The organism is Janthinobacterium sp. JC611 (assembly GCF_018682595.1).
GTDB lineage: Bacteria > Pseudomonadota > Gammaproteobacteria > Burkholderiales > Burkholderiaceae_D > Janthinobacterium.
In genome coordinates, this window is sequence record NZ_JAFLJN010000034.1 from 343646 (window position 1) to 400664 (window position 57019).

Here is a 57019-nt window from a genome sequence, read left to right on the forward strand (position 1 = left end):
ACAGCAGCGCCTGCATGGCGCGCCAGCGGGCCGCGCCGCGCGGCAAGTCGATGAAGCGCGTGCTGGCGCACAGGTCGGCCACGCTTTTCGTGTGCCGCCAGTCGTCGTCATCGTCGATGAAGCAGCCCAGGTGCACGCGGAAATGCCGGCTCAGGTAGCGCAAGATATGCCACGAGCGTATCTTGTCGCCCTTGTTGGGCGGATACGGCAGGCGGTGGGCGAGGAAGAGCAGTTCGCGCATGGTGTGTCCCTCGCCTAGCCCAGCTGCCGCACGATGTGCGGCCCCAGCAGGTTGGCCAGCGGCAGCGGCAGGCGGCGCCAGGCGCGGATGAACAGCGCGTATTTCGGATTCAGGGGATTGACTTCCGGCAAGGTCTTGGCGCGCACGAGCCGGCAGGCGTAGGGCAGCGGCTGCGGCGTGAAACCCCAGTTCTTCTTGAAGTCGTATGCGCCGGTACCGAGCTTGCTGCGGCCGAAATCGAACAGGCGGCAGCCGCGCGCGCTGGCGCGGCGCATCGTTTCCCAGTACATGAAATCGTTGGCGCCCGTGCTGCGCGCCAGCACGCTGCCGCCGCCGTAATACGGCAGCACTTCATCGCGGAAATAGAACAGCAGCACGCTGGCCTGCGCCTGCTGGCCGTGATACACGGTGAGGATGTCGCAAGCGTCAGCAAACACCGTGCGCAGCAGGGAAAAATGGCGGCGCGCGAAGACGGGCGTACCCAGCCGGTGCACGCTGGCCGCGTAGATCGGGTAGAAACGTTCGACGTCATGCTCGATGGCGCTGTGCAGGCCGCCCGCCATGGCCTTGCGCACGACGGCGCGCTGCTTGCGGGGAATCGCCAGCAGATTCTGTTCCGCATCGGCGTGCAATGGGCGGCGGAAGGTCGCGTACAGGGGGGGGGGCAGCCAGGCCGCGTCCCGGTTGATCGCCTCGCTTTCCGGCGCCTCGCGCCAGCGGTATTCCAGGTGCCCCACGCCGAGGCGCCGCGCCAGCGCCTGCGCGGCGCCGTCGAGGGCCTGGCGCACCTGCGCGCCGCCGCCGGCGATGCCGCCGTACACGCAAAACGGCAGCGAGACGAGCGAAGAGCCGAACAAACGGCTGCGCAGATGGGCCAGCGGCAGCACGCCGGCGATGCGCCCATCCTGTTCCGCGTACAGGAAATGGCTGTCATGCTGAAAACCTTGCTGCATGATGGTTTGCCAGCCGGCGCGGTGAAAGAAGGTCGCTTCCGGGCACGTGTCGACGAAGGCATCCCAGCGCGCATGTTCGTGTCCCTGCAGCGACCGCACGGCAATGGCGCTGGCGCGCGGCATGTCGCCGGGCGGTGGCGCCGGGAGGTCGAACGGAAGGCTGGCCTCGTGCATCATGTGCTTTCCAGAAAAATACGGTCCATGCGGTCCCAGGAGAAATCGCGCGTCAGGCGTCCCAGCCGCGCTTCCATGCGCCCCAGGTTCAGGTAGTGGCGAAAGCGCGTCTTCGCGCTCAGGCCGGGCGGACGCGGCTGGCCGGGATCGAGTTCCCAAGGATGAAAATAGAATATGCCAGCTTGCCCGTCGCGCGAATTGATGCGCCGCAAAAGCCAGCGCGACAGTGCATATGGCATCAGCCGGAAGTAACCGCCGCCGCCGGCCGGCAGGTTGCGCCCGCGCAAGAGCACTGTGCTGACGGGCAATTCCAGCATGCCGTGCGGCCCCCGCGGGCGCCAGGCGAAGCGGGGAGCGTCCGGCATGCCGTAGTGGTCGTGGCGGATCGGGTAGATGCTGGAACTGTAGCGGTAGCCCGCTTCCTGCAGCACGTCGAAGGCCCACAGATTGGCCGCGCCGATGGAAAAGCTGGGCGCCCGGTAGCCGTGCACGGCCAGTCCCGTTATTTGCTCCAGGATGGTCTTGCTGTGGCGCACGTCGTCGGCGAACTGCGCGGCCGACTGGTCGCAGGCGCGCAGGTGCGCATAGCCGTGGCTGGCCACTTCGTGCCCGGCGGCGGCCACCCGGCGCAGCATGGCCGGATAGCGCTCGGCGATCCAGCCCAGGGTAAAAAAGGTGGCGTGGATGCGACGGTTCTCGAGCAGCAGCAGGATGCGCTCGACGTTCGCCTCGACGCGGCATTCCAGGCGCGGCCAGTCGGCGCGCGCGATGTGCGGCGCGAAGGCGGACACCTGGAAATAGTCTTCCACGTCGATGGTCAGCGCGTTGCGCAAGATCAAAGATGACGGCGGCGTCATGGCGTGCCCCGATGCGCCGCCAGCCAGGGCGCGATGACGGCGGCGATGCGCCCGGCCGCGTGGCCATCCCACAGGGGCGGCAGGCGGCCGCGCTTGCCTCCCGTGTCGAGGATGGCCCGCGCCAGCGCCAGGATGGCGGCCGGCTGCGTGCCGGCCAGGGTATTCGTGCCGTCGCTCACCGTGACGGGGCGCTCGGTCGTGTCGCGCAGGGTCAGGCAGGGCACGCCCAGGGCCGTGCTTTCTTCCTGGATGCCGCCCGAATCCGTCAGCACCAGGCGCGCATCCTGCATCAGGCCCAGCATTTCCAGGTAGCCCAGCGGCGGCAGGCGGACGATGGCATACCGCGCCAGCATCGCTTCCAGGCCCGCCTGACGCAGGCCGGCCGCCGTGCGCGGGTGGAGGGGGAACAGCAGCGGCAACTGCGCCGACAGCTGCCCCAGCGCCTGCAGCAGCGCTTCCAGTTGCGCCGGATCATCCACGTTCGACGGCCGGTGCAGGGTCAAGAGCCCGTAGGCGGGCGGGCAGGCGTGGCCGTGGGCGCGCAGGGTGGCGGCCGGCTGGATGGCGCGCGGCAGCTGCTGTCGCAGGCTGTCGATCATGACGTTGCCCGTGAAGTGGATGCGTTCGGGGGCGATGCCTTCGCGCAGCAGGTTGGCGCGCGCGCCTTCCTCGCTGGTGAGCAGCAGGCTTGATAACTGGTCCGTCAGCACGCGGTTGATTTCCTCGGGCATGCCGCGGTCGCCGCTGCGCAAGCCCGCCTCGACGTGGATCACGGGCGTGCCGCGCTTGGCCGCCACCAGCGCGCAGGCCAGCGTGGAATTGACGTCGCCCACCACCAGCACGGCATCGGGCGCCAGCGGCGGCCAGGCGTCGAGCACGGCGTCGAAGCGGCGCATGATCTCGGCCGTCTGCTGCGCGTGGTTGCCGGAGCCGACGTCGAGGGCGATGTCGGGCGCACGCATGTCCAGGTCCAGAAACAGTTGTCCGTTCATGGCCGTGTCGTAATGTTGACCAGTGTGCAACAAGGTCACGCGCACGGCAGGTGCCTGGCGCGCCAGGGCGGCCAGGATGGGCGCCATCTTCATCAGGTTGGGGCGCGCGGCCACCACGCACAGCAGGTGCGCCGGCGCGGCGGGTGCAAGAGAGGGTTCGGACATGCTGCGGCCTCCTTAGAATTGTATGGTGAGCGTGGCGCTGACGCCGTTTTCGCGGTAGTCTCCGCCGCGGTTGCTGGCGTGCCGCGTATGCCGCACGTCGACGGTGGCCGTCATGTCCCGCTGCAGGATGCGGCTGTAGCCCGCCGTGACGGTGATATTGTTGTCGCGCCGGGGCGCGCTCAGCGAGCGCACGCCGGCGTAGCCGGCATTCGCATTGACGGTGGTGCGCGCACCGGCTTGCCAGCTCCAGCCCACATTGGCGCCGATCTGGCGCGTGCGGTCTTCGCTGCCGAACTCCACGCCGGGCAACAGGCCGCTATCGATGCCGCTGGCCGTTTGCGCTGTGCGGTCGACGGCGCTGATGCCGGCGATCAGCGTGCTTTTCGCCGTGGCGCGCGCCATCGTCAGCTTCAGCTGCTTTTGCAGGAAATAGCGATGGCTGAAGTAATTGATGGCGCCCCGTTCCGGCCCCAGGCTGTTGGCGTAGCGCAGGAAGGCATCGATGCGCAGGCGCCGGTCGCGCGCGTTGGGGAAGATGCCGCGCCACAATTGGTCGAGCAGCTGGGCCGCGTCGCGGTCGCCCAGGCGCGAAAACTGCGTGGGCATGGTGGTGATGTTTTCACTGTAATTGAGTTGCCAGTTGGTATGGCGCTGCATGAAATTGGCATCGAGGCTGTACGTGGTGCCGAAAAAGCGCTTGCCCGTGCTGAAGGCCACGCTGGTGCGCGGCGACGGCGTCCACACGCCGCCCAGCGACCAGAAGCGGCCCGCCGGCGCCTTGCCGGTGCTGGATGGATAGCCTTCTTTTTCCATGCCGCCGCTGGCCGTGGCCGACCATTTGCTGCTGAACGGGTAGCGCAGGCCCGCGCTGCTGCGCTGCATGCGCACGGGCGCCAGCTTGCTGTCCTGCGTGCGGCGCACGTCGTGGCTGGCGTTCCAGGTCCAGCCGTTGCCGCGCGGCTCGCCACCTAGCAGCAATTGCATTTCATCGCTGTGCACGGACAGCAGTGCGCCGCCGCTGTCGACCGTGTTGCGCGTGTAGCGCAGCTCGGCCGTGGCCAGGCCGCGGAAACGGTGGCGCAGGTAGGGGCTGATGCCGGTGGTGCGCACGGTGCTGGTATTGTCCGTGTCGGGCAGCTCGTCTATCAGTTGCGGGCCGAACGGCGAGATGTTGCGCCGGCTCACGCTGGCATCGGCATCGATGAAAAACCAGTCCTTGACCAGCTCGGCGTCGGCCGAGGCGTGCAGTTCGTGGCTGTCCGTATCGGCGCGCTGGCTCGACAGGAACTTGCGCCAGCTGTAATCGAGATGCACGCGCAGGCGGGGGCCTGTGCCGATGAGGGCGATGGCGGGCGCGATTTCCGTGATGAAGTCCGATTGCTCCTTGCCGGGCGGCGCGCGCAAGCCATTGTCCGTATAGCTTTCGCGCAGGCGCAGCGACGGTTTGACCAGCCAGTCGACGGCGCCGGCAGGCAGCGGCAGCAGCAGGGACAAGAATGGCAGCAGCGGCAGCGGCAGCGGCCCCCGGCGGCTAATCGTAATAGCCATAGCCGTAGTAGCCGTTGCCGGGGAACGATTTGGTCTTGTTGTAGATTAAATGAATGTGTTCGCACGATTCGATCTGCCGCAGCGCTTCCTTGACGGCGTGCTGGGTCGTCGTTTCCGCCTCGACCACCATCACGACCTGGCCCATTTGCCCCACCAGCGCATGCGCCTCGCTGGTGATCAGGAGGGGCGGCGAGTCGAAGATGACGACGCGGTCGGCATAGCGGCTGGCGATTTCGGCCAGCAGGCGGCTCATGGCCCGGCTGGCCAGCAATTCCGTCGCGTGCTTGTTGCTGCGCCCGGCGGGCAGGATGCTCAGATTGGCCACGTTGGTTTTCAGGATCACGTCCGCCATGGCCAGTTGCGGGTCCAGCAGCACGTCCATCAGCCCCGGTTCGGGCGGCAGGCCCAGCACCTTCAGCACGGCCGGGCGCGCCACGTCGGCATCGACCAGCAGCACCGTGATATCCATTTCCATGGCGATGCTCATGGCCAGGTTGACGGCGCAGTAGGTCTTGCCTTCGCCCGGCATGGCGCTGGTGACGACGATCAGGTTGCCGTGGCGGATGGCCTCGGCGCCGGTGGCGCGCGCCTGGCGCAGCAGCGGGCGCTTGATGATGCGGAAATCCTCGGCCACCGAGCTGCGACCGCCTTCCTGCGTGAGCATGCCTTGCTCCGCCAGCCGGGCCAGGTTGAGGGGGCGGTACTGCGGCGAGCGGGCCGCGTCCGCACCCTCGGCAACATAGGGCACGCTGGCCTCGGCCACGCCCAGGATGGTGGGTTCCTGCTTGCCGCTATCCTTGCTGCTCATCGTCGCTCCCGTGGCGTGGTCTAGAATTTCAGCAGCGCGGCCGTCATGACCCCGCCGTACAGCACGAACAGGCTGCCCAGGCAGGCGCCGAAGGCGTAGCGGGCGCGGCGGCGGCGCACCTGCTGCAGCGCCGTCCAGTTCATCGATACCGTGCCCAGCACGTTCAAGCCCGTGGCGTCGCGCAGTTCGGCGGGACTGAGGAAGGTCGGGCGCACCTGGCTGATCAGCAGGGCCGTGGCGACGCCAGCCACCAGGGCCGCGCCCAGCGCCGCGGAAAACAGCAGCGGGCGGTTCGGGCCGACGGGCGCATATTGCACCGTGGGCGGGTCGATGATCTTGAAGGCCATCATCTCGGTGGTGGAACTGAGTTCGCCCGACAGCTTGGCCGCTTCGCGCCGGCCGATCAGCTTTTCATAGTTTTCCTTGTTGATGATGTAGTCGCGGTTGAGCTGCGCCAGCTGCGACTCCACCTCGGGCACGGCATTGCTCTGCGCCAGCAGGCGCTCGTTGCGCGCGTTGTATTCCTGCACGCGGGCCTTGATGGCGGCCACCTTGGCGTCCGCGTCCGTCAGCGCCACCTTCAGTTGCTGCAGCATGGGACTGTAGTTCTTGCCCGGGTCGCCGGACGCCGTTTTCAGCTTGCTTTCCTCGATCTTGCGTTCTTCCAGCTGGGCAATGAGGCGCTTCGAGGCGATGATATCGGGATGCAATTCCGTAAATTGCATGCGCAAGCTGTCGAGGTTCTTGTTGATCGACGCGATGCGCTCGTCGAGTTCGGGATTCGTGATGGCCGATGCGTTCGGTTCCAGGTCGAGCACGGGCTCGTCGCCCTCGATCTGGCTCTGGATGGCCTTGCGCGCCTGTTCCGCCTCGACCAGTTCCAGCTTGGCATTGTTCAGGCTATCGGACGCCATCTGCAGCTGGCTGCCATAGTCGATGCCCTGGCGCGGCAGCAGCAGCGTGTTGCGTATCTTGAATTCCTTCACCAGGTTTTCCGCCGCGCTCAGCTTGTCCTCGTAATTCTTGATCTGCTCGTCGATGAATTGCACCGCCTTCTGCGAATCGCCTTTCTTGCCCTGGAAGCTGCCTTCGACAAAGATCGTCAGCAGGCTTTGCACGACGTCGCGCACCAGCTTCGGGTCGCGTCCGCTGTAGCTGATGGTGTAGATGTCGTACGCGTTGGTGCCCGTGATCTTGATGCGGCTCATCAGGTCGTCCAGCTGGGCCTCGTGCTCGCGCACGGTCTTCGAGTCCAGGTCGAGGTCGACCATGCGCATGACGCGCTCCACGTTCGGACGGCTGAGCAGGGTGCGGCTCATGATGGCCACCTGCTGTTCCGTGTTCGGCACGCTGGTCATGCCGGCCATCAGCGGCTTGAGGATGGTTTGCGTATCGACAAAGACGCGCGCCGACGTCTGGAAGTCGTCGGGCAGGGTGATCACCTTGATGAAGCCGGCGATGGCCACCAGCCACGCCACCGCGACCGCATGCCAGCGGTACTTCCAGATGCCTTTCAGGCCGGAAAGCAGTTGCTGTATCAATACTTCCATGTCGCTTCCTTCATGGGACGGTGCTGCACGGTCGATGGACTGGCGACGGCGACTTGCAAGAAATGCTTGCCTGTTGAGTAAGCAAAGTATAGGGCGGCTGGGAGGCAAGATTTCCCAAGATGATTGCTTCTTGATACGCCTCAAGGTTCACTTGCCAGCTTTTAATAATCATTGGAAGTTCGCGGCCCAGGCTGGTTCTGCGGGGCCGGCCATGGATGCGCCATCGACTCGAAGAGGCTCCGCATGAATCCGTTTCGCCGTGCATTTGTCTGTCACGCGCTGGGCATGGCCTGTGCCGCCAGCCTGCTGGGCGCCTGCCGTTCGCCCCATCCGCTGGCACCGGCCGACGACAGCGCGCCCCTGCACGACTACCTGATCGGACCGGGCGACTCCGTCAACATCATCGTCTGGCGCAACCCGGAAGTGTCGCTGACGGTGGCCGTGCGGCCGGACGGCAAGATCACCACGCCGTTGGTGGAGGACCTGGAAGCGAGCGGCAAAACCTCGACCCAGCTGGCGCGCGACATCGAGCAAGCCTTGAGCAAGTTCATCCAGCAGCCCGTGGTGACGGTCATCGTCACCAATTTTTCGGGGCCGTATGGCGAGCAGATCCGCGTGATCGGCGAGGCGGCCAAGCCGCAGGCGCTGCCGTACCGGCTGGGCATGTCGCTGATGGACGTGCTCATCGCCGTGGGCGGCATCACCGATTTTGCGGCCGGCAACAAGGCCAGCATCATCCGCCTGCGCGAAGGCAAGCAGCAGCAGCTGCGCGTGCGCCTGGACGACCTGCTCAGGAATGGCGATATTTCCGCCAACGTCATGATGCGTCCGGGCGACGTGCTGCTGATACCAGAGAGCTTCTTTTAATAACTATCTCGGGAATGTCAAAACAGCACTTATATTTGTCATTTTGTACTTCCGGGCAAATTTAATAATGTAATTTTGCTATTAAATAGCATATTTCTTTTGTTTTTTTTGTCTGGCGTGGGAACTTCTCCAGTTTTTGTCTTGTCACAAGGCATTGGCTTCAGTCCGTCTCGACGGCTGCCGATGAACGTGAGGACAAGATGAGCTTTGACGATGAACCCATAATTTCCTTCGACACGCCGGGCAATTTCAGTGACCTGGTGGTGGGCGAGGGGCGGATCGACCCGGCCATGGAGCACGAACTCGACCTGCAGCGCTTTCATATCCGCATGGCCAATTCGCGTGGCCGGCGCGAAGCGGCCAGTTTGCTGATCCGCAAGATGTACGGCTGGCGCGGCTATGCCGTCGATCCCGGCATCGCGCATGCGCTGAATAAAATCACGCTGTTCGCGGAAACGGCCGGCACCACCGTCGGCACCATGACCCTGTGCCTCGACAATGACGAGACGGGCTTGCCTGCGGATGAGAATTTCCGCGACAAGCTCGACATCCTGCGCGCGGAGGGCCGGCGCCTGTGCGAACCGTCGCGCCTGGCCATCGACAAGGGCGTGAGCAAGCGCGTGTTCGCGGCGCTGATTCATATTTCTTATATCTACGCCCACAATATTCACGGCTTTACGGATTACGTGATCGAAGTCAACCCGCGCCACGTGGTGTTCTACAAGCGCATGCTGGGTTTCAAGGACTTCGGCGGCGAGCGAGAGTGCACGCGCGTGGGCGCGCCGGCCGTGTTGTTGCGGCTGGACCTCGATTACATGGGGGCCCAGATCCGCAAATACGGCGGCCTGATGGAACAGCATGGGGGTGAACGATCGTTTTACCCCTTTTTTTTTCCGACATGGGATGAGCCTGGTATTACCGACCGGCTGAGGCAGGGGCGCAACTGAATCATTTGTTTTTCATTAAGATTGCCTGCATGTAGCTGCCCGGAATGGCATACGTGATGCCGCTGGGCGCGCTGATGGCCGCCTCCTTGAGGCCCTTGACGTACACCATGTTGATGATGCCGTAGACGAGACCGGTCTCGGGATCGAACAAGGGGCTGCCGCTGCTGCCCGGATACGCCGTCGCGTCCAGCTGGAACACGGTGTATGGCGCTTTTTGCAGCTGCGCCAGGCGGCGGGCGTCGAGCCGTTGCGCGTTTTCGCTGGGCATGACCACTGGCGTCAGCGATGACACCGTGGCGCGGTGCGTGACGTGGTGCAAGCCGAGCAAGGTGCCCAGCGGAAAGCCCGTGAAAGCCATGGCCTGGCCTTCGCGCACCGTGGCCGCGTCGCCCAGCGCCAGGGCGGGCAGGGGCGCGCCCGTCAGGCGCAGCAGGGCCAGGTCGTGTTCCGCGTCCAGCGCCTGGACTTTGGCGGGGCGAAATTGCGCCACCTTGCCCTGGCCCGTGAGTATGCCGATGACTTCATTTGGATTGGCGTCGAGCAGTTTCTGGATCACATGGGCGCAGGTCAGCACGCTCAAGCCGTCGTCCGTCACGAACCCCGTGCCGATGAAGTTCATCGGCGGCGTGCGCGTCTTTTGCAGGCTGCCCACGCCGACGATGGACGGTTTCACGCGCGCGATGGTTTGCGCCAGCGGCGCATCGGCGCGGCACGGCGCGCTGGCCAGGGCCAGGCAGAACAGCAGGAGGGAAGACAGGGCTTTCATGGCGGCGCGCTTTCAAGGGATGGCGATGGCGGGGAGCGGGGCGGCTGGAGCAGCGCGCACAGCAGCATCAGGTAGCACAGCAGGGCGATGCGCGGCACGTCGAGCAGGCTGTCGAACAGGCCGACGACGAGAAAACCCAGCAGGGCGGCGGCGCAAGCCAGCGCGCCCGGGTCGCCGTGCGCGGCGCGGCGCAGCAGGCGCCGGCCGGCCAGGGTCAGCAAGGCCAGCATGGCGAGTGCGCCGCACCAGCCCGTTTCGATCAGCAGATGCAAGGCCAGGCTCTTGATATGCCACGGCAAGTGATGATGGTCGCTGCTGAAAAACCAGTAATTGTTGGCCTGCGTAAAGCGCCCGTTGGCGATCAGTTCCTCGCCGCCGGGCGCGCGCAGGCTCAGATTGTCGACTTCGACCACGGACGAGGTGGCCGTGCCGCTGGCCGCCAGCTCCAGCTGCACGGGCGGGCGCAGCAGCCAGGCGCCCGCGCCCAGCCGGGCGCTGTCGAACGGCACCTCGTAGTGTTGCCAAGCACCGGGCTGCGTACCGGCAGGCGGCGCGCGCAGGCGCAGCGGGACATCCACGCAATATTGCGCATACAACAATTGTCTTTGGCACAGGCGCACCTGCAGCACGGGCATGGGGCCGGTTCTGCGCGCGTCGAGCGCCAGGGTGTAGCGCGTGGCGGGGTGCACGCGCAGGCGTTGCAGCAGCCGCAGCAGCTCGCCATAGCCGGCGCTGTAGCCGGGACTGGCCAGGCGCACATAATAATTGCCAGGCTCGCCCCTTTCCTCTGCATAGGTGATGCTGGCCGGCACCTCGCGCCGGGGATTGTGCCAGTAATACGTGGCGGGAAAGCTGCCGCTACCCATGCCGAACAGGCGATTGCCCGCATCGGACGGCTGCATGGCCAGCGCTTGCCGCCAATGGCGCAAGCGGCCCTGCATATCGAAGGCCGTGGTGGCGAAACGTTCGGTGGCGTAATAGCTGGCCGAGACGGGGATTGCCAGCAGCAACAGGATGCCGGCCGCGCCCGCGATGCTCAGGCTGGCCCGGTCCAGCCGCCACAGCGGTGGACGCAAGCGTCCGTTGCACAGCATCAGCATGGCCAGCAGCACGACCAGGCCGGCCGGCAGCAAGGCCGGTGCTCCCGCCCAGTGCCAGACTATCCAGCCGAGATTGCATGCCAGCATGGTCCACGCCATCATCGCCAGGCCCAGCCTGGCCGGCCCTTTGTCGGCGCCGCCGCCCGGCCACAGGGGACGGGGCAGCAGCATGGCCGCCAGCAGCACGGCGGCCAGCAGGAACAGGAAGTACGGGCCTTTCAGCCAGCCGGCGGTCTGCTGGCCGGCAGGTTCCGGCCACCAGGCGGCGAGCAAACCCTGCAGGCACAGCGCGCACAGCAGGCTGGCCGGCGCCAGGCGCCACGGCAAGGGCCGCGCCGCCAGCACGAAGCTGGCTGCGAGCAGGACGACGGCGGCGAGCAAGCCCCGGTAGCCGGCCAGGCTGAACATGTATACGAGCAGCGCGGTGCCCAGGCCGGCCAGCAGCAGCCCTGGCAAGACCTTGCGCACGGGCCGCTGGCCGGGCGGACGTCGCGCCGTGCCGGGCGCCGCCCGCAAGACTTGCCACAAGGCCAGCGGCAGGGCCGCAGCCAGGGCCGCGTACAGCCCCCGTGAAAAGGTGGTCAAGGCCGCATGCAGGGCCAGGGCCAGCAGCAGCAAGGCCAGCGCCGCCTGCCAGCGGCTGCGCGCGCGCGCCAGCCACAGCGCCGCAAACGGCAAGCTCAGGGCCAGGTAGCCGTCCAGGGCGGCGCCGCCCGTGTGCATGGCGGAAAACGGCGCCGTGATGCGGTAGTCGCTGGAGAGATTGAGGAGGCCGGGAAACACGGCCCGTTCCCATAGGGCGAACAGGGACACCATGGCCAGTCCCGCCAGCATGCCCGGCAGCGCGTAGCGGCGCAAGGCGGGAGGATCCGCGTCGCGCAACAGCAACGGCAGCAGCAGCATGCTCCAGGCCCAGGCCTTGCCCAGCCGTAAACTGTTATACGGGCTCAGGTAGTTATCCCACGCATTCAGGCCCAGGGGCGCCAGCGGCAGGACGCCGCGCAGCAGCGCCGCCAGCCACGCCAGGCTGCACAGCAGCAGACAGGCGCGGGCGGCGGGCGAGAGCCGCGCCGCCGCCGGGCGGGCGGGGCCACCCAGGCGCCAGTAACCGCAGGCCACCGTCAGCAACAGCAGCACGTCGATTTCCTCGAGGAAGAACCAGCCCGTCCACGGCGCCAGGTCCAGCACGGGCAGCAGGGCGGGTACGCAGAACAGCCAGCAGGCGGGACGCCAGCACAGCAGCAGGAAGTAGGCGGGCAGCAGGGCGGCAAACAGCAGGCTGGGCCAGCCGTGGCCCAGCGGATACTGGCGCAGGGCCAGCAGGCAGGCCGCGCCCGCCAGCAGGGCCAGGGGCCGCGCCGCCAGGCCAGGCATGGCCGTTTGCACCGCCATGGCCTATAACTGGGTCAGCAAGGCTTGCGCCGCGGCCCGCTGCGGAAAGTCCTTGTTGGCAGCCAGCAGTTGTTCCAGCTGCTTGCGCGCGCCGCCCTTGTCGCCCGATTTCGCCAGCGCCGCGCCCAGGTGGTACTGCACTTCGGGCGACGTCGGCGCCAGCCCCGCCGCCTGGCGCAGCAGGGCCGTGGCGCGCTTGACGTCGCCTTGCTCCAGGGCGATCCAGCCCACGGTGTCGAGCACGGCGGGATTGCCGGGCGCCAGCTTGAGCGCCTGCTCGGCCGTGGCCAGCGCGCGCGGATCTTTTTCTTGCTGATATGCCCAGGCCAGGTCGTTCAAGGCCACCACGTTGCCCGCATCCTTGGCGACGACGTACTGGAAGTGCTCGATGGCGGCGCGGTATTGTTTCGCCGCCAGCCGTGTGCCCGCCAGGTAAGTGCGCGTCGACAAGTCTTCCGGATGCTCTTTCAGCCAGGCGGTCATGCGCGCATCGGCTTCGCGCTCCTGCCCCGACGCCTGCAAGGCGCGGTACAGCTGTACCTGCAAGGGGCCGATGGGGCTGATGCCGAAGGCCTGCTGGTACAGCTTGACGGCTTGCTGCGGCAGTTTTTGCTCCATCAGCACGTCACCCTCGAGCTTGTAGCCGGCCGCCAGCTTGGGCTGCTGTTCCTGCACTTGCCGCGCCACGGCCAGCGCCTCGCGCTGGCGATTCAGGTTCAGCAGCAGGGCCACTTCCACCACGCGCGCTTCGAGCAGGGACGGGTCAAGCGCTTGCGCCCGCTTGACGGCTTGCAGCGCATGGGCATGGTCGCCCAGCGCCAGGTGCAGGCTGGCGATGCGCATCTGCAAGGGGGCGGACGTGGTTTGCAGGCTGGCCAGCTTGGTGTAGCTGTCGAGCGCGGCCGAGGCCTGGCCGGCGCTGTATTCCACCTGGGCGCGCAGGGCCAGCGCATCGGTGTCGCCCGGATGGCCCGCCTGCAGGGTGCGCGCCAGTTCCAGCGCCTTGTCGGCCGCGCCCGTCTTCAGGTAAAAGTTACTCAGCAGCAGGGCTGGCGCGACGGCGTCGGGATTGTCGCGGTGGGCCCGCTCGAGCCAGCGCCGCGCCTCGTCGGTCTTGCCCTCTGACGCGGCCAGCTTGGCCAGGGCCGCGCACAGGTCGGCATTTTTCGGCGCCTTCGCCAACGCCCGCTCGAAGCGTTGCTTCGCCTGTTCCGGCTTTTTCTCGGCCAGGTCGATCTGCGCCAGGTTGTTCAAGGCCGGCAAATAGACGGGGTCCATGCTCAGGGCCTGCTCGAAGCTGGCGCGCGCGGCCGGCAAGTCGCGCAAGGCCAGGTAGACGCCGCCTTTCAGGTTCAGCAGCAAGGGATTCGTGCCTTTCTGCTGCTGTTCCATCATCTTGACGCTGGCCAGGGCCTTGTCGTTCTGCTTGTTGCGCAGCAAGGTCATCACCAGCATGGTGCCCGCTTGCGGCGTGCTCTTGTCGAGCATGTTGGCGCGTTCCAGTTCGCTGATGGCGCGGCCGTTCTCGCCCTGGCCCAGGCGGCTGATGCCCAGGGCCGCATGCAGCTTGGCCGTGTTCGGCGCCAGTGTGCTGGCCTTTTCGAAATATGCCGTCGCCTTGTCGTACTGGCGCGCGCGCAAGTGCGCTTCGCCGGCCAGCGACAGCAATTCCACGTCGTCGGGGAAGGCGGCCAGCACGGGCAGCAGCAAGTCGATGGCCGCATCGGTCTTGCCGCGCATCAATTCGATCGATGCCATCATCTTGACGGCATACAGATGTTTGGGATACACGGCCAGGAAGCGCCGCAGGTAGCTTTCCGCCAGCTGCGGCGAGCCGAGCGCCAGTTGCACGGCGCCGGCCAGCAGGATGGACGGCATGTGATCGGGCGCCGCCTTGAGCACCAGTTGCAAGCCTTGCAAGGCAGCCTTGTACTTGCCTTGGCGAAAATCGAGCAAGGCCTGGGCTTGCAGCAAGCCCAGGCTGTTGGGCGCCGTCTTGCGCGCCGTGGCCAGCTGGGCCGCCGCTTCCGCATAGCGGTTTTCCACGATGTCGAGGTTGGCCAGGTCGATGTGCGCCTGGGTATTGTCCGGTTTTATCTTGAGGATCTGCAGGTAGGCAAGCCGCGCCGCGCCGTTCTTGCCTTGCAGGCGCTGCAGGTCCCCTTGCAGGCGCAAGGCGTCGAGGTTGGCGGGCGCGCTTTTCAAGGCTTGCGCCAGCAGCAGCTCGGCCGCCGATATCTGCTGCTCCAGCGCCGCCAGGCGCGCCAGGCCCAGCAAGGCCTCGACCTGGTCGGGATGGGCTTCGAGCAGGCGCGCGTACAGGGCGCGCGCCTCGTCCTTGCGCTCCAGGGCCAGCAGGGCGTCGCCGCGCAGGACCAGCACGCTGGCGGGCAGCGCCGCATCGTCGGCGATCTCGGCTAGTACCTTGTCGAACTGGCCCAGCATCAGCCAGGCCTTGCCCAGCAATGGCATCACCTGCTGCTGCGCCAGGCCCAAGGACTTTGCCTTGCGCAGTTCTTTCTCGGCCGACAGCGCCTCGCCCGTGTCGATATAGATGCTGCCCAGCAGTAAGCGCGCGGCCGCGTTGTCCGGCTCTTTTTGCAGCAGGTTCTTCAGCTGGATGATGGCGGCGCGCGCTTCGCCTTTCTGCCGGTACTGCTGTGCGTCGGCCAGCAGGGTTTCGCTGCTCTGCGTGCCGTGGCAAGCCGTCAGCAGGGGCAGCAGCAGGGTGCAGCACAGCGCGGCGGCCGGCAGGCCGGGAAAAGGGCGGGGCAGGGAACGGGCCATGGAAGTCTCCGGTAGCGGCGTGCATGAGGGATCGGCATGGCCTAGCTTAAAAAGTTGGCCGCCGCTCTCCTTGATTGCGCTCAACAAGCCACCGATTGTCCGCGCGCATGCCGGCCGCCGCCCCGGGTTTCTTGTTCCCGCTCAAGAGTGGCCGGACCGTCGACCGTAGAATTTCCCGGACGGCGCTGTTCAGGCCGCAACCATTCGGAGCACATGCATATGGACAGCAAGGTGGATAGCAAGACGGGCGTGGTGGCCGTGGTGGGGCTCGGTTATGTGGGCTTGCAACTGGCCGTGGCGTTCGGCATGCGCCAGCGCACGATCGGCTTTGACTTGTCGGCCCGCAAGGTGGACAGTTACCGGCGCTACATCGATCCGACGGGTGAAGTCAGCCATGAACAGTTGCTGGCGGCGCAATGGCTGAGCGTTGGCTGCGATCCGGCCGAGCTGCAACTGGCCGATTTCATCGTCGTGGCCGTACCCACGCCCGTCGACAGCGCGCACAATCCCGATTTCTCGGCCCTGGCCGGCGCCAGCGCGGCCGTCGGCCGCCACATGCGGCGCGGCGCCATCGTCATCTATGAATCGACCGTGTATCCGGGCGCCACCGAAGAAATCTGCATCCCCATCCTGGAACAGCATTCGGGCCTGCGCTGGAAGGAAGACTTTCATGTGGGCTTTTCGCCCGAGCGCATCAATCCCGGCGACCGCGACCACACCCTGCACAGCATCCGCAAGGTGGTCTCGGGCGACGACGACGCCACCCTGGACCAGGTGGCCGCCCTGTACGAAGGCGTGGTCGAGGCCGGCGTGCACCGGGCCTCGAGCATCCGCGTGGCCGAGGCGGCCAAGGTGATCGAAAACACGCAGCGCGACCTGAACATCGCGCTGATGAACGAGCTGGCCATCATCTTCGACCGCATCGGCATCGACACCCTGGAAGTGCTGCAGGCGGCGGGCACGAAATGGAATTTCCTGCCATTCCGGCCCGGGCTGGTGGGCGGGCACTGCATCGGCGTCGACCCCTACTATCTGACGCACAAGGCGGAAATGCTGGGCTACCACCCGCACGTGATCCTGGCCGGGCGCCGCATCAATGACGGCATGGCCAAGTTCGTGGCGGAAAAGACCATCAAGGAAATGGTGCGTGCGGGCTTCAAATTGAAAGGGGCGCACGTGAACGTGCTGGGCCTGACCTTCAAGGAAAATTGTCCGGACCTGCGCAACTCGAAGGTGGTCGACATGATCCACGAACTGCAATCGTACGGCGTGCAGGTGCACGTGCACGATCCCGTCGCCGATGGCCGCGAAGCGCTGGAAGAATACGGTCTATCGCTGGAAAGCTGGGAACAGCTGCCGCGGGCCGAGGCCATCGTCAGCGCCGTCTCGCACCAGGCCCTGCTGGCCCGCCCGCTGGCCGATTTCCAGTCCAAGGTGCTGGAGAACGGCTGCTTCATCGACATCAAATCGCATTTCGATCCCCGTCCGCTCGAAGATGGCGGCTTGCACGTGTGGCGGCTGTGATGGCGGCCGATGCTCTCGATCCGGCGGCAGGCAGCGCGCCACGCGCCGCCGCTGGCGGTCCGGCTGCCGGCGCCTACGCGCTGGCCCGCGCGCAACTGGCGCAAGCGCCGCGGCGCTGGCTGGTGACGGGCGTGGCCGGCTTCATCGGTTCGCACCTGCTGGAAACCTTGCTGCAACTGGGCCAGGAAGTGCGCGGCCTGGACAATTTCATGACGGGCCACCGCCATAACCTGGACCTGGTGCGCGCCAGCGTGGGGGAGCAGGCGTGGCGGCGCTTCACCTTCATCGAAGGCGATATCCGCGACCCGCAGGCGTGCGCGCGCGCGTGCGGCGCTGCGGCACGCAGCGCCAGGGCCGGCGACGGCGAGGCCGGCGCTGGGGCAGACGGTGGGGCAGATGCGGCCGATGGTGGCAGCGGCATCGTGGCCGAACGCGGCCGTGCCGATCCGGACGGCCCCGCCGCCGTCGATTATGTGCTGCACCAGGCGGCGCTCGGTTCCGTCTCGCGTTCGCTGGAAGACCCGCTGCTGTGCCATGCCGTCAATGTCAGCGGCTTCCTGAACATGCTGGCCGCCGCCCGCGAGGCGGGCGTGCGGCGCTTCGTGTATGCGGCGTCCAGCGCCACGTATGGCGACCATGCGGCCTTGCCGAAAGTGGAACAGCACATCGGCGCGCCCCTGTCGCCGTACGCCCTGAGCAAATATGTCAATGAACTGTATGCGCAGGTATACGCGCGCTGCTACGCCATGCAGACGGTGGGGTTGCGCTACTTCAATGTCTTCGGTCCGCGCCAGGACCCGCTGGGCGCCTATGCGGCCGTCATTCCCCGCTGGATCGCCGCCATGCTGGACAACCAGCCCGTGCACATCCATGGCGACGGCGCCACCAGCCGCGACTTTTGCTTCGTGCACAATGCCGTGCAAGCCAATCTCCTGGCCGCCACCGGCACCGACCCGGCGGCCGTGAACCAGGTCTACAATGTGGCCGTCAACGCCCGCACCAGCCTGACGCAGCTGCACGCCACCATGGAGCAGATGCTGCTGGTCGTCCACCCGCAACACGAGCCGCAGGCGCCGCGGTACGGCGAGTTTCGCGCCGGCGACGTGCGCCATTCGCAGGCGGACATCGCCAAGGCGGCCCGCCTGCTCGGTTACATGCCCACGCACGACCTGGCGCAAGGCTTGCGGCACACCATCGCGTGGTATGTGGAGCAAGCGGGCCGGGCTTGAGAAATAAACGGGCGAGAAATATTCTGGTGAGAAGTAAATTGACAAGTAACAAGCTGACAAGTAATAAGCTGACAAGTAACAAGCTGACAAGTAACAAGCCGATAAGTAACAAGTTGATAAGAAATAAGCTGGCAAGACGTAAGCTGACCAGGCGTGCGGCATCTGCTGGCCGCAGCGTAGGTGGGTGCGCAGGGGCCCGCGCGGTATGCGTCCGATACCGGCCCCAGGCATATTTTTCTTGCCAGCTATGCCTACCCGATAAACAGATACGCATGGCACATACCCTATGCCATGATACCGGGCACACAGCTTCGATATCCGTCCGGGCGCCCGCCGCTTGGCGTTCAGCGGCGTTCTGCGTTCTGCGCTCAGTGTGGCGTGGGCGGCGTGGTTGGCGCGGGCGGCTCGGGTACACCGTCGGTCTTGCTGCGCAGAATACGGGGCGTGCCGCGAAAATCGCTCGTATGCAGGGTGACGGGGCGGCGCCAGACGCGGGCGATATACGCCAGCACCTGTTCGGCCCGCTCCAGGTCGAGGCCGCGTCCATCGCGCTGGTGATCATGGCGCAGCACCAGGCTGCCGTCGTCGTTGAGCAGGGTGACGGCGATGCACGGCGCGCCATAGTTGTACTTGGGCGCAAGGATGGCTTCGCGGATGGCCCGCAAGTCGCGGCTGGCCAGGCGCGTTTCACCGTCGCGGCGGCTTTCATGCACGAACAGGCCCAGGCGGTCAGCCAGTTCCCCGTCCAGATAGTTGCGAATAAAACTGCAGTCATCGTCGTCGCGGCAAATCTGGCGCGCCCGCGCCAGTCCTTCGCGCTCGATGATGTGTTCCCACATGCAAAAACCCAGGTGATAGGGGTTGACGGCCAGCGCCAGCTGGTGCTCGGTCGCGTAGGGGCGCACCACGTCCGAATGGGACTTGATGGCGGACAGGTACAGGGCCGGCGGCAGGAAGTTCGCTTCGCGCAGCAGCCGTGCATGCCAGTACGAGGCCCAGCCTTCGTTCATGATCTGGCAGGCGTACACGGGATAGAAGTAAAACGACTCTTCGCGCACGGCGAGGAAAATGTCGCGTTCCCAATCGGCCAGTTCCGGCCCGTGTTGCGCAATGAACCACAGCAAGTCGTACTCGGGCTGCGGCGGCACGAGCGGGCGCTGCGCCAGGCGTGCCCGTGCCGCGTCGTGCGCCGCCAGCGCGGCCGCTTCGCCGGGCAAGCGCCGGTAGCGCTGCGCAAATGGATCGTCCACGCTGGTACGGTCTTGCTGGCCGGCCACACCGGCTGGCTCGGATGGCGCGCCATAGGGCGGGCGGTGCAACTCGGCGTGGACGTCGACGTGCTGCTCCAGCGCCAGTGCCGCGTCGAGCACGGCTTCCACCTGTTCCTGCCCGTGGCGTTGCAGCGCCATTTCCAGGCGCTGCGCCCGCGCCGCGCTTTGTTCCAGGATGCGCTGGCCCGCCATGGCGCCAAACCGCAGGAACAGGGCGTTGCGGCTGGCAAAATCGGCGTGGCCCAGCACGTGGGCAGTGACGAGGGTGTTTTCTGCCACGGAATTGTGTTCGGCCATGTAGGCATGGCAAGGGTCGCCGGGAAACATGACTTCGAACATATGTGAGTTGCCCATCTTTTGATGCACGAGCTGGTGGATGTAGCGCACGCCGAACGACCAGTGGCGCATGCGCACGGGCAAGCCATAGATGGCGATCTCGGCCATGAAACTGTCCGGCACCAGCTCGAACTCGACCGGGGCAAATTCCAGTCCCAGTTGCCGCGCCAGTGCTTCGATGCGCGCCGCGTAGTTGCCAAGGTCGGCTGGCTTTGGCGCAGGCAGCGTGTCAGGGCGCGTCATGCCGTTTCCTCCGTATCGGCCGCCTCGTGCTGAAAAAAGGTGCGGATGGCTGCCCAGATATCGTCACTCTTGCTCAAGATGCTGCTATGCAAGGGCAAGCCCCGTCGTTCCTGTTCGGCAAACAAGCTGTGCATTTCCGTTTCCAGGCTGCGCGGCGCGCCCGGCACGGTTTCCACATAGCCCATATAGTTGAGCAGGGTGGCCAGCTCGCCCAGGGCCAGGCTGGCCGCCGCCCGGTCTTCGCTGAAATTCTCGCCATCGGAGGCATAGAACAGGTAGGCGTTGTAGCGGCCCGGCGCGTAGTGTTCCTGCAGCAGTTCGCGGCTCAGGCGAAAGGCGGTGGACGCCATGGTGCCGCCCATGCCACTGACCTGGAAGAACTCGGCCTCGGAAAATTCCCAGGCCCGTGTCGTATGGGCGATAAAGCGCGTCTCCACGCGTGCATACCTGCGGCGCAAGCCCTGCAAGGCAAAGAAAAAGAAGGATTTGGCCAGCTTGCGCTCGGCCTGCCCCATGCTGGCCGACACGTCCAGCACGAAAAACACGACGGCAATCGTGCTGGGCCGGGGCCGCGGCAGTATCTGGCGGTAACGCAAGTCATCATTGGTGAAGGGGACGGGCTGCGCTTGCAGGGCGCGCCGCTTGATCGCTTCCTTGACGGTGCGCCGCCGGTCCAGGCGCGAACGGGCGCCATGCCGGTCCAGGCCGCTACGCACGAGACTGATGTCATCGATCGCCCCATGGTGGCGCGGCTGCAGGTGCGGCAACTCGAAGGCGTCCCACAGCCAGTCGAGAATATCGTCGATGGGAAACTCCAGCAGCAGGCGCACCGTCCCCTCGCCATCGCCGCCATCGCCTTGCGTACCTGTCCCGCCCGCGGCGGCGGGGCGCGCCGCGCGCAGGATGTCGCCCGGCTGGCCGTCACCCTGGCCCGCACCCACGCTGTTGCGCGCCGGCGCCAGGCGGAAACGCGCATGCTCGAGCAGACGCAGGGGCACTTGCACCGTGCGCTGCTGCGGCCCGCCGATCAGGTCGGGCGCGGCGATCAGTTCGGGCAAGTGCGCCTGCACGGCGTCGCGCACTTTCTGGTTGTGGCGCAGCCAGTCGCGCGCGCCGCGCGAGAACAGCCCGTACCAGGGCCGGGCCATGGCCGGCGCCGCGCCCGCCCGCGTCGCCGCGCCGGCGGATTGCGCCGTGCTGGCCGCAGCCGCCGTGCCGGCGGGGCCGCCCCGCGCCGTAGCGCCATCGTGGTTGCCCTTGCCTGGCGTGGTCGTGGCGGACATGGTTATTCCTGCGCCAGCAAGGTGGTCACGTAGTTGAGCGCTTCGCGCGCGCTGTGGGCGTCATAGCCATATTCGTCGACCAGGCGCTGCTCGACGGCGGAGATCCTGGCCCGCACGTCGTCATCGGGACGCTTGGCCGAGCCGACCAGGCGCAGCACGTCGCGCCGCTGCTCGAACAGATATTGCTGGATGGCGTCATGCAATTGCGCATGGCTGCCCAGGCCAAACGCCTCGCCCCGCTTGAAGGCGCTCATGGCCTTGCGCACCACTTCCTGCCGGAACGACTGCTTGCCCGCATCGCTGATATGGATTTTTTCTTCCACGGCGCGCAGGAAGCGCTCGTCGGGGCGCCGCTCTTCGCTGGTGATGGGATCGCGGATCTGGCGATTGTCGAGCATGGCTTCGACTTCATCGAGATATTTGTTCAGCAAGTCTTGCGCCTCTTGCTCGAATGACACGAAAAGGGCCTTGTGCACGTCGGCCTTGACCCAGCGGTTATAGAAATCCTTGCGCGTGAGCACCAGATAATCGACCCATTTGCGCTTGCGCCGCGGTTCGATGCGCGCATCGCTTTCGATGCCGTCCTTCAGGGCCAGCAGCACGTCCATGGTGGACAGGCTGTTGCGCTGGGCGGAAATGATGGCGTGCGACAGGGCATTGATGACGAAACGGGGCGACACGCCGGACAGTCCTTCGTCGGGCGACTTGTCGCGCTCGCGCATGCGGCGCAGGTCGGCCGGCTGCAAGTCGTCCACGTCTTCGTTGGCGTAGACGCGCAGCTTCTTGACCAGTTCGGCCTCCTTGTCGTCGCCTTCGGGCAGGCGGCTGAGGATGGCGAACACGGCCGCCGCATGCAGCACGTGCGGATCGAGGTGCACGTCGCGGAAGGCGGGGGCGGCCGCCTGGATCAGCTTGCGATAGATGCGCGCCTCTTCGCGGTAATTGAGCGTGTATGGCACTTGCACGATGACCATGCGGTCGAGCAGGGCCTCGTTTTCGCTTTCTTGCAGGAATTTGCGAAATTCGGCCAGGTTCGTGTGCGCGAGGATGGTTTCATCGAGGTAAATCAGGGGAAAGCGCGACACCTTGACATTCTTTTCCTGCGTCAGCGTGAGCAGCAGGTAGAGGAATTCCCGCTTGACCTTGAGAATCTCAATCATTTCCAGCATGCCGCGGCTGGCCGCATACACGGCGCCGGACCACGACCAGGCGCGCGGATCGCCTTCGTCGCCGTATTGCGCCACTTTCGACAGGTCGACGGAACCGACCAGGTCGGCCAGGTCGGCCGTGGTGGGGTCGTGCGGCGCGTACGTGCCGATGCCGCAGCGGCCCGCCTCGGACAGGTGGATGCGTTCGACGGGCATGCGCAGGAAGTCGCCCGCATACTGTTCTTCCAGACGGGCGCGGCAATGCGGGCACAGTTCGCCATGCAGCTCCGCATCATAGCTGGCGCGGAAGTCGGCGCGCAGGCTGTGCGGCACCAGATGCAGCGGCGATTCATGCACGGGACAGCCGGCGATGCCGTACAGCGCACCTTCGCTGCTGTGGCTATATTCTTCCAGCCCCCGCTTGAGCAGGATCACCATGGTCGACTTGCCGCCAGACGGCGGGCCCAGCAACAGCAACATGCGCCGGCCCACCTCGGAACCGGCGGCGGCCGCCTTGAAGTAGGCGGCGACCCGGTCGATCGCCTCGTCGATGCCGAACAGTTCGTCGTCGAACAGGCGGCAGCGGAAATGTCCGGCGTCGTCGGTGTGGCCGTTCCAGCGCATCATGTCCCACAGGTACTGGTGCGCGCTGCGCGTCAGCAGGGCCGCGCGGCCGGGCAGGATCTGCTCGATGAAGTCGGCAAAACTGCCGCCCCAGGGACTGATCCGGTGTTTTGCCGCCCAGGCCGCCATGCCGTGCACAAAACCCGCATGCTGGCCTGCTTGCTCGCCTTCAGGCGCGTCGTCGTGGCGTGTCATACCAAGGCTCGTCATTGTTTCCCCATCCTTGCTGTTGCTGGTGTTGCTAGCGTGGCGCAGGCCCGGTTCCAGCCTGTCGGCCAAGTATACGGCGCCGCCTCTGCCCGCACGCCTGATGTCGCTCAACCTGGAAGAGGGAACTATTTTTATCCTCACCGGGACCAGATGGGCAGGGCGACCAGGCGCCGGCGCGCTTCGATGCAGATCAATACCGGCCCGCGCAGCCCGCCCACACTGGTGGTTTGCGGCGACCCGCGAGGAGAACACGATGACAGGCAACGAGAATGGTTTCAGCGCCCCGCCTGGCAGCAGCGGCAGGGGCCAAAGCGCGGACGATGAAGAGGCCGTCGGCCAATTTTCCGTCCCCGGCGAAGACGACAACGCGATCGAAAGCGCGTCCGTCTCGGACGTGCCCGACGCCCTGAGCGGCGTCAGCATGGAACTGCTGGAAATCAAGCGCAGCATCGAGGACGGCATGCGCCAGTCCATTTCCCAAGCGGGCGGCGCACGCGCGGCCGACGCCTTCAGCGACGGCGGCAATATCCAGGGCGTGTCCATCGGCGTGGGCGAGGGCGCCAGCGACAGCTCGTCCGGCGAACCGGGCTTGCCGGCCCTGACCTTGTACGTGGCCGAGCCCACCTCCGTCGACCGCGCCAAGGCCGCCATCGTGGGAGCCATGGGCGTGCGCGCCGTGGCCAGCGACAGGGTGCCCCTCAATATCGTCGTCACGGGGCTGATCGATGCGCAACCGCACCGTTTCCGCTTGCGTCCGGCGCCGGGCGGCGTGTCGGTCGGGCATTTCCGCATCACGGCCGGCACCATCGGCTGCCTGGCCGTGGGGCGCAGCGCGCCGCGCAACAGCCGCTTGATGATACTTAGCAATAATCACGTGCTGGCCAATTCCAACGGCGGCGTCTTCAACGATTGCATCGTGCAGCCGGGTCCCATCGACGGCGGCCGCTGCCCGCAAGACCAGGTGGCCGTGCTCGAGCGTTTCGTGCCCATCAATTTCAGCGGCGGCGTCAACTTTGTCGATTGCGCCACCGGCTGGGCCTGGCCAGACCGCGTGCGTCCCGAACTGGTCTACCTGAGCGGCGGCGTGCCCGCGTACTTCCGCATCAGCAATGCGCTGGTGGCGCCCGCGCTGGGCATGATAGTTGGCAAGTCTGGCCGCACGACGCAGTTGACGCAGGGCCGCATCACGGGCCTGGGCGCCACCATCAACGTCAATTACGGCGGCGGCAGGATCGCGCTGTTCCAGGACCAGATCGCCATCACGGGCGTGAGCGGGGCGTTCAGCGCGGGCGGCGATTCCGGTTCGTCCATCTGGACCTGGAACCAGCAGCGCAATCCCGTCGGTCTGCTGTTCGCCGGCGGCGGCAACATCACCTTTGCCAACCAGATGCGGCGGGTGGTGGTGGCGCTCGACATCAATTTGTACACCTGAACGCTGCCTTGACATGTCGTGCCGCCTTGCTTGACGCTATTTTGTGCACGATGATGATCTTGCTCAAGGACCGCAGCCATGCACGGTATTGGCCGGTGAACGGTGGTGCAACGCCGGAAGGGCGGGTGTATGATGGAATGCGTCAGGAGGGTGTGTCATGTCAAACAGTAAATTCGCACAATCGCCATTTGCCGTCTTCGAAGACGCCGCCATGCCGTATTTTCCGGATGAGATCGCTGGACAGGGGATGGGGCAGTACGCCCATGCCGCACCGCCGGGCCGCCTGGAAGCGGCCAGGCGGCGCAACGAACGGGCGCTGATGGCCATCGATGGCGTGGAAGGCGTCGGTGTGGGGCAGACGGCCTTGGGCAAGGAAGCGCTCGTCGTGTACCTGCGCGACTCGTCCGTCAAGCGCCGCGTGCCCTTGCTGGTCGAGGGCTATCCGGTGGAAACGAGCATCACGGGCCAGATCGATATCCAGCGCGGCTAGGCAGGCCTGTCTGCAGGCCCGCCTGGCTGGGTATCGGCCAGCCTTATTTGCTCAGGCGGCCGATTGCTTCGGCCACGCCCGCGCCATAGGCCGGGTCGCACAGGGTGCAGTTGCCGATGTGGCGTTGCTTGACTTGCTGCGAGGCGCCCGAGATGGCGCGCGCCGTGTTGTCGAACAAGGCTTGCTGCTGTGCCGGCGTCATCAGGCGGAACAGGGCGCGCGGCTGCGAGTAGTAATCCTCGTCGACGCGGTGGTTCCAGTGGTCGGCCGCGCCTTCGATGCTCAAGGGCGGTTCGCGGAAGTCAGGCTGCTCGGCCCATTCCTGTTCACTGTTCGGCTCATAGCCCAGGGTGCCGCCCTGGTTGCCGTCGACCCGCATCTGGCCGTCGCGGTGGTAGCTGTGGAATGGGCATTTCGGCGCGTTGACGGGGATATGGCTGTGGTTGACGCCCAGGCGGTAGCGCTGCGCGTCGCCATACGAAAACAGCCGGCCCTGCAACATCTTGTCCGGTGAAAAGCTGATGCCGGGCACCACGTTGGCTGGGTTGAAGGCCGCTTGCTCCACTTCCGCGAAGTGATTGTCGGCATTGCGGTTCAGTTCCAGCACGCCCACCTCGATCAGTGGATAGTCGCCGTGCGGCCACACTTTCGACAGGTCGAAGGGGTTCAGGTGATAGGTGCCGGCCTCTTTCTCCGGCATGATCTGCACGTACAGGGTCCAGCGGGGGAAATCCTTGTTTTCGATGCTCTCATACAGGTCGCGGTGCGAACTTTCGCGGTCCTTGCCCACCAGCGCCTCGGCTTCGGCATCCGTCAGGTTTTGTATCCCTTGCTGGGTTTTAAAGGTGAACTTGACCCAGAAACGCTCGTTCTGCGCATTCAGGAAGCTGAAGGTATGGCTGCCGAAGCCGTGCATGTGGCGGAAGCTGCGTGGCAAGCCTCGGTCGCTCATCACCACCGTTACCTGGTGCAGGGCTTCGGGCAGCGAGGTCCAGAAATCCCAGTTGCTATTGGCGCTGCGCAAGCCGGTGCGCGGGTCGCGCTTGATGGCGTGGTTCAAATCAGGGAATTTCAGCGGGTCGCGCATGAAGAAGACGGGCGTGTTGTTGCCGACCAGGTCCCAGTTGCCTTCTTCCGTGTAGAACTTCAGGGCGAAGCCGCGGATGTCGCGTTCCGCGTCCGCCGCGCCCCGTTCGCCGGCCACCGTGGAAAAGCGCGCGAACATCGGCGTTTTCTTGCCCACTTCGCCAAAGATTTTCGCCCGCGTGTAGCGCGTGATATCGTGCGTGACGGTAAACGTGCCGTGCGCGCCGGCCCCCTTGGCATGCATGCGGCGCTCGGGGATGACTTCGCGGTCGAAGTGGGCCAGTTTTTCCAGGAACCACACATCTTGCAGCAGGGCGGGGCCGCGCGGGCCGGCCGTCTGGATGTTCTGGTTGTCGACTACGGGCGCGCCAAAGGCGGTGGTCAGCTTTTTCATTGGACTCTTTCTTTCATGGCTAGGCAGAGCAATGGACGCACCGGCGCTACTCAAACACTGGCTGGGTTGAATGCACACTCACCGGGGCTGGTCCAGAGTAAAATTTCTAAAATGCAAACCAGTGTAAACTTTTTTGTGCGGAATGGCTTGCCACGCCGCCCAGGCGAACACAGGCGGCATCCTTCCATCATAAGCGCTGAATGACTGCCGCTCCCGCACGCTTGCAAGTTGCAAGTATATAAAGGCAGGCCTCGCTCACGCCACTGGCCTTTTGTCCAGGTTTTAACACCCAGTTTTTTAAAAGCGGTTCCAATTATTATGCCGGTGCTCCGTCGCTTCCTTCATCAGGTGGCCGGCGCGCAGGGCGTCGTCCCCCTGCATCGTCATGGCCAGTTCCTGGATGGCGGGCGGGTATTCGTGGTGGGCCGCTTCCTCCAGCCATACACGGCCCTTGGCCAGGTCGCGCGGCACGCCGCGGCCTTCGCGGTAGGCGTTGTACAGCAGGAACATGGCGTGTGCATTGCCCAGCTCGCTCGACTTGGCCAGCCAGCGCGCGGCTTCGTCCTGATCTTTCGCTACGCCTTCGCCATTCGCCGCCAGCAAGCCCAGCATCAGAGCCGCCTTCGCATGGCCTTGTTGCGCCGCTTGCCGGTACCACAGCCAGGCCTGGGCCGGCGTGGCCGCGCGCAGCATCTGGCCCAGCTCGAAGGCCGCTTCCGTGTCGCCGGCGCGGGCCGCCTGTTCGAACAGGCTCAAGGCCTCGACGCGGCGCTCGGGACGGGGCTGGTAAATCAGCGCCAGTTCGCGTTCGGCGACGGGCATGTCCTGGCCGGCCCAGCTGCGCACCTTGCGCTCGGCCTGATGGTCGCCCGCCTGACGCGCATGCATGGCGACGGCTTCGATTTCCGCCGACGTGGGCGGCGGCGACGCCTTGCAGGCGGCCAGGACGGCGGCCAGCACGACGGCGGGCAGGGAGAGTGGGTGTTTCATAGAGATCCCCTTTCATCAAAACGGGCCGGAACTGCGCTTGTTCCGGCCCATGGACCTTATTTGCTCAGGTCGATGCGGTACTTGGCGAAACCGCTGGCGTCGAGACCGCCTTCGGCCGCCACGTTGGCGATGCCGCTGCCTTGCGCCAGCGCCAGGTGGCCCGGCGCCGAACGCAGGATCACGGGACCGGCCGTGGCCGTCTTGACGAAGCTCCAGCTGCGCGCGCTGCCATTGGCCGCCAGGGTCACCTTGCCGCCCTTGGTGCTGAGCGACGCCAGGTAATTGCTGACCACGGCCTGGTTCGCATCGGGCGACTTGATGATGGTCTTGCTGCCATCGATGCCGGGCACGGCGCCGCCGCCACCGGCGCGGTAATCGTTGGTGGCAACGATGAAATCGTCGCCGTCGGCGACCGGTGCGCCCTTGTAGGCCAGGTTGACGATGCGGCTGCCCGGTTTTTTCGTCACGTCGATCTGGTACGTCAGCGCATTGTTTTCCGCGTAGAACACGTCATAGTTATAAATCGTGCCATACGACGGCACCAGGTCTTGCTCGGCCGTGGCGCTCGGGTCGATCTGGTTGAATTGTTTGGCCGACGTTTCCAGCCACGCCTTCAAGTCCGCGCCCTTGATCTTGACGGCTTGCAGGTTGTTATTGCTATACAAATACAAGTCGCCTGGGTTGCGCACTTGCAAGCCGACCGGTGCGGCCGGCGAGGCGCCAGCGGCCACGTCCGTGAAGTCCGACGGCCCGTTGCGGCCCGCCTTGAACGGCGCGCTGCAGGAAATGACGGGGATATTCTTGTAGCTGGACAGGGTCGCATCCGTGCTGGTGGCGATGAAGTTCTTCACGTAATCGAGCTGCGCCTGGTTCACCAGCTGGATGGCGCTGACGTCGCCCACCAGCGCGAAATAGGCGGACATCTCGAAATCCGTGCTGATGCCCAGCGCTTGCCTGGCGTAGGCGATGGTGGCGGCGTGCTCGGTGGCCACCAGCGGCGCGATGGCCGGGTCGGCTTTCACGAGGGTCTTGCCATCCGTGTACTTGAAGCCGCGCGATTCCACCGTCGTCTTGGCCGGCTGCACCACCCATTTACCACCTTGGTACACCATCGTCAGCTTGATGATGCCCAGACGGCGGCCCCAGCTTTGCGCCATGACGGTGGGCACGCCGTTGACGAAGCCGTTGACGGCGTCGATCTTGGCGCTGGCGGGGAAGGCGCTAAACGAGGCGTCCAGCGCGGCCGCGCCTTCTTCCTTGCCTTTCGGGAAGATCAAATGCGAGTGGCCGATCATCAGCGCGTCGATGCCCGTGCTGGTCAAGTGGTAGCTGCCGTTTTCCATCTTCGGGCTGTAGGCGCTCGTGTCCAGGCCGCCATGCGACAGGGCCACCACCAAGTCGGCGCCCTTGTTGCGCAATTCGGGCACGTACTGTTTCGCCGCTTCCTGCACGCCCGTCACGCTGACCTTGCCAGCGAGCACTTTCTGATCCCACTCGAGGATTTGCGGCGGCACAAAGCTCAGCACGCCCACATTGATCTTTACCGTCAGCTTGCTGCCATCGGGCGCCGTGGCGGCGAAATCGCGTGGCAGCAGGGTGTAGGGCTGGAAAATCGGCTTGCCGCTGGACACGCCGACGACATTGCTCAGCACGGAAGGGAAGGCGGGCGCGCCGCAGGTGCCCGTCGGCTTGGCGACGCCGGGAATGCCGAAATCCGTGTTGGTGATCTGGCTCAGGTAAGGCAAGCCATAGTTGAATTCGTGGTTGCCCATGCCGCCCGCATCGTATTTCAGCGCGTTCATGGCCTTGTGCACGGCCAAGGTGCCGGAGCAGGGTACGGGCGCGGCCACGGCCTGCAGGTCGGCGAGTAAAGTGCCCTGGATGACGTCGCCATCGTCGAGCAAGACGTTGTTCGGATTTTCCGCGCGCGCCGCCTGGATCAGGGTCGAGGTGCGCTCCAGGCCCAGGCTCGTGTCTTCGGCCAGCGCGTAATAGTTATAGCTGAGGACGTTCGAGTGAATGTCCGTCGTTTCCAGCAAGGCCACGGTGACCGTCGTGCCTTCGGGAATGGCCGGCGCCGTGTTTGAACTGCCGTTGCAGCCGACGAGACCTGCACTTGCCAGCGCCGCCAGCATGACCCAATTTGTTTTCATTACCGCCCTCGGAAAGATGCAAAGGACGCGACTGTAACGCCGCCATATGACGCGGCGATGACAGCCGTGCAAGGCGCATGGATTCAGGGGTGCGCGCAGGCGGCTGAGGCTGTGGCTAGCCAGGCAGCATTGACGGGTTGCCGACAGGTATTTTTAGAATAATCTATTTTTAATTTTTTGAGTAGCCCTTCGGTGAAAAATGTACAACGCAGCAGGGTATTTATGCAACGTGGCGGTGACGCTACAGCATAGGCCATGTTTCAAGGCGCAACTATATTACAAGGAAGTATATAGAATTTTTTAGGGATCGGAACTTGAGCGCTCTTGCTCCCGTCTACAAATGACTCTATATTGTCTGTTTGTGTGCGATTTACATCCACTAAAACGCGTGCCTGATCAGGCCCAAGAAACACGACGGATAGATTTTTCGGCAGATTTTGACATTCGTACTTTGAATTGAAATCTAAGATGTGTGCCAATTGATAAGCTTTTTTTGGCCAAACATCTTGTGAAAAATCGGTATTCACTAATCTTGCAAAAAATACCAAAATTACAATTGAAAATACCAAGAAAACAGCAGATAGTGTTGGTGGCGCTTTATATGAGCCTATGGAAAAGAAATTATATTTTATCCAGTCAATTGCACTAAATGCATGGGCTATGGAAAATAGACCAACCACAAATAATAGCGGATAGGAGTACTGGAACATCAATAGTCCTGCTACGATAGCTCTTGTAAATGGCAAAGCTGAGGCATCTACAGGAAATACGCTGTTAATGATGCCGGAAGCCTTTCCGGTGCTGAAAACAATCAATGCGGATACAGCGACCGATGCGGTAACTTTAGTAAAGCCGAAAGCCCATAGGCTTTTAAAGAATGAGGTTCGCTCAATCGAGACCCCAAGAAAAACTGCTGCAAAAGCGATACCCCAAAGTCTGATAGCAAAGCGATGATTGTCTAGCCAAGCCCAGTCACCTGAACCTGCGAAGCCATTAAACAAGAAAATGAAACTTACAATTGCCAGAGCGCCCAAGGCCCAATTCAGATCGAAAGACTCGGATTCTTTCGTGGCACTATGTTGACGACTTATGGTCTCTGTGTGGTTCAGAATTACTTTTAGGTAATCCTTCACCGTCTTGGTCGGCTGAAAATTATTTTCTTTTCTGGAAAGTGAGAACTCTTCGTAGATTGCTTCCAAGTGCTCATCTTGTCCCCTAGGCTTTTGATGTGTGAATTTATGCATTTTCTTCGTGCTCCTGGTTAGTATTTTTTATGGAAGTAGAAGGATAACCGGTTTGATGACTATTTGCGTGCAGAAAAATTATTTCTTTTAATTTCTCAGGTATGGTACAGATTGTGACGTGAACAGTGTAGCCACGTTAGTGCGCAGATTAAATACTACCGGTTCCTTTAACTTCCACGATTTTTCCAGATAGATCCCTATCCTCGCAACATGTGAATTTCGATAGTGGCAGAGCATGGTTTACGTGTCGAGAGCTAACAACGCTTTGAATTTCTAAATATACTAATGCGACAAGATTGTCCTGCTTTGCTTCGTTCTCCATTATTTCCATAATTGATCAAGGTTTCTTGATCGTGACATTTTGATACGGCGTGCGCGGCATCTCTCGAAATAACACGCCTATCAAACGCCCACCTAAATTCGGCTCTACGGCTTACGTCTATCGTTTGGATTTTTTTATTTGCACGATGTCGTGATGTATCAAAAGCGGCTGTAAAACGTATTGTGATTTGGATCACTACTGGGGCGCCAAGATGCCGGCCAGCAAATGCAGCAAGGTCGATTTGCCGGAACCGGATGGTCCCAGCAGCAGGGCGTGGCGTCCGGCGGGCAAGTGAAAGGCAGCGATGTCCAGCACGGGGCGGGCGGGGTCATAGCCGTAGGTGAGTGAATCGAGGTGGAGCATGAAGTTCTTTCGGGTAACTGGCCGGCAGGCAAAGATTGCCGCACAAATGCAACTGAGCTGCATTATAATTCAAACGCAATCGACTGCATTTAAAATGTGGCCGTCCATTTCTCCCTTGCTTGACTACCCGCTCACCCCATCCGAAAGATATCCATGCCCCAGCGCAAACTCCCCGTCACCGTCCTGTCCGGCTTTCTCGGCGCCGGCAAGACCACCTTGCTCAACCACATACTGCGCAACCGCGAAGGCAAGCGCGTGGCCGTCATCGTCAACGATATGAGCGAAGTCAATATCGACGCTTCGCTGGTGAAAGACAGCGCGGCGGCGGCCGGCGCGGCCCTGTCGCGCACGGAAGAAAAACTCGTGGAAATGTCCAACGGCTGCATCTGCTGCACCCTGCGCGACGATCTGCTGCTGGAAGTGCGGCGCCTGGCCGCGGAAGACCGCTTCGACTATCTGCTGATCGAATCGACGGGCGTGGGCGAGCCGATGCCCGTGGCCGCCACCTTCGATTTCGAAGACGAGCACGGCGACAGTCTGAACGACGTGGCGCGCATCGACTGCATGGTCACCGTCGTCGACTGCGCCAACTTGCTGGCCGATTTTCACAGCGAAGACAGCCTGGAGCAGCGCGGCGAGATCGCGGGCGAGGGCGACGACCGCCAGCTGGCCAATTTACTCACGGAACAGATCGAGTTTGCCAATGTCATCGTCCTCAACAAGGTCGATATGGTGGCGGCGGACGAGCGCCTGCGCGTGCTGGCCATCGTAAAAGCCTTGAATCCCGGCGCGCGCATCCTCGAAACCAACCAGTCCGTCGTGCCGCTGGACGCCATTTTGGGCACGAACTTGTTCGACCTGGAGCAGGCGGCCGGCATGCCGGGCTGGGCCCGGGAGCTGGCCGGCGTGCACGCGCCGGAAACGGAAACCTACGGCATCGCCAGCTTCGTCTACCGGTCGAAGGAGCCGTTCCACGCGCAGCGCCTGCATGACTATATTGCGCAGCCGATACCGGGCGTGGTGCGCAGCAAGGGGTACTTTTGGCTCGCCAGCCGGCCCGAATGGGTGGCCAGCCTGTCCGGCGCGGGCAAGCTGATGAATATTGAACCCGTGGGCCTGTGGTGGGCGTCCGTGCCGAAGGAACGCTGGCCCGCGGATGCTGCCTCGCTGGCGGAAGTCAAGGCGGGCTGGAGCGAACCCTATGGCGACCGCTACCAGGAAATCGTCTTCATCGGCCAGGACATGGACCAGGCCGCCATCGAGGCGGACTTGAAGAAATGTCAACTCAACTATACGGAAACGCGCCAGGGCATGGGCGCCTGGCGCAAGCTGCCGGACCCGTTTCCGCAGTGGCAGCGCATGGAAGAACTCGAAGATTAACCATCATAGGAAACAAATATGACAGAACTGATCCCCGTCACCATCATCACGGGTTTTCTCGGCAGCGGAAAAACCACCTTGCTCAAGCGCATATTGCAGGGCGATCACGGCGTGCGCATCGCCGTGATCGAAAATGAGTTTGCCGCCGAAAGCATCGACCATGGCTTGCTGGTGCAGGACAGCGACGAGCAGATCGTGGAAATGAACAATGGCTGCATCTGCTGCAGCGTGCGCGGCGACCTGATCCGCATCTTGGGCGAGCTGCACGCCAAACGCGCGGCAGGAACCATCGTTTTCGACCACGTGATCATCGAAACGACGGGCCTGGCCGCGCCCGGGCCCGTGGCGCAAACCTTCTTTGCCGAGCCGTCCGTCAGCGAGCACTACCTGCTCGACGCGATATTGACGGTGGTCGATGCGCGCCATGCGCAGCAGCAATTGACGGGGCACAAGGAAGCGCAGGAGCAGGTGGGCTTTGCCGACCGCATCCTGCTGTCGAAGACGGACCTGGTCGACAAGGATGGGCTGGCGGCGCTGCGCCAGCGCCTGGTCGCCATCAATGGCCGCGCCAGCATACAGAAAGTGCGCTTCGGCAATGTACCCTTGCGCGACATCCTGAATATCCGCGGTTTCAATCTGAACGCCATCGTCGAGCTGGAGCCGGATTTCCTGGGGGAACTGGGGCACCGCCATGGCGATGGCGTGCAATCGTTCGTCTACCACCAGGCCCAGCCCCTCGATCTGCCGCAGGTGGAAAATTTCCTTGACGCCGTGGTGCAGCTGTTCGGCAGCCAGCTGATGCGCTACAAGGGCATTTTGTACGTGGCCGACCTGCCATGCCGCGCCGTCTTCCAGGGCGTGCACATGCTGATGGGCTCGGAGCTGGGCGCGCCGTGGCGCGAGGGAGAGACGCGCGCCAGCAAGATGATCTTCATCGGCCGCGACTTGCCGCAGGACATGCTGACACGTGGCCTGGACCGCTGCGTGGCCAAGGCGGACAGGCCCGTCGGGGTGGCGGCATGAGCGTGGAAGCGGGCTTGCCCGCCCTGGCGCTGATTTTTCTGCTCGGCATGCGCCATGGCCTGGAACCGGACCACCTGGCCGCCGTCGACGGCCTGACCCTGCGCAGCCAGTCCACCCATGCGCGCTGGGCGCCATGGATGGGCGCGCTGTTTGCGCTGGGGCATGGCGTCACCGTGCTGGCCATCGTGGCCATGGCCGCCTTCGCGTCGCGGCAATTTTCGCCATCGGCAAGCCTGTTCGCCTGGCTCGAATGGCTGCCCATCGCCTTGCTGCTGCTCATCGCCGCCATGAATGCGCGCAGCTTGCTGGCCGGCGCCCAGCTGGCCGAAGTGCGCGGCCGGCTGCTGCCGCGCTGGCTGCGCGGCGCGACAGGGCCGCTCGCCGCCATCGTCGTCGGCATGTTGTTCGCGCTGGTGTTCGACACGGCCCTGCAGGCGGCCGCCTGGGGTTATGCGGCCGTCGCGCTGGGCGGCATGCAGCCAGCCTTGCTCACGGGCATGGTGTTTGCCGTGGGCATGGGCGTGACGGATACCTTCGATGGCTGGGTCACGGCGAAAGTCATGCGCATCGGCAAAATTGACCTCGTGCGCGCCTTCCGGCGCCGCCTGGGCTGGCCCATCGTCGCCATCTGCGTGGTCATGGCCGGCTACATGGCCGCCGGCAAGCTGGAACCGGCCTGGTCGCTGCCGGAAAGCTGGACGGCGGGCCTGGGCGCGGCCATGCTGCTGTTGATGGCGTCGCTGTACGGCTGGACCTTGCTGGCTTTGCGCCGCGTGCGTGCCTGAGACGGGGGCGTGGGTATAATGGGAAAAAACTCCCGAGTCTTCCCATGTCCGCCTCCGATATCGTCATCCGCCTGCTGACGCCAGCAGATACCGCCGCCTTTTGCGCGCTGCGCCTGCGCGCCATCCAGGATGCGCCCAGCGCGTTTTCCTCGTCACGCGAGGATGAGCTGGCGCGCACGCCGGAAGAGCATGCGCAGCGCATCGCCGGCGGCCCGCTGCACAGGGCGTTTGGCGCCTTCGATGGCGAACGTCTCGTCGGCTTCGCCGGCTTGCGGCGCGAACCGTTGCGCCAGCTGTGGCACAAGGCTGTACTATGGGGCGTGTTCGTCGACGTGCAGCAGCGGGGCAAGGGCGTGGCGCGGCGTCTCGTCAACGCCTGCATCGCCCAGGCCGAAGCGGACCCAGCCATCATGCAAGTGCACTTGAGCGTGAATGCGGAAAACAATGCCGCCCTGGGCCTGTATGAGTCGCTGGGATTCATCGCGTATGGCACGGAACCGCGCTCGATGCGCGTGGGCGAGCTATTTTATGACGAGCATCACCTGGCTTTATTGATCAGGTAATGCCGCCGCCGATTACTTGCAGCGCGGGCACAGGCCCTTGATCAGGTAATCGACTTCGCCGCCGCTGAAGCCTTCCGGCAACAGCACGGGCGGCGGCAGCTTGACTTCATTGAAGCACGTGACGTTGGCGCATTTGGTGCACTGGAAGTGCGCGTGCTCGTGCGCCTGATGGCCGGCGCCGGCGCTGAAGCGCCACACCTGGTCGGCGCCCGCGATGCGGTGCACGAGTTCATTTTCCGTCAGCCATTCCAGCACCCGGTACAGGGTGACGGAATCGATATCGCTGTCCTGCGACAGCGCCTGCTGGATTTCGTGGTGGGTCAGCGAACGGCTTTGCGCCATTAAAAAGTCGAGCACCTTCACGCGCGTCTTGGTGACGCGGGCGTTGGTGTTGCGGATCAGCGATTCGGCGTGCGGTGTAGAAGATGATGTCAACATGATAGGCCTGCTTGCGGGGGATAGGCTGGCGGCGTCATCGCCGTGCCCGTTGCCACCCTCTGGGCCGTATCTTAGCACGCGTGCCGCACCGGATGGAACGGCGTCACGCTTTGAACGTCCAATAGCGGCCGGCGACCGTATCGACGGGGTCGAGAAAGCGCTGGTCGGCGCGCGTATGGTTGCGTATCAGATAAAACATGTCGGACAGGGCCGAGCGCTTTTCCGCAAAGTAGGAGTGCTTCATGAAGCTCGTGTCGACCCCGGTGGCGTCGATGGTTTCCACGCCCGCCACGATCAGCATGCCGGCGCCGCTGTCGCCCGCGCGCGGGTAGCCGTGCACGGCTTTCGAGGCGGCCAGGGCGAGGTCTTGCGACGAGGCATACAAGGTGACGGGATTGCGCGCGCCGGCCAGTTTCGGCGCGATGTCGTGCTTGAAGACGGCCGCGTCGATATCGGGCGCGGACAGGATGATTTCCGTGATCTTGCGCGCCAGCTGCGGCTGCGCGGCCAGCAGGTCGGTCACGGCCCGCGCCAGGCCCCGGCTGCCCATGCTGTGGCCCACCAGATAGACTTGCGCCGCTTCCGTGCTGGCGAGAAAGTCGGCCAGGAAGGCCGCGATGTGGGGCGTGCTCCATTCGATATTGTTTTCATCGATGGTGTAGGCGGCCAGGTCGCCGCGCGACGGCCAGCTGTAGAACACGGGCGCGCCGTCGAAACCCAGGTCGTAGGCCATCTGCCCCGTGCGCCGGGCCGCATCCTCGAAACTCACGTTATAGCCGTGCACGAAGACAAAGGCGCTCTTGCCGGCCGAGGCGCTCACCTGGGTCTTTAGTGCTGCAAAGAAGTTGTCGCGGTCTTGCACCTCGGCACTCAGCAGCACCACGTGCTTGGCCGGGTCGTCGCGAAACTCCAGGCGCCACAGCGATGGCGATTCCAGCTGCCCCATGCGGTGGTCGCGGGGGATGCTGACGTCGCAGCTGCCATAGCTGAGCGCGTCATTGCCCTTGCTCATCCCTGTGCTGCGTTCGCCGCTGAAGCGCCGGGCCGGCGGCTTGCCCACGTCGCGTTGGCGGTCGGTGGCGAAATACACTTTGACCACCGCATAGTTCGACACGACGGCGCCTTGATCGACCGGGGCGGGCGCCTTCTCCGCCGCGGGCGACGGGGGAAAGGGACGCAGCGCAGGCTGCAATGCGTCGAGCAAGCCTTGCGCGGCAAACAGGGTTTCCATGTCGTCCGGCGCGTTCGCCGAGGCCAGGGCGGCCGACAGGGCCAGTTGCAGCTGGGTATTGCCAGGCTCGGCTTCCAGCGCGGCGATGGCGGCCAGGATGGCGGCGGCGCCGTCGAACTTGGCGATGGCCAGCTTGAGCCTTTGAAAATGGCTGGCGACGGCTTCTGGCGCGTGGCCGGGCGCGCCATGCCCGATGGCTGCCACGACGGCGGAAGTGATCAAGTCCATGCGCCACCTGCCTTTCAAGTCAATCTGGATTGAATATCAAGCCATATTGCCATAAAAGCACGCGAAAAGCGACTTGTCCAGCGCCCCGCGCAGCGGGCCTGTCAACGGTCAATGCTGTTTGTCGTCGTTGAACTGCTGCGCCAAGGATTGCAGGGGCGCCACCGTCAGGCCGCCGCGACTTGCGTGCTCGGGGATGGCCACGCGCACGGGCTTGCTGTGCATATTGGTCGATGACAGCACGTTCGTCGTGGTTTCCGGCGCCGCGTTCCACACGGGATCGACGATGCCTTCAAACACCTGTTTCAACTGTTCGCCCCAGGTGTCGCGGATCATGCGGAAATACTGGTTCTTTTCATCGATGGTAACGAAGCGCGTGACGGCCAGGCTGCCCGTCTCGTAGACGAGCAAGTCCAGCGGCAAGCCGACGGAAATGTTCGAACGCAAGGTCGAATCCATGGAAATGAGCGCGCACTTGGCCGCCTCGTCCAGGCGCGTGAACGGGTTGATGACCCGGTCGATGATGGGCTTGCCGTATTTGGCCTCGCCGATCTGGAAATACGTGTTTTCATCGTGCGATTCGATGAAATTGCCGGCCGAATAGACCTGGAACAGCCGGCAGCGCTCGGCGCCTATCTGGCCACCCAGGATGATGCTGACGTTGAAATCGATGCCGCAGTCGGCCAGCGCCTTCGCTTCGCGCAGGTGCACGGTGCGCACGGCTACACCCACGATGCGCGCCGCATCGTACATGCTGCTCACGTTCCAGATGCTGCGCCCGTCCGCATCGACGTGCTCGGACACGATCTGGCGGATCGCCTGCGAGATCGACAAATTGCCGGCCGTCATCAGGACCAGCATGCGGTCGCCCGGGTTCTCGAACACGCTCATCTTGCGGAAGGTGCCCACCTGGTCCACGCCGGCGTTGGTGCGGGAGTCGGACAGGAAGACCAGGCCTTCGTTCAGGCGCATGCCTATGCAATAAGTCATCGTCGTAAATCAAGTCAAAAGGGGAAGCATTCTACACCAGCCGGGCCTGCCTATCTTGCCGCAAGGCCCGGCCAGCCTCATTCCTGCTCGTTTATACGGGCACGATTTGCACATCCACGTGCAGGGTTTCCGTGCCGCCACCCTGGCGCACGCCGCGCACGGGGGCCGCCGAATCGTAGTCGCGTCCGATGGCCAGGCGGCAATACGCATCCGTCATCAGCCGCGCATGCGTGACGTCGATGCTGACCCAGCCCGCGAAATCCGTGTCTTCCGTCCAGGCGTCGACCCAGGCATGGCTGGCCGCGTGGCCCGTTGTGCCCGGATCGATATAGCCGGACACATAGCGGGCCGGGATGCCCCAGGCGTGGCAGCAGGCGAGGAACAGGTGCGCATGGTCCTGGCACACGCCGCGCCCCAGGGCCAGCGCGTCGCCGGCCGTGGTGGTGACCACGGTGGCGCCGCTTTCATACGCCACCTTGCCGACGATGTGCTCGGCCAGGCGCAGCAAGTGCCCGGTGCCGGCCGTCACCCTGCGGTCCGGCAGGCTGGCGGCCGCCAGTTCGAGGATGGCGGGATCGGCCTGGGTCAGCGGCGTCGGCATGGTGAACAACAGCGGCGACAAGGTATCGACCAGGTTCAGCCGTCCCTTGTGCGGATAGATGGTTTCCACCACGCCGTGCGCCACCAGGCTCAAGGATTGATGGCTGCCGTTAATCGTCAGCATGTGCGACAGGTTGCCGTAGGCATCCGTGTAGGCGTGGCACTGGCCCGGCGTGGCGATGTGCCAGGACAGAGCGCGCTGCTGCGGCTCGCTGCGCGGCGTCAGGTGCAGCTGCTGGATGGTGTAGGCCAGCGGCGCACTGTAGGCGTACTCGGTAGCGTGGCGGATGGTGAGCTGCATCAGGCCGCCAAGGGAACGAGGAAGTCGCGGCTGACCCGGTTGCCCAGGTCGTAGATGTTTTCCAGAAATTGCGTCAATGTAGGGTGCAAGCCAGCCTTCATGATGTCGTCGATATGGCCGAATTTTAACTCGGCGTGCAGTTTGCCGGCGAAACGCTCCGTATCGGCCGACACGTCGTTGCGGATGTGTCTTAAATTTTCCACCACGTCATCCATGCAGGCGAGCAAGGACCTGGGCATGTCACCGCGCAGCATCAGCAGTTCCGCCACCCGCTCCGGGGTGATCACGTCGCGGTAGACCTTGCGGTAGATTTCGAAGCCGGAGACGGAGCGCAGCAGCGCCGCCCAGTAGTAAAAATCGCGCTGGGTGACGTCCTTCGACGTGTCGCGCGCGCCGTGGAACTTCACGTCGAGGATGCGCGCCGTGTTGTCGGCCCGCTCCAGGAAGGTGCCCAGGCGGATGAAGTGGATGGCCTCGTCCTTGAGCATGGTGCCCAGGGTCACGCCGCGCGACAGGTGCGAGCGGTATTTCACCCATTCGAAGAATTGGCTGGGGTCCGTTTCCAGCAGATTGCTTTTCAAGCGCTTCTGCATGTCGAGCCAGGTGGCGTTCTGGATTTCCCACACTTCCGTCGTCAGGGTGCCGCGCACGGCGCGGGCGTTTTCGCGCGCGCCCGTCAGGCAGGCGAGGATGGACGACGGGTTGTTCGGGTCGCGCACCATGAAGTCGAGCACGTCGCGCGTGTGGAAGCGGCCATATTTGTGGTCGTACGCGCTTTGCAGCTCGGAAATGCCCAGGGTGGCGCGCCAGCCTTGCTCCGCGTCCTGCTCGGACTGCGGCAGCATCGAGGTCTGCATGTTGACGTCCAGCATGCGCGCCGTGTTTTCCGCCCGCTCCGTGTAGCGGGCCATCCAGAACAAATGATCGGCGGTGCGGCTCAGCATGTTTTTTCTCCTGCAAAGGCGGATGTGGCTTCGAGTACCCAGGTATCCTTGGTGCCGCCTCCTTGCGAGGAGTTGACCACCAGCGAACCTTCACCGAGGGCGACGCGGGTCAGCCCGCCGGGCACCATGGAGATCGTCTTGCCGGACAGCACGAACGGGCGCAGATCGATGTGGCGCGGCGCGATGCCGGCATCCACGTACGTGGGGCAGGCGGACAGGGCGAGCGTGGGCTGGGCGATGTAGCCGCCCGGGTTGGCCAGCAGGCGCTGGCGGAAGTCCTCGATCTGCGCGGTGCTCGACGCCGGGCCCACCAGCATGCCGTAGCCGCCCGCGCCATGCACTTCCTTGACCACCAGTGTCGGCAAATTGGCCAGCACGTAGGACAGGTCGGCCGGTTTGCGGCACTGATAGGTTGGCACGTTGTTGAGGATCGGTTCCTGCGACAAATAAAACTTGATCATGTCGGGCACGAACGGGTAGATCGACTTGTCGTCGGCCACGCCCGTGCCGATGGCGTTCGCCAGGGTGACTCTTCCTGCGCGATACACGGACAGCAGGCCCGGCACGCCCAGCGAGGAGTCGGAGCGGAAGGCCAGCGGGTCGAGGAAATCGTCGTCGACCCTGCGGTAGATCACGTCGACGCGCTTGGGGCCGCGCGTGGTGCGCATGTACACGGAATTGTCGTTGACGAACAAATCCTTGCCCTCGACCAGTTCCACGCCCATTTGCTGGGCCAAAAACGCATGTTCGAAGTAGGCGGAGTTGTACATGCCGGGCGTCATGACGACGACCGTCGGGTCATCGACGCCCATCGGTGCGACGGAGCGCAGGTTGTCGAGCAGCATGTCCGGATAGTGGTCGACGGGGGCGATGCGGTTGCGGGCGAACAGTTCCGGGAACAGCCGCATCATCATCTTGCGGTCTTCCAGCATGTAGGATACGCCGGACGGCACGCGCAAGTTGTCTTCCAGTACATAGAATTCGCCCTGGCCGGCGCGCACGATATCGACGCCGGCGATGTGGGCGTAAATATCGGAGGCGACGGCGATGCCCTGCATTTCCGGGCGATACTGTGCATTCTTGTAGATTTGCTCGGCGGGAATGATGCCCGCCTTGATGATGTTTTGCTCATGATAGATATCATGGATGAACATGTTCAAGGCTTGCACGCGTTGCACCAGGCCCGTTTGCATCTGCGCCCATTCGGCGGCGGGGATGATGCGCGGGATGGTGTCGAACGGAATCAGGCGTTCCGTGCCGGCATCGTCGCCATACACGGCGAAGGTGATGCCGACCCTGCGGAACGTCAGGTCGGCTTCGGCCCGCTTGCGGGCGATGGTCTCCGGGGATTGCTGCGCCAGCCAATTGTCAAATTCACGATAGTGTTCACGTACCTTGCTGTCCGTACCCACTTCATCCGCAGTCATTTCATTGAAAAAATTTGCCATGTTGTGATTTCCCTTGAGCCGTGTCTATGCATAGCTCAGCAGGAAGCGTGCCAGTCGGCTGATGGGCGGAAAGTGCAATAATGACCACTTTTGTGGCGTTCACCGCTTAGGTGCACCGCTTTGGTGCGCGCGGCGTCAGTTTCTGGGGCTATCGGCCGCAGGTACGAAGGGCCGGCAATCGATGGGCAAGTCGAGGATGAAGGTGGTGCCCGCTTGCGGCGAACTGTCGACGGCCACGCTGCCGCCGTGGCTTTCGGCCACGTTCTGCACGAAGGGCAGGCCGATGCCCCAGCCGGGCGCGGGCGCGTGGTTGTCGCGCCGCAGGTAGTCGAAGATGCGCGCCATCTGCTCCGTGGCGATGGCATGGCCACGGTTATGGACGGTGAGTATCATGCGCTCGTGGGCGTGCGCCACGTGCACGGCGATGGGGCTGTCGTCGCCATATTTGACGGCATTGCTGACCAGGTTTTCCAGCGCGCGGCGCAGCGAGTTCTCGCACCACCAGCCCGTGACGGTCTGGCCAGTGACCTTGCAGCGGTCCGCATGCTGCAGGTTGACCTGGCCGCACACGGCTTGCGCCAGCGGCAGGATGTCGAACTGGCTCAAGGCCAGCGGCAGGCGCTGGCCCCGCTGGTAGCTGAGGGTATCGAGCAATTCCTCGATCATCGCGTCGAGGCGCTTGCTGTGTTCGCCGATCTTGCGTGCCAGCTCTTGCACCTTGGCCGGATCGGCTTGCCGCTGCAACAACTGGGCGCTGGTGGCGATGACGGACAAGGGGTTGCGCATGTCGTGCGACAGGCCGGCGGCGATGCGGCGCCGGAAACTTTCATGCATGGCCGTGAACTCGCGTATCGATTCGCGGATGCCCGTGTCGATCGAATCGTTGATGATGCGCCAGTCGCGCCGCCGCAGGGACACGCCCGCTTCGAGGGCGACGGCGGCAAAGCAGTCGCGGAAGATCTGGTATTCCTGGATCACCTGTTCCGGCCCGTAATCGGTCATGCGCGCCCGTTCATTGCCATGCACGGCCGGCACGTTCGTGTTGCTGGCCGCATTCTCGCGCGCATGGCCTCGCGTCAGCGCCTCGGCCAGGTTGTCGAAGAAGGCGGGCAGGGTGTTGATCAATATGGGCGTGAGCAATTGTTCGGCGCCGCGCACGCTGGCGCGCACGCGATGTTCCCATTCGGCCAGCACGGCGTCGCGCAGGGCGAAGATGCGTTGCGCGCGCTGGAGCGGCCGCGCTGGTGCGAACGGATGATCAGTCGAGAGCGCCACGCTTCCTCCAAGGCAGGACGGCGCACCAGCCATGCCGGCCGCACCGCATGCCGCCAGTATCCTCCTGTTGGGCGGCGCGCACGCCCTTATTGGGTGCTGTCGGGCGGCGATATGATATGGGTCAAACGGGCCAGCGTAGCGGACCAGGTTTCCAGCGAAAAGTTCTGCGGATCGTCATGACCGTTCGCATACCCCGTATCGAGCACGGCGTGGAAGGCGGGGATCAGCCACGTGCCCTTGCGCACGCTGGCGGCGAGGTACAAGAGGGCCAGGCGCTCGTATTGCGCGGCTGTAAAGCCGGGATCGGGCGCCAGGCCATCGTTGCCCTTGCCGCCGCCGGGCACGGAGTTGCGCGGCTGCACCAGTTCCACGTGCAGGAACAGGCCCGTCAGCGAAGGCTTGTCCTTTTCCAGCTTGCTGGCGTAGCCGGCCGTGCCGAAGTCGCGCACGGCCAATGAATCGCCGAGGCGGTTCACGTAGACATGGCCCTTCGGGCCGCCGCCCAGCGCGGGATTACGTCTGTTGAAATCGTTGAAATCCCAGCCGGCGTCGTTGATGTGATCGGGAATGGGGGCGGCAAGAAAATTCGGATAGCTGGTGTCGTGGATGACGAAATAGCGGGCCATGGGCGCCGCCAGCCGGCCCGCGGCGCGCGACAGGGGCGCGTCGACGGCGCCGCCCACGTCCGTTTCGCTGATCGATTGCTGCGCCAGCCAGGCGCGCAGGCGGGCCGGCGCGATGGTCGTGCGCTGGCCGATGCGGGCAGCCAGGAAGGCCGGCAGCGGCGCGCTCCCGCCCAGGCGCGCGTACCGCTGCACAGGGCGCAGCAAGCACGTCGCCTGCGCCCGCGCATCGCCCTTGAATCCGCTTTTCCAGGCGGCATATGGGCAGGCGGCTTGCTTCTGGGCAGCGGCCGGCAGGGACAGGCATAGCAAGAACAGCAGGGCAGGGAGTCGTTTCATGTCGGCATTGTCGCCGAAGCGCGGCGCGCCGCAAAGGCGCGCACGCGAAGCTGCCCGGGGAGGGGGCAGCTTAGGCGCGGGCCGAATCAGAACGCCACGCTGCCCGACACGACGAAGGTGCGCGGTGCGGCCAGCACCAGGCTGCCGGCGTCGAACGAGGAAACGGCCGAGGCCCAGTAGCTGCGGTCGGCCACGTTGTCGATGCGCGCGCGCAAGGTCACGACATGGCCCGCCACCTGGGTCAGGTAGCGCGCGCCGATGTCGACGCGGGTCCACGAGGGCAGCTGCTTGCTGTTGGCCAGATCCGCATACTGCGTCGATGTGTAGACGGTGCGGGCGTTCAGCGACAGGCCAGGCGCGCCCGGCACGTCCCATTCGCCTCCCACGCTGAGCTGTGTTGTTGGCGCGCCGATGGCATCCTTGCCATTGTTGGCCGGCTTGTCCGTCTTGCGCTGTTCGGTATCGAGCCAGGTCAGGCCGCCCAGCAGGCGCACGCCCGCCATCGGCGTGCCAAAGACGGACAGTTCCAGGCCCTGATTGCGCTGTTCGCCCGACAGGGTGGCGCGCGAACCGACCACGGCCGGCAAAGGCTTGGCCGTGGAAAACAGCGAGGCGCTCATGCCCAGCCTGCCGCCGTCATACTTGACGCCGATTTCCTTCTGTTTCGACTTGTAGGGCGAGAAAACTTCCCCCTTGTTGCTCAACGGCAGGTCCTTCTCGCCATCAAAGTAGGTACCGCTGGCAACGGGCCCTTTGACCAGCGCCTCGATGTAGTTGGCGTACAGCGACACGTTCTTGCTGGCCTTGTAGACGATGCCGGCCACGGGCGTGGTGGCACTCTTGTCGTAGCTGGAATATTGCACGGCCGTGCCGTAGGCGTACGCCGCGTCGCGGATCTGCTGGCGGCGCAGGCCCACGGTCAACAGCAGCTGGTCGTCGAGGAAGGCCATGGTATCGGCCACGGCGTAGCTGCTGAGGATGGTTTTTTGCGTCAGGCGCGGGTCGCTCATCACGCCGCCCGAGTTGACGGGCAGGGTGGGTGGCATGGCCACGTCCAGCGGACGGTAGATATTCGTCGGCAAGCCCGCATAGTCGCTGATCGCATACGCATTCTTCGCTTCGTTCCAGTGACCGGACCAGCTGGCCACCAGGGTGTGCTTGACGGCGCCCGTAACGAGCTTGCCGCGGATGCCCAGTTCGCCCGTGCGGATTTCCTGCTTGCGCGCATTATCGAAGCGGTACACGCTGGCATCGCCGTGGAGCGACCTCAACGTCGGTTGGGCCAGGCTGTTGGCTTCCTTGGTCGACCGGCCGCCAAACGCGGCCCAGGCCACGACATCCTTGGCCAGGTCCACTTCGGCGCGCGCCGTGCCGAACACGTCGTGCTCCTTCGAATAGCTCCATGGCTGGGCAAAGTTGCTCGACGCATCGGGCGCGCCAGGCAAGCTCGTCAGGCTGCCCGTGCTGATGGAAGGGCGCGGCGCCGTCAAGTCGACATTCTGGTAGCCGGCATCGGCCGACAGGCGGTAGCCGCGGCCACGATAGTCGAGGCCGACCGAAAACATGCCCACGTCGTGCTTTTCGCGCTGGATGCCGGTCTCGCCCTGGCGCTTGGCGGCATTCACGCGCACGCCGAATTCCTGCTGCTCGCCAAAGCGGCGCGCCACGTCGATGGCCGCATAGGCGTGGCCGCCCGATTCCACGCCCACCGTCCATTCCGTCAGCGGCGTGTTGCCGGCGCGCTTGGGCATCAGGTTGATGGCGCCGCCGATGCCGCTGCCGCCCGGCGCCGCGCCATTCAGGAAGGCGCTGGCGCCACGGAACACTTCCACGCGCTCGAGCAATTCCGGCGATACGTATTGTCGGGGCAGCACGCCATACAGGCCGTTGTAGGCCACGTCGTCCGAATCGAGGGCGTAGCCGCGGATCACATACACTTCCTGGAAATTGCCATAGCCGCGCGAGGTGCGCACGGCCGGATCGCTTTGCAACAAATCGCCCACGCTGCGCGCTTGCTGGTCGGCGATGAATTGCTGCGTATAGCTGGTGCTGCCGAAGGGCGAATCCATCATGTCCACGTTGCCCAGCAAGCCCATGCGCCCGCCGCGCGCCACCTGGCCGCCCGCATACGCCTTGGACAAACCTTCCGCCGACGCATCGGCCGAGGCATGCACGAGCACCGTCGGCATGCTCTGCGTGGCGCCGTCCGCCGGCGTGTTCTGGGCGTGGGCGGCGCTGCTGGCCAGCAGGAAGGCGGCCAGGGCGAACGGGGTAGGGACGAGGTGGAAGTGGTGCATGGAGTTATCCGGATATTAATGAGAATGATTATCATTATATTCCAGCGCGGCGTGGCGCGTGGGAAAGTGTGACAAAGCGCTAAAAAAGTCGCCATTCGTACAACACGGGGCAGGGCGGGGTACCGGAATCTGGCGCAGAAAGGCGCGCCAGGCGCTACCTTGTGGATTGATCAATGCCTATGGCCAAGTTTCGCTAGAATGGAGCATCGCGCCCGGCGCCCACAGGAAACCGCATGCCCTTGCACCGCCACCGACAGTCCCTTTCCATGCGCCTACGGCGGGGCTTGAGCTTGAGAAGCGCGGCCGTCGCGCTGATCCTGGCCATGCACGCGCTGGGCCTGTATTTCCTGCTCTTGCCGGCGCGGCAGCTCAAGCAATACACGGAAGTGGCGTTCATGACCTTGCTGCCGCCCCGGCCAACGCCGGCGCCGCCGCTGGTCTTGCCGCTGCCCATGCCGGTTCCCGTGCCGCGCGCACGGGCCAGCGCGCCGCCCGCCGTCCCCGACCTGCCTGCCGTGACGGCGCAGGCCATCACCATGCCCGCCGAGGAATTGCCCGCCGCGCCCGCCACGGCGCCGACCGGCCCGGACTTGCGCACGCGCGCCCGGCTGGCGGCGGGCGCCGCCGACAAGGCCCTGCGCGGCGAGCTGAAGCAAGACCAGCCGTGGCTGGCCGCTGCCGACCTCAAAAGCGAGAGCACCTTCCACAAGCTGCTTGCCTCCGCCTGGCGCGGCGGCCCCGTCATCCGCGTGGAGGAAGTCCTGACGGCCGATGGCCGGCCTGTCACGCGCGTCGTCAGCGCCGGCGGCGCCAGCTGCTTCGGGCTGGACGCGAACCCGGGCGCGGGCGCCGACCCGGCCAGGACGGGCGGCAAGGTCAAGCGCGTGCCTTGCCCCGGCTAAAGACCGTGCGGCGAGCAGGGTTTTAGCGGCGGTAACAGGCGATGCCATCCCCGGCAGGGTCTCAAGTATGCTAAGTTGCGTCTGCAAATCCTGTCGACACCAACCCGGACGCCCATGCCAGCCGAACTCCTCATCCTCGCTCCCAGTCCCTCGGCTGCCGTCAACGCGCAGCTGGAACGGCAATACACCTGCCACCGCGCCTGGCAAGTGCCGGCGGACGAACGCCAGGCCTGGCTGGCCGAACGGGCGCCGGCCATCCGTGGCGTCGTCACGACGGGCGCGCTGGGCTTGAACGCCGGCGACATGGGCTCGCTGCCGCATCTGGAAATCGTCGCCGTCAATGGCGTCGGTCTCGACGGCGTGGCACTGGACCAGGCCCGGGCGCGCGGCATCGCCGTCACCACCACGCCGAACGTGCTGACGGACGACGTGGCCGACGTGGCGCTGGCCTTGCTGCTGGCCAGCGCGCGGCACATCGTGGCGCTCGACCGTTTCGTGCGCGACGGCGGCTGGGAACGCCGCGAGGCCATCGCCCCCGCGTCCAGCCTGCGCGGCAAGACGGCCGGCATCTTCGGCTTCGGCCAGATCGGCCAGGCCATCGCGCTGCGCCTGGCCGCTTTCGGCATCAACGTGCGCTATTTCCAGCCGCGCGCCATTCCCGGCACCGATGTGCCGCGCGCGGAATCCCTGCTGGCCCTGGCGCAGGAAAGCGATTATCTGTTCGTCTGCGCGCCGGGCACGCCCGCCACGCGCAAGATCATCGACCGCGGCGTGCTCGACGCGCTGGGTCCGCAAGGCACGCTGATCAACATCGCCCGTGGCGCCCTGATCGACGAAGACGCCCTGATCGCCGCCTTGCAGGATGGCCGCCTGGGCGCGGCCGGCCTCGACGTGTTCACGGACGAACCGCGCGTACCCGCCGCCTTGCGCGCCTTGGCCAACGTGGTGCTGACGCCGCACGTGGGCAGCCTGACCGTGGAGACGCGCCATGCGATGGGGCAACTGGTGGTCGATAACCTGGCCGCGCACTTCGCCGGCTTTCCCTTGCTGACGCCAGTCAAGCTATAAAAGTCCCCAATTGAACGTTTTAATCAAGCATGAATGAAAGAGTAGCTATGGAATCGAGAAAATCGCTGTTGCGCACGCGCGGCGGGCAGGACAGCGGCAAGGTGGGCATGATCGAGCTGTTCTTCGATCTGGTGTTCGTGTTTGCCGTCACGCAACTGTCGCACGGCTTGCTGGCGCACTTGAGCGCCATGGGCTGGCTGCAGACGGGCCTGCTGCTGATGGCCGTCTGGTGGGTGTGGATTTTTACTTCGTGGATCACCAACTGGCTCGATCCCGAGCGCATTCCCGTGCGCATCAGCCTGTTCGCCCTGATGCTGGGCGGCCTGCTCATGTCGGCCTCGATTCCCGAAGCGTTCGGCACGCGGGGCCTGGGCTTCGCGGGCGCCTACGTGGCCATGCAGGTGGGCCGGCCCCTGTTCGCCTGGTGGGCCGTGCGCCATGAAGCGCTGGCGCGCCGCCGCAATTTCCAGCGCATCGCCCTGTGGGCCGTGCTGTCCGGCATTTTCTGGATCGCCGGCGGTATCGCGTCGCCCGATCAACGCATCTTCTGGTGGGCGCTGGCCCTGGCGATCGACCTGGCCGGGCCATGGATGCTGTTCGGCATGCCCGGTCTGGGCCGCTCGACGACGGCCGACTGGGATGTCGATGGCAACCACATGGCCGAGCGCTGCGGCCTGTTCGTCATCATCGCGCTCGGTGAATCCCTGCTGGTGACGGGCGCCACGTTCGCGGGCCTGGAATGGACGGCCGCCAACTGGCTGGGCTTTTTGTCGGCCCTGGTCGGCAGCATCGCCATGTGGTGGATTTATTTCGACACGGGCGCCGAGGCGGGCCACCACCGCATCGCCCACTCGAAGGACCCGGGCCGCATCGCCCGCAAGGCTTACACGTATATCCACGTGCTGATCGTGGGCGGCGTGATCGTTTCCGCCGTGGCCGATGAGCTGGCCCTCGTGCACCCGGACGAGGCGAGCTTCGCCGGCATCAGCGCCTTGCTGGGCGGCCCGATCCTGTATCTGCTGGGCAATGCGCTGTTCAAATGGGTCAGCAGCGACCGTGCCGCGCCGCCGCTGTCGCATCTGCTGGGCATTTTGATCATCCTGGCGCTGATCCCGATGGCTTACGGCCGCCTGTATGCTCCGCTGACCCTGGCCTGCATCACCAGCTGCGTGCTGGTATTGGTGGCCGTATGGGAGCATATGGCGCTGCGCCGCCCGCCACCGGAGATCGATCTCTGATGCGCGCTCCTTGATATTTGTTTGACCTCAACCGGGCGGCGCGATGCCGTCCGGGTCGCTGCGCTTGTCGAGCTGCAGCTGCAGGAACGCCAGGTCCAGCCAGGCGCCGAACTTGGTGCCCACCTGGCGCAGCAAGCCCACTTCCTCGAAACCCAGCTGCTTGTGCAGGGCGATCGAGGCGGCATTGCCCGCCTCGATGCCCGCCACCATCACGTGCTTGCCCAGGCCGCGTGCCCGCGCGATCAATTCCCCCATCAAGGCCTTACCGACGCCGGCGCCGCGCCTGTCGGCGCGCACATATACGGAATGCTCGACCGTATGCCGGTAGCCCTCGAACGGACGCCAGTCGCCGAACGAGGCGTAGCCGGCCACGTTCTGCTTTGCATCGATGGCAACCAGCACCGGATAGCCGGCCCGTACGCGGTCGGCCAGCCAGGCGGCGCGGTTGGCCGCATCCACCGTCCGTTCATTCCAGATGGCTAAAGTATTGCTGACGGCATCGTTGTAGATGGCCGTGATGGCCTCGATGTCGCCCGCATGGGCATCGCGTATCTGCATGTTGCTCTCCGCACTCGGCGTCTACTATAATGGACAAATCATAGATCGCCACCCGCCACTTGTCCAATAAAATCCGAATGGAAGCCCGAATAAAATCCAATATATGTCCACTAAACCAGACGAATTGAACCAGCGTATCGGCGCCCGGGTGCGCCTCGAGCGGGAACACCTGGGCTGGTCGCTGACAGAGCTGGCGGCCCGCTCGGGCGTGTCGCGCGCGATGGTGCACAAGGTGGAACGGGGCGACTGCAGCCCCACGGCCACCTTGCTGGCGCGCCTGTCGGGCGCCTTCGACCTGAGCATGTCCGAGCTGATCGCCCGTGCCGAGATGCGCCCAGGGCGCATGCTGCGCCAGGCAGACCAGCCCGTGTGGATCGACCCGCAGAGCGGCTATGTGCGGCGGCACGTGTCGCCCGCGTCCGACATGCCGCTCGACCTCGTGCATATTACCTTGCCGCCGGGCGCCGTGGTGGCCATGCCGGCGGCAGCCTATGTGGCGCGGCGGCAACTCATCTGGTCGCTCAGCGGCAGCCTCGTGTTCATGGAAGGGGATACCCGCCACGTGCTGGACGCAGGCGACTGCCTGGAGCTGGGGCCGCCGGCCGACTGCGTGTTCAGCAATGAAACGGCCAGCGCCTGCACCTACGCCGTGGCGGTATTGAAGAGCGCTTGAGCTTAAGCCAGCGCCGCCGCGCGCAGCTGGGCGATGAAGGCGCGCGCGGCGGGCGCCTGTTCGTGGCGGCGGAAGGCCACGGCGATTTCCGAGCTGATTTGCGGCGCCGCCAGTTCGCGGAAGCACACGCCGGGCAAGCGCACGCTGGCCATCACGGAGTGGGGCACGATGGCGCAGCCCACGCCCAGCGACACTTCCGTCAGCACGGCCACCAGGCTGCCCGGACGCGACACCACCTGCGCCGCGAAGCCGCCGCGCCGGCTCAGTTCCAGGGTGCCCAATTCCTGTTCCGGCACGATGAAGGCCTGCTGCGCCAGCGCGGCCGGTTCCGCCACATCCAGCAAGGCGAGCGGGCTGTCCGCCTGCACGGCCAGCACGAAGCGGTCGCGCAGCAAGACCACGCTGTCGAGTCCATCCGGCAAGTGCAGGGGCGGGCGCACGAAGGCCAGGTCCACCCGGCCCTGGTCCAGCAAGCCGGGCAGGGCATCCATCGGGTATTCGCGCGCACCGATATGGATGCCGGGATGGCTGGCGCGAAAGCGGGCGAACTGCTCCTGCAGCACGCCGGCATACGCGGCCGAGGCCACGTAGCCGATTTCCAGCCGTCCCAGCTCGCCCCGGCCCGCGCGCCGCGCCACTTCCTGCGCCTGCGCCAGTTGCGCCAGCGCGCGCGCCGCTTCCAGCACGAACAGCTCTCCGGCCGCCGTCAGGGCCACGGCGCGCTTGCTGCGCTGGAACAGGCGCGTACCGAGCAGGCTTTCCGTTTCCTGCACCTGCTTGGTCAGCGCGGGCGGCGAAATGCCGAGCTCGGCGGCGGCCCGCGCGAAGTGCAGGCTGTGCGCCACGGCCAGCACGCAGCGGAAATGCCGCAGTTCCATCTCTTTGTCTGTATTCACCATGAGGAAATTATAAGGCGATTGTCTTATAACAGGAAATAATACAAGCCTGCTTACAATCGAGGCATGAAGAATACCGACTGGACCTTATATACGTGCTCGGGCGTGTGCGCGCTGATCATGCTCGACACCAACGTGGTGGCCGTCTCGCTACCCTCGATCGCCCGCGCGCTCAACGCCAGCTTCGTCGACGTGGAATGGGTGGTCAGCGCCTACATGCTGGCGTTCGCCTCGTTCCTGCTGCCCGCCGGCAGCATCGCCGACCGCCTGGGCCGGCGCCGGGTGATGCTGTTTGGCCTGGCCGTGTTCGCGCTGGCTTCCCTGCTGTGCGGCCTGGCGTGGACACCGTTCGTGCTCAACGTGGCGCGCGCCGTCAAGGGCCTGGGCGCGGCCTTGCTGCTCACGTCCGCGCTGGCCGTCATCGGCCACACCTTTCACGCGGAAAAGGAGAGGGCGCGCGCCTGGTCCGTGTGGGGCGCGGCCATGGGCGTGGCCATGACGGTGGCGCCGCTGCTGGGCGGCCTGGTGACGAGCGCCATCAACTGGCGCTGGATTTTCTATCTGAACCTGCCCGTCGTGGCCATATTGATGTGGCTGGCAAACAGGCACGTGGAGGAGTCGAAGGATGCGTCCAATGCCAGCTTCGACCCGGCGGGCGCGCTGCTGTTTTCCGCCGGCCTGTTCTGCATCATCTGGGGCCTGATTGACGCCAGCGTGGCGGGCTGGGCCAGCCGCGCCACCTTGCTGCGCTTCGCGGCCGGCGCGGCGCTGCTGCTGGTGTTCGTGCTGGTGGAGCGGCGCCAGCGCGCGCCCATGGTCGATTTGCGCCTGTTCGGCCGGCGCGTCTTCGTCGGCGCCGTGCTGGGCATGTTCGGCTATGCCATCGCCGCGCAGGTGATGATGACCTTTTTGCCCTTGTACTTGCAGAACGCCTTCGGCTTTTCCGCCGTGCTGGCCGGCTGCGCCATGCTGCCGTTTGCCGTCGCCATGGTGGTGCTGTCGCGCCTGGCGCCGCGCGCCATGCACCACCTGGACGACCGCGGCATCCTCGTCACAGGCTTGCTGATCGTCGCCGCCGGCAACGTGGCCACGGCCCTGGCCGCCGCCAGCCTGCAGTACGGCTGGGTGGCGGCCGGCATGCTCGTCACGGGCGCGGGCGCAGGATTGCTGAACGGCACCACGCAAAAGGCCATCCTCGCCTGCATCCCCCGCGAGCGCACGGGCATGGGTTCCGGCATCAGCACCACCACGCGCTTCGTCGGCATCGTGCTGGCCGTGGGCGCGCTGGGCGCCGTGCTGGCCATGCGCACGGGCGCTTCGTTCGAGCAACTGGCGTGGCTGCACGGCTTGAAAGCGTCGCCCGAAATGATCGGGCGCATCGTCGCCGGCAACGCGGCCGAGGCCTTCGGCCAGCTGCCGCCCGCGCTGCAGGCCGTGGCGCAGGAAGCGGCGCGCCACGCCTTCATCGACGGCTTTGCCAGCGTGCTGTACCTGGCCGGCGGCCTGGCGGCCGTGGTGGCGGCGCTGGTCTTCGTGCTGGCAAGGCCAGTGCAAACAGCGGGAAAAGTGTAACTGTTCAGCAATATCAGCGTGCGCCGCCTGGACTTGTAATATGATGCCATCGAGCAATACATGGCATTCATATAACTACCGCAGGTAATTCCATGCGCAGAAAACGCATCATCATCACCAGCGTGCTGGTGGCCGTCATCGGCGTGGCCGCTCCCCTGAGCCTGGCCTTCTACCTGTCGTCCGTGCGCGCCGAGCAGGGCGAGCAGGAACGCCTGCGCCTGCTCGCCGGCTATGCGCTCGAGCGCGCCCACCGTTCCATCGCCTCGGCCAGCGCCGCTCTGCGCAGCGCCGATGCGCTGGACCTGGCGCCGTGCTCGGAAGCGCATGTCCAGCAATTGCGGCGCATCACCATCACCACGCGCAGCATCGACGATATCGGCTATGTGGAAAACGGCTTGCTCAAATGCACGTCCACGGGCATCGAGGACGAGCGCATCGCCGTCACGCCCCCCGACTTCACGCTGGCCAACGGCATGGGTCTCGATTTCAACCTGCGCCCCGTCGTCAGCGGCGGCAAGCGCATGGTGGGGTTGTCCTACCGCGCCTACAAGGTGCTGATCGATCCCGTGCGCTTTTCCGACGTCATCGTCGACAGCGACATCCAGATGGCCGTGGCCATCGGCAAGAGCGGCGTGCTCGACACCTTGCACCATCCCGATCCGGCGCAGGTGCAAGCCCTGCTCGCCGGGCTGCCAGCGACGTGGGACGCGGCGCACGATGGCAGCATCCATGCGACGCTGTACCGCGATGGCTTGACGGCCGTCATGATCGAGCCGCGCAGCAAACTCAACGACAGGCTGCGGCGCGAACAGTTGCTGCTCTTGCCGCTGGGCCTGCTGATGGCCGTCTTCATCGTCGGCATCGTCGTATGGCTGTCGCGCCGCCGCCTGTCGCTGCGCGGCGAACTGGAAACGGCCGTCGAGCGGCGCGAGTTCTTTGTCCATTATCAGCCTATCATCGCGCTCGACACGGGCGTGTGCGTGGGCGCCGAGGCGCTGATACGCTGGCGCCGTCCCGATGGCAGCATGATACGGCCCGACCTGTTCATCCCGGTGGCCGAGGAAAGCGAACTCATCCTTCCTATCACCGACCAGGTGATCGCTTGCGTCATCGCCGACATGCGCGCCGCGCTGCTGGCCGACCGCGAGCTGCACATCGCCATCAACCTGTGCGCGAGCGACATTGAAACGGGCAGGGTGCTCGACGTGCTCGAGCGGGCCCTGGCCGGCACCGGCATCGAGGCCCAGCAGATCTGGCTGGAAGCGACGGAGCGGGGCTTCATCAATGTGGAAGCGGCGCGCGCCACCATCGAAAAGGCCAGGGCGCGCGGCCACGCCGTGGCCATCGACGACTTCGGCACCGGCTATTCCAGCCTGGCTAGCCTGCAAAACCTGCCGCTCGACGCCTTGAAGATTGACAAATCCTTCGTCGACACCATCGGCACGGACGCGGCCACCAGCAGCGTCACGCCGCACATCATCGCCATGGCCCGCACCCTGAACATGCTGATCGTGGCCGAAGGCATCGAAACACAACAGCAAGCCGATTATCTGCTGGAACGCAAAGTCGAATTCGGCCAGGGCTGGCTGTTCGCCAAGGCGCTGCCGGCCGCGGAGTTCCTCGCCTATTATCAAACGCACCGCGCGCCACCGTCCCCATGAAACCGCCACGCTTTCCCTATCCCTTGCAGCCGCTGCGCGTGCCCGGCGGCTGGCACATCACCGTCAACACCCTGTTCGAGGTGGAGCCAGGCCCGGACACCATGGAATGGTTCAGCAGCGCATTGCTGCTGTGGGGCAGCTGCCGCGACACCGGTTACTGCTTCAATTCGCACTTCGAGCCGGAAGACGACCCCGCCGGCGAATTCGTGCTGGAGATGGGCAAGGTGACATACGACCGCCACGGCAAGATCGTCCAGGGCAGCGACGCCTTCCTGGGCGAATTCCGCACGCGCAGCAAGGCGGCGTTTGTCGCCCGGGTCGAGCAATTCATGCGCGACCCGGCAGCCTGAACGCTACGGCTTGCGCGGCAAGACCACGTCCTGCCCGCCTTGCGTGAGCACGGCGCTGATGATCTTGCCGCCCGCATCGCGCGTAAACGCCAGCTCCGCGTCGATGGCGCGGAAGAAGAACTGGTCTTTCGCGCTGGCAAACAGGGGCGCCGCGCCCACGCCCGTGCCGGCCGCTTCCAGGCCCTGCTTGCCCAGGGTCACCGTCAAGGTGAAATCGGTGCCCAATGGATACTCGCCCACATACTCGGCGAGCGCGGCGCGCGGCACGTCGATGGCCGTTTGCGGCTTTTTCAGCGGCGGCAAGGGCGTGCCGGGCAGCAAGGTCGACAAGCCCAGGGCGTCGACGTCGCGCGCCGTGTTCGTCAACACCACCACGCCCCGCTTGCCATCCGTCGTGAACGCCGCATAGCTGCTGTAGCCGCCCGTCTGGCCGCTGTGCCAGGCGTAGCCGTGTCCCTGTCGCTGTTCCAGCAGCCAGGCCAGGCCGATTTTCGTCTCGCCATCCGGCGCCAGCGGCCGCTGCGGCTGGATCGCCAGCGCATACGGGCGCAGCGGCTTGAACATATATGCTTGCAGGTAGGCGACCATGTCGCGCGCACTGGAATACACGCCGCCGGCCGGCGCCACCACATTCAAATCCCAGGCGGGCGTGGACTCGCCCGTGAGCAAATGGCCGGGCGCCAGGCGCGCCCGCATGCCGTGCGTGGGCTGGTTCGACGTGGAACGCATGCCCAGCGGCACGGCGATGCGCTTTTGCAGCAGCGCTTCATAACTGCCGCCGGCCTGCTCGGCCAGGGCCGTGCCCAGCACGGCATAGCCGATGTTCGAGTAGTCAAATTGCGTGCCCGGCGCGCGCGGCAGCCGGTAGGCGGCGAGGAACTGCCGTTGCTTCGCCGCCGTGTAATCGGCATACGGATTGGCCGGATCTTGCGGCGCGAAGTTGTCGGGCAGGCGCGGCAGCGAAGAATAATGCGTGGCCAGGTCGAGCAGGCTGATCGTTTTGCCGTCGAAGGCGGGCACCGTATAGCCCGGCAAGAATGCCGCCACGGGCGCGTCGAGTTCCACCTTGCCCTCGACGACGGCGTCGGCCAGCAGCAAGGCCGTCATGGTCTTGGTGATGGAACCGATCTGGTAGACGGTGTCGGCGCCCGGTTTGATGTTCTTGCCGGCATGCACGCTGCCGAAACCGTAGACGGCGCTGTCCTTGCCGTCGATCACGGCGATGACGAGGCTGGCGTGCATGCCGTTCTGCGTGAGTTCCTCGGCGCGCTGGCGCACGGCCGCGTCCAATACGGGCGCGGCCAGGGCGGCGCTGCCCAGGAGGCAAAGGGGGAGGAGGGCAAGGCGTGACGTCATGGGAGCCTGTCAGGTGATCAATGGAAAAAGCAAGGTCACGCCAGCCGCCGGATAAAGTGGTTGGGATGAATTCCGAGCATAGGCCATCTACATGAAGAAATCCTGAGTTTTACGCCACACTTATCGAATGAGTAACAACAAGGCTAGAACTGCCGTTTGGCGAACTTTGCGATGCCATGCTGGTGTAGGACCAGGCCGATAATGGTGCCCTCGGCGTCACGCTGGAACACCAGATGCCCGCCGGTCATCCTGGAGAAGAACGTGTCCTGCGCGCTGGCGAACATGAGCGCTTCACGCGGTTCCGTTGTGCCCGATTCCAGTATGTCTGCAAGCAAGCCATCGGGGCCCTGGCGCACGTTGAGGATAACACTGGCGCCCAGCGCATACCGCCCTGCATATTGCACCAGATCGGCCGGGGCGACGGCTATTTCCGGGGGGATTGACGCTGGTAACGGCAATGGCGGAAGCTGGCTTTGCCACAGAACGGCCTGGCCCAGCGACTGGACCTCGCGCGATGTGCCGCTCATTACCACTACGCCACGCATGCCATCGAGACTAAAGCCGACAAAACTGGTGTAGCCACCTGACAGGCCGTTGTGCCAGGCGTAGTTTTTTCCGTTGACGCGCTCGAGTGTCCACGCCAGGCCGAGTGTCCTGGCGCGCGGGTCATGGCCTTCGCCACCCAATACCTGCTGCGGCCGCAAGGCCAGCTTTTGCGCCTCGCCAGCAGGCCGCATGTAGGATTGCAGATAGCGTATCATGTCGCGCCCGCTTGATAATACGGCGCCAGCGCC

At 64.9% G+C, this 57019-nt stretch carries 48 protein-coding genes (2 of these 48 cut by a window edge); 17 read left to right on the forward strand and 31 right to left on the reverse strand.

Features of this window, described 5'->3' with window-relative positions; all coding sequences use genetic code 11:
• The 7 genes in view from J0O65_RS22020 to J0O65_RS22050 are tightly spaced (at most 20 nt apart) and all read right to left on the reverse strand, a layout consistent with a single transcriptional unit that may run on beyond the window.
• On the reverse strand, positions 1-241 hold the beginning of the coding sequence (locus J0O65_RS22020; protein ID WP_215409321.1) for a TIGR03087 family PEP-CTERM/XrtA system glycosyltransferase. Its footprint begins 1043 nt before the window's first position; the window shows 241 of its 1284 coding nt (coding positions 1-241); it begins with the start codon at positions 239-241; its stop codon lies beyond the left edge, outside the window.
• A 14-nt stretch (positions 242-255) separates the two neighbouring features.
• The gene (locus J0O65_RS22025; protein WP_215409430.1) at positions 256-1368 is read right to left on the reverse strand and encodes a FemAB family XrtA/PEP-CTERM system-associated protein; all 1113 of its coding nucleotides are present in this window, start codon (positions 1366-1368) and stop codon (positions 256-258) included.
• Positions 1368-2225, reverse strand: a complete 858-nt coding sequence (locus J0O65_RS22030; protein ID WP_215409322.1) for an XrtA system polysaccharide deacetylase — start codon at positions 2223-2225, stop codon at positions 1368-1370. The genes J0O65_RS22025 and J0O65_RS22030 overlap by 1 nt, the downstream gene beginning before the upstream one ends.
• A complete protein-coding gene (gene wecB / locus J0O65_RS22035; protein WP_215409323.1) occupies positions 2222-3382 on the reverse strand; it encodes a non-hydrolyzing UDP-N-acetylglucosamine 2-epimerase in 1161 nt (386 codons plus the stop codon). The genes J0O65_RS22030 and wecB overlap by 4 nt, the downstream gene beginning before the upstream one ends.
• 12 nt (positions 3383-3394) lie before the next feature.
• Positions 3395-4930 (reverse strand): TIGR03016 family PEP-CTERM system-associated outer membrane protein, encoded by a 1536-nt coding sequence (locus J0O65_RS22040; protein WP_215409324.1) that lies wholly within the window; start codon positions 4928-4930, stop codon positions 3395-3397.
• Positions 4914-5738: an XrtA-associated tyrosine autokinase gene (locus J0O65_RS22045; RefSeq protein WP_215409325.1), complete on the reverse strand. Its 825-nt coding sequence runs from the start codon at positions 5736-5738 to the stop codon at positions 4914-4916. Before J0O65_RS22045 ends, J0O65_RS22040 begins: the two co-directional genes overlap by 17 nt.
• 20 nt (positions 5739-5758) lie before the next feature.
• The gene (locus tag J0O65_RS22050) at positions 5759-7288 is read right to left on the reverse strand and encodes an XrtA system polysaccharide chain length determinant (protein ID WP_215409326.1); all 1530 of its coding nucleotides are present in this window, start codon (positions 7286-7288) and stop codon (positions 5759-5761) included.
• Positions 7289-7531: 243 nt separating this feature from the next.
• On the opposite strand from J0O65_RS22050, the gene J0O65_RS22055 reads away from it, so the two are divergent.
• Together J0O65_RS22055 and J0O65_RS22060 are read left to right on the forward strand one after the other, a co-directional pair.
• Positions 7532-8155, forward strand: a complete 624-nt coding sequence (locus J0O65_RS22055; RefSeq protein WP_215409327.1) for an XrtA/PEP-CTERM system exopolysaccharide export protein — start codon at positions 7532-7534, stop codon at positions 8153-8155.
• Between the two features lie 200 nt (positions 8156-8355).
• A complete protein-coding gene (locus tag J0O65_RS22060; RefSeq protein WP_215409328.1) occupies positions 8356-9102 on the forward strand; it encodes an N-acyl amino acid synthase FeeM domain-containing protein in 747 nt (248 codons plus the stop codon).
• A 1-nt stretch (position 9103) separates the two neighbouring features.
• On the opposite strand, the gene J0O65_RS22065 is transcribed toward J0O65_RS22060, so the two are convergent.
• From J0O65_RS22065 to prsT, 3 genes are read right to left on the reverse strand one after another with little or no spacing between them, the layout of a single operon-like run.
• A complete protein-coding gene (locus J0O65_RS22065; protein WP_215409329.1) occupies positions 9104-9868 on the reverse strand; it encodes a S1 family peptidase in 765 nt (254 codons plus the stop codon).
• Entirely contained in the window at positions 9865-12360 is a 2496-nt protein-coding gene (locus J0O65_RS22070; protein WP_215409330.1) for a hypothetical protein, read from the reverse strand. The genes J0O65_RS22065 and J0O65_RS22070 overlap by 4 nt, the downstream gene beginning before the upstream one ends.
• 3 nt (positions 12361-12363) lie before the next feature.
• Positions 12364-15147 (reverse strand): XrtA/PEP-CTERM system TPR-repeat protein PrsT, encoded by a 2784-nt coding sequence (prsT, locus tag J0O65_RS22075; RefSeq protein WP_215409331.1) that lies wholly within the window; start codon positions 15145-15147, stop codon positions 12364-12366.
• A gap of 219 nt (positions 15148-15366) precedes the next feature.
• Here prsT and J0O65_RS22080 point away from each other — a divergent pair, with 219 nt between their 5' ends.
• Positions 15367-16671, forward strand: coding sequence for a nucleotide sugar dehydrogenase (locus J0O65_RS22080; RefSeq protein ID WP_215409431.1), 1305 nt, complete (start codon positions 15367-15369; stop codon positions 16669-16671).
• Positions 16671-17900, forward strand: a complete 1230-nt coding sequence (locus J0O65_RS22085; RefSeq protein ID WP_215409332.1) for an SDR family oxidoreductase — start codon at positions 16671-16673, stop codon at positions 17898-17900. The genes J0O65_RS22080 and J0O65_RS22085 overlap by 1 nt, the downstream gene beginning before the upstream one ends.
• 368 nt (positions 17901-18268) lie before the next feature.
• Here J0O65_RS22085 and J0O65_RS22090 read toward each other — a convergent pair whose 3' ends face one another.
• Genes J0O65_RS22090 through J0O65_RS22100 form a run of 3 tightly spaced genes read right to left on the reverse strand, consistent with a single transcriptional unit; the run spans position 18269 to position 23000 of the window.
• The gene (locus J0O65_RS22090) at positions 18269-19750 is read right to left on the reverse strand and encodes a SpoVR family protein (protein WP_215409333.1); all 1482 of its coding nucleotides are present in this window, start codon (positions 19748-19750) and stop codon (positions 18269-18271) included.
• A complete protein-coding gene (locus tag J0O65_RS22095) occupies positions 19747-21033 on the reverse strand; it encodes a DUF444 family protein (RefSeq protein ID WP_251373897.1) in 1287 nt (428 codons plus the stop codon). The genes J0O65_RS22090 and J0O65_RS22095 overlap by 4 nt, the downstream gene beginning before the upstream one ends.
• 2 nt (positions 21034-21035) lie before the next feature.
• Complete coding sequence (locus J0O65_RS22100; RefSeq protein WP_215409334.1) at positions 21036-23000, reverse strand: serine protein kinase; 1965 nt, start codon at positions 22998-23000, stop codon at positions 21036-21038.
• Positions 23001-23268: 268 nt separating this feature from the next.
• Here J0O65_RS22100 and J0O65_RS22105 point away from each other — a divergent pair, with 268 nt between their 5' ends.
• Together J0O65_RS22105 and J0O65_RS22110 are read left to right on the forward strand one after the other, a co-directional pair.
• Entirely contained in the window at positions 23269-24447 is a 1179-nt protein-coding gene (locus J0O65_RS22105) for a chymotrypsin family serine protease (RefSeq protein WP_215409335.1), read from the forward strand.
• Between the two features lie 157 nt (positions 24448-24604).
• On the forward strand, positions 24605-24937 hold the full coding sequence (locus J0O65_RS22110) for a hypothetical protein (RefSeq protein ID WP_215409336.1): 333 nt from the start codon (positions 24605-24607) through the stop codon (positions 24935-24937).
• A 43-nt stretch (positions 24938-24980) separates the two neighbouring features.
• Here J0O65_RS22110 and J0O65_RS22115 read toward each other — a convergent pair whose 3' ends face one another.
• The 5 genes from J0O65_RS22115 to J0O65_RS28180 all read right to left on the reverse strand — a co-directional run bounded on the left by J0O65_RS22115 (position 24981) and on the right by J0O65_RS28180 (position 31489).
• Positions 24981-26417, reverse strand: coding sequence for a catalase (locus J0O65_RS22115; RefSeq protein ID WP_215409337.1), 1437 nt, complete (start codon positions 26415-26417; stop codon positions 24981-24983).
• Positions 26418-26714: 297 nt separating this feature from the next.
• Complete coding sequence (locus J0O65_RS22120) at positions 26715-27407, reverse strand: tetratricopeptide repeat protein (protein ID WP_215409338.1); 693 nt, start codon at positions 27405-27407, stop codon at positions 26715-26717.
• Positions 27408-27463: 56 nt separating this feature from the next.
• Positions 27464-29560, reverse strand: a complete 2097-nt coding sequence (locus tag J0O65_RS22125) for a bifunctional 2',3'-cyclic-nucleotide 2'-phosphodiesterase/3'-nucleotidase (protein WP_215409339.1) — start codon at positions 29558-29560, stop codon at positions 27464-27466.
• Positions 29561-29820: 260 nt separating this feature from the next.
• Complete coding sequence (locus J0O65_RS22130) at positions 29821-30804, reverse strand: hypothetical protein (RefSeq protein WP_215409340.1); 984 nt, start codon at positions 30802-30804, stop codon at positions 29821-29823.
• Between the two features lie 517 nt (positions 30805-31321).
• The gene (locus J0O65_RS28180) at positions 31322-31489 is read right to left on the reverse strand and encodes an ATP-binding cassette domain-containing protein (RefSeq protein ID WP_215409341.1); all 168 of its coding nucleotides are present in this window, start codon (positions 31487-31489) and stop codon (positions 31322-31324) included.
• Positions 31490-31642: 153 nt separating this feature from the next.
• Here J0O65_RS28180 and J0O65_RS22140 point away from each other — a divergent pair, with 153 nt between their 5' ends.
• The 4 genes from J0O65_RS22140 to J0O65_RS22155 are packed head-to-tail and all read left to right on the forward strand — an operon-like array spanning position 31643 to position 35240.
• Positions 31643-32869: a GTP-binding protein gene (locus J0O65_RS22140; protein WP_215409342.1), complete on the forward strand. Its 1227-nt coding sequence runs from the start codon at positions 31643-31645 to the stop codon at positions 32867-32869.
• An 18-nt stretch (positions 32870-32887) separates the two neighbouring features.
• Complete coding sequence (locus tag J0O65_RS22145) at positions 32888-33892, forward strand: CobW family GTP-binding protein (RefSeq protein WP_215409343.1); 1005 nt, start codon at positions 32888-32890, stop codon at positions 33890-33892.
• Entirely contained in the window at positions 33889-34677 is a 789-nt protein-coding gene (locus J0O65_RS22150; protein ID WP_215409344.1) for a HoxN/HupN/NixA family nickel/cobalt transporter, read from the forward strand. The genes J0O65_RS22145 and J0O65_RS22150 overlap by 4 nt, the downstream gene beginning before the upstream one ends.
• 44 nt (positions 34678-34721) lie before the next feature.
• Positions 34722-35240, forward strand: a complete 519-nt coding sequence (locus J0O65_RS22155; RefSeq protein WP_215409345.1) for a GNAT family N-acetyltransferase — start codon at positions 34722-34724, stop codon at positions 35238-35240.
• Between the two features lie 12 nt (positions 35241-35252).
• On the opposite strand, the gene J0O65_RS22160 is transcribed toward J0O65_RS22155, so the two are convergent.
• The 9 genes from J0O65_RS22160 to J0O65_RS22200 all read right to left on the reverse strand — a co-directional run bounded on the left by J0O65_RS22160 (position 35253) and on the right by J0O65_RS22200 (position 45951).
• On the reverse strand, positions 35253-35678 hold the full coding sequence (locus tag J0O65_RS22160; protein WP_070218730.1) for a Fur family transcriptional regulator: 426 nt from the start codon (positions 35676-35678) through the stop codon (positions 35253-35255).
• A gap of 103 nt (positions 35679-35781) precedes the next feature.
• The gene (locus J0O65_RS22165; RefSeq protein ID WP_215409346.1) at positions 35782-37137 is read right to left on the reverse strand and encodes an alpha/beta hydrolase; all 1356 of its coding nucleotides are present in this window, start codon (positions 37135-37137) and stop codon (positions 35782-35784) included.
• A 108-nt stretch (positions 37138-37245) separates the two neighbouring features.
• Positions 37246-38124 carry a proteasome-type protease gene (locus tag J0O65_RS22170; protein ID WP_215409347.1) on the reverse strand — a complete coding sequence of 293 codons (879 nt, stop codon included), beginning with the start codon at positions 38122-38124 and terminating at the stop codon, positions 37246-37248.
• 91 nt (positions 38125-38215) lie between these two features.
• Entirely contained in the window at positions 38216-39025 is an 810-nt protein-coding gene (locus J0O65_RS22175) for a transglutaminase family protein (RefSeq protein WP_215409348.1), read from the reverse strand.
• On the reverse strand, positions 39025-39969 hold the full coding sequence (locus J0O65_RS22180; protein WP_215409349.1) for an alpha-E domain-containing protein: 945 nt from the start codon (positions 39967-39969) through the stop codon (positions 39025-39027). Before J0O65_RS22180 ends, J0O65_RS22175 begins: the two co-directional genes overlap by 1 nt.
• A complete protein-coding gene (locus tag J0O65_RS22185) occupies positions 39963-41417 on the reverse strand; it encodes a circularly permuted type 2 ATP-grasp protein (protein ID WP_215409350.1) in 1455 nt (484 codons plus the stop codon). The genes J0O65_RS22180 and J0O65_RS22185 overlap by 7 nt, the downstream gene beginning before the upstream one ends.
• Before the next feature lie 135 nt (positions 41418-41552).
• Positions 41553-42692, reverse strand: coding sequence for a sensor histidine kinase (locus J0O65_RS28280; RefSeq protein WP_215409351.1), 1140 nt, complete (start codon positions 42690-42692; stop codon positions 41553-41555).
• An 86-nt stretch (positions 42693-42778) separates the two neighbouring features.
• Positions 42779-43654 (reverse strand): hypothetical protein, encoded by an 876-nt coding sequence (locus J0O65_RS22195; protein WP_215409352.1) that lies wholly within the window; start codon positions 43652-43654, stop codon positions 42779-42781.
• 86 nt (positions 43655-43740) lie between these two features.
• Positions 43741-45951 carry a TonB-dependent receptor gene (locus tag J0O65_RS22200; protein ID WP_215409353.1) on the reverse strand — a complete coding sequence of 737 codons (2211 nt, stop codon included), beginning with the start codon at positions 45949-45951 and terminating at the stop codon, positions 43741-43743.
• Between the two features lie 284 nt (positions 45952-46235).
• Here J0O65_RS22200 and J0O65_RS22205 point away from each other — a divergent pair, with 284 nt between their 5' ends.
• The 3 genes from J0O65_RS22205 (at position 46236) to J0O65_RS22215 (ending at position 49159) form a co-directional block, all read left to right on the forward strand.
• Positions 46236-46853, forward strand: a complete 618-nt coding sequence (locus tag J0O65_RS22205) for a hypothetical protein (protein WP_215409354.1) — start codon at positions 46236-46238, stop codon at positions 46851-46853.
• A 114-nt stretch (positions 46854-46967) separates the two neighbouring features.
• Positions 46968-47921: a 2-hydroxyacid dehydrogenase gene (locus tag J0O65_RS22210; RefSeq protein ID WP_215409355.1), complete on the forward strand. Its 954-nt coding sequence runs from the start codon at positions 46968-46970 to the stop codon at positions 47919-47921.
• A gap of 47 nt (positions 47922-47968) precedes the next feature.
• Positions 47969-49159 (forward strand): low temperature requirement protein A, encoded by a 1191-nt coding sequence (locus tag J0O65_RS22215; protein WP_215409356.1) that lies wholly within the window; start codon positions 47969-47971, stop codon positions 49157-49159.
• Positions 49160-49186: 27 nt separating this feature from the next.
• On the opposite strand, the gene J0O65_RS22220 is transcribed toward J0O65_RS22215, so the two are convergent.
• A complete protein-coding gene (locus tag J0O65_RS22220) occupies positions 49187-49717 on the reverse strand; it encodes a GNAT family N-acetyltransferase (protein WP_215409357.1) in 531 nt (176 codons plus the stop codon).
• Between the two features lie 103 nt (positions 49718-49820).
• On the opposite strand from J0O65_RS22220, the gene J0O65_RS22225 reads away from it, so the two are divergent.
• Positions 49821-50390 carry a helix-turn-helix domain-containing protein gene (locus J0O65_RS22225; RefSeq protein ID WP_215409358.1) on the forward strand — a complete coding sequence of 190 codons (570 nt, stop codon included), beginning with the start codon at positions 49821-49823 and terminating at the stop codon, positions 50388-50390.
• A 2-nt stretch (positions 50391-50392) separates the two neighbouring features.
• Here the strand turns inward: J0O65_RS22225 and J0O65_RS22230 are convergent, their stop codons facing one another.
• A complete protein-coding gene (locus J0O65_RS22230) occupies positions 50393-51289 on the reverse strand; it encodes a LysR family transcriptional regulator (protein WP_251373898.1) in 897 nt (298 codons plus the stop codon).
• A gap of 63 nt (positions 51290-51352) precedes the next feature.
• Between J0O65_RS22230 and J0O65_RS22235 the strand changes: the two genes are divergently transcribed.
• The 3 genes from J0O65_RS22235 to J0O65_RS22245 all read left to right on the forward strand — a co-directional run bounded on the left by J0O65_RS22235 (position 51353) and on the right by J0O65_RS22245 (position 54869).
• Positions 51353-52858, forward strand: a complete 1506-nt coding sequence (locus tag J0O65_RS22235; RefSeq protein WP_215409359.1) for an MFS transporter — start codon at positions 51353-51355, stop codon at positions 52856-52858.
• A gap of 92 nt (positions 52859-52950) precedes the next feature.
• Positions 52951-54519 (forward strand): EAL domain-containing protein, encoded by a 1569-nt coding sequence (locus J0O65_RS22240; RefSeq protein WP_215409360.1) that lies wholly within the window; start codon positions 52951-52953, stop codon positions 54517-54519.
• Positions 54516-54869, forward strand: coding sequence for a hypothetical protein (locus J0O65_RS22245; RefSeq protein ID WP_215409361.1), 354 nt, complete (start codon positions 54516-54518; stop codon positions 54867-54869). The genes J0O65_RS22240 and J0O65_RS22245 overlap by 4 nt, the downstream gene beginning before the upstream one ends.
• Positions 54870-54872: 3 nt before the next feature.
• Here J0O65_RS22245 and J0O65_RS22250 read toward each other — a convergent pair whose 3' ends face one another.
• Complete coding sequence (locus J0O65_RS22250; protein WP_215409362.1) at positions 54873-56225, reverse strand: serine hydrolase; 1353 nt, start codon at positions 56223-56225, stop codon at positions 54873-54875.
• Between the two features lie 143 nt (positions 56226-56368).
• On the reverse strand, positions 56369-57019 hold the 3' portion of the coding sequence (locus tag J0O65_RS22255) for a serine hydrolase (RefSeq protein ID WP_215409363.1). It continues 747 nt past the right edge of the window; only the last 651 of its 1398 coding nucleotides appear in the window; its start codon lies off the right edge, out of view; the stop codon is at positions 56369-56371.

Excerpts from the sequence above, each read along its gene's own strand:
- J0O65_RS22155 (WP_215409345.1), top strand. The coding sequence starts at position 34,722 with ATGTCCGCCTCCGATATCGTCATCCGCCTGCTGACGCCAGCAGATACC.
- J0O65_RS22145 (WP_215409343.1), top strand. The coding sequence starts at position 32,888 with ATGACAGAACTGATCCCCGTCACCATCATCACGGGTTTTCTCGGCAGC.
- J0O65_RS22150 (WP_215409344.1), top strand. The coding sequence starts at position 33,889 with ATGAGCGTGGAAGCGGGCTTGCCCGCCCTGGCGCTGATTTTTCTGCTC.
- J0O65_RS22095 (WP_251373897.1), bottom strand. The coding sequence starts at position 21,033 with ATGTCCGCCACGACCACGCCAGGCAAGGGCAACCACGATGGCGCTACG.
- J0O65_RS22100 (WP_215409334.1), bottom strand. The coding sequence starts at position 23,000 with ATGACACGCCACGACGACGCGCCTGAAGGCGAGCAAGCAGGCCAGCAT.
- J0O65_RS22215 (WP_215409356.1), top strand. The coding sequence starts at position 47,969 with ATGGAATCGAGAAAATCGCTGTTGCGCACGCGCGGCGGGCAGGACAGC.
- J0O65_RS22225 (WP_215409358.1), top strand. The coding sequence starts at position 49,821 with ATGTCCACTAAACCAGACGAATTGAACCAGCGTATCGGCGCCCGGGTG.
- J0O65_RS22085 (WP_215409332.1), top strand. The coding sequence starts at position 16,671 with ATGGCGGCCGATGCTCTCGATCCGGCGGCAGGCAGCGCGCCACGCGCC.
- J0O65_RS22235 (WP_215409359.1), top strand. The coding sequence starts at position 51,353 with ATGAAGAATACCGACTGGACCTTATATACGTGCTCGGGCGTGTGCGCG.
- J0O65_RS22195 (WP_215409352.1), bottom strand. The coding sequence starts at position 43,654 with ATGAAACGACTCCCTGCCCTGCTGTTCTTGCTATGCCTGTCCCTGCCG.
- J0O65_RS22065 (WP_215409329.1), bottom strand. The coding sequence starts at position 9,868 with ATGAAAGCCCTGTCTTCCCTCCTGCTGTTCTGCCTGGCCCTGGCCAGC.
- J0O65_RS22140 (WP_215409342.1), top strand. The coding sequence starts at position 31,643 with ATGCCCCAGCGCAAACTCCCCGTCACCGTCCTGTCCGGCTTTCTCGGC.
- J0O65_RS22250 (WP_215409362.1), bottom strand. The coding sequence starts at position 56,225 with ATGACGTCACGCCTTGCCCTCCTCCCCCTTTGCCTCCTGGGCAGCGCC.
- J0O65_RS22220 (WP_215409357.1), bottom strand. The coding sequence starts at position 49,717 with ATGCAGATACGCGATGCCCATGCGGGCGACATCGAGGCCATCACGGCC.
- J0O65_RS22060 (WP_215409328.1), top strand. The coding sequence starts at position 8,356 with ATGAGCTTTGACGATGAACCCATAATTTCCTTCGACACGCCGGGCAAT.
- J0O65_RS22045 (WP_215409325.1), bottom strand. The coding sequence starts at position 5,738 with ATGAGCAGCAAGGATAGCGGCAAGCAGGAACCCACCATCCTGGGCGTG.
- J0O65_RS22090 (WP_215409333.1), bottom strand. The coding sequence starts at position 19,750 with ATGACGCGCCCTGACACGCTGCCTGCGCCAAAGCCAGCCGACCTTGGC.
- J0O65_RS22160 (WP_070218730.1), bottom strand. The coding sequence starts at position 35,678 with ATGTTGACATCATCTTCTACACCGCACGCCGAATCGCTGATCCGCAAC.
- prsT (WP_215409331.1), bottom strand. The coding sequence starts at position 15,147 with ATGGCCCGTTCCCTGCCCCGCCCTTTTCCCGGCCTGCCGGCCGCCGCG.
- J0O65_RS22240 (WP_215409360.1), top strand. The coding sequence starts at position 52,951 with ATGCGCAGAAAACGCATCATCATCACCAGCGTGCTGGTGGCCGTCATC.
- J0O65_RS22245 (WP_215409361.1), top strand. The coding sequence starts at position 54,516 with ATGAAACCGCCACGCTTTCCCTATCCCTTGCAGCCGCTGCGCGTGCCC.
- J0O65_RS22230 (WP_251373898.1), bottom strand. The coding sequence starts at position 51,289 with ATGGTGAATACAGACAAAGAGATGGAACTGCGGCATTTCCGCTGCGTG.
- J0O65_RS22130 (WP_215409340.1), bottom strand. The coding sequence starts at position 30,804 with ATGCATAAATTCACACATCAAAAGCCTAGGGGACAAGATGAGCACTTG.
- J0O65_RS22040 (WP_215409324.1), bottom strand. The coding sequence starts at position 4,930 with ATGGCTATTACGATTAGCCGCCGGGGGCCGCTGCCGCTGCCGCTGCTG.
- J0O65_RS22105 (WP_215409335.1), top strand. The coding sequence starts at position 23,269 with ATGACAGGCAACGAGAATGGTTTCAGCGCCCCGCCTGGCAGCAGCGGC.
- J0O65_RS22165 (WP_215409346.1), bottom strand. The coding sequence starts at position 37,137 with ATGGACTTGATCACTTCCGCCGTCGTGGCAGCCATCGGGCATGGCGCG.
- J0O65_RS22175 (WP_215409348.1), bottom strand. The coding sequence starts at position 39,025 with ATGCAGCTCACCATCCGCCACGCTACCGAGTACGCCTACAGTGCGCCG.
- J0O65_RS22120 (WP_215409338.1), bottom strand. The coding sequence starts at position 27,407 with ATGAAACACCCACTCTCCCTGCCCGCCGTCGTGCTGGCCGCCGTCCTG.
- J0O65_RS22180 (WP_215409349.1), bottom strand. The coding sequence starts at position 39,969 with ATGCTGAGCCGCACCGCCGATCATTTGTTCTGGATGGCCCGCTACACG.
- J0O65_RS22210 (WP_215409355.1), top strand. The coding sequence starts at position 46,968 with ATGCCAGCCGAACTCCTCATCCTCGCTCCCAGTCCCTCGGCTGCCGTC.
- J0O65_RS22030 (WP_215409322.1), bottom strand. The coding sequence starts at position 2,225 with ATGACGCCGCCGTCATCTTTGATCTTGCGCAACGCGCTGACCATCGAC.
- wecB (WP_215409323.1), bottom strand. The coding sequence starts at position 3,382 with ATGTCCGAACCCTCTCTTGCACCCGCCGCGCCGGCGCACCTGCTGTGC.
- J0O65_RS22170 (WP_215409347.1), bottom strand. The coding sequence starts at position 38,124 with ATGACTTATTGCATAGGCATGCGCCTGAACGAAGGCCTGGTCTTCCTG.
- J0O65_RS22115 (WP_215409337.1), bottom strand. The coding sequence starts at position 26,417 with ATGAAAAAGCTGACCACCGCCTTTGGCGCGCCCGTAGTCGACAACCAG.
- J0O65_RS22050 (WP_215409326.1), bottom strand. The coding sequence starts at position 7,288 with ATGGAAGTATTGATACAGCAACTGCTTTCCGGCCTGAAAGGCATCTGG.
- J0O65_RS22110 (WP_215409336.1), top strand. The coding sequence starts at position 24,605 with ATGTCAAACAGTAAATTCGCACAATCGCCATTTGCCGTCTTCGAAGAC.
- J0O65_RS22080 (WP_215409431.1), top strand. The coding sequence starts at position 15,367 with ATGGACAGCAAGGTGGATAGCAAGACGGGCGTGGTGGCCGTGGTGGGG.
- J0O65_RS22125 (WP_215409339.1), bottom strand. The coding sequence starts at position 29,560 with ATGAAAACAAATTGGGTCATGCTGGCGGCGCTGGCAAGTGCAGGTCTC.
- J0O65_RS22070 (WP_215409330.1), bottom strand. The coding sequence starts at position 12,360 with ATGGCGGTGCAAACGGCCATGCCTGGCCTGGCGGCGCGGCCCCTGGCC.
- J0O65_RS22025 (WP_215409430.1), bottom strand. The coding sequence starts at position 1,368 with ATGCACGAGGCCAGCCTTCCGTTCGACCTCCCGGCGCCACCGCCCGGC.
- J0O65_RS22185 (WP_215409350.1), bottom strand. The coding sequence starts at position 41,417 with ATGGCAAATTTTTTCAATGAAATGACTGCGGATGAAGTGGGTACGGAC.
- J0O65_RS22200 (WP_215409353.1), bottom strand. The coding sequence starts at position 45,951 with ATGCACCACTTCCACCTCGTCCCTACCCCGTTCGCCCTGGCCGCCTTC.
- J0O65_RS22055 (WP_215409327.1), top strand. The coding sequence starts at position 7,532 with ATGAATCCGTTTCGCCGTGCATTTGTCTGTCACGCGCTGGGCATGGCC.
- J0O65_RS28180 (WP_215409341.1), bottom strand. The coding sequence starts at position 31,489 with ATGCTCCACCTCGATTCACTCACCTACGGCTATGACCCCGCCCGCCCC.